This window comes from Zhouia amylolytica (genome assembly GCF_900116365.1).
Lineage (GTDB): Bacteria > Bacteroidota > Bacteroidia > Flavobacteriales > Flavobacteriaceae > Zhouia > Zhouia amylolytica.
The window spans coordinates 115,343-173,013 of the sequence record NZ_FPAG01000001.1 but is presented as its reverse complement, the minus strand read 5'-3'; the positions used below and the strand labels follow the sequence as shown (position 1 = coordinate 173,013).

The 57,671-nt window shown below is 37.0% G+C and carries 47 protein-coding genes (2 of these 47 running past the window's edge); 27 read left to right on the top strand and 20 right to left on the bottom strand.

What is annotated here, in order from left to right; all coding sequences use genetic code 11:
* The 3 genes from BM361_RS00745 to BM361_RS00735 form a co-directional block, all read left to right on the top strand.
* Positions 1–479: the end of a peptidase associated domain and porin domain-containing protein gene (locus BM361_RS00745; RefSeq protein ID WP_139226575.1), read on the top strand. 2,281 nt of this gene lie to the left of the window's left edge; only the last 479 of its 2,760 coding nucleotides appear in the window; the start codon falls outside the window, past its left edge; it ends in the stop codon at positions 477–479.
* 11 nt (positions 480–490) lie between these two features.
* Positions 491–1,831 (top strand): DUF5689 domain-containing protein, encoded by a 1,341-nt coding sequence (locus BM361_RS00740; protein ID WP_083425826.1) that lies wholly within the window; start codon positions 491–493, stop codon positions 1,829–1,831.
* Positions 1,832–1,894: 63 nt separating this feature from the next.
* A complete protein-coding gene (locus BM361_RS00735) occupies positions 1,895–2,671 on the top strand; it encodes a nitrilase family protein (protein WP_074976280.1) in 777 nt (258 codons plus the stop codon).
* On the opposite strand, the gene BM361_RS00730 is transcribed toward BM361_RS00735, so the two are convergent.
* A complete protein-coding gene (locus BM361_RS00730) occupies positions 2,658–4,265 on the bottom strand; it encodes an Ig-like domain-containing protein (protein ID WP_074976278.1) in 1,608 nt (535 codons plus the stop codon). The two genes, BM361_RS00735 and BM361_RS00730, sit on opposite strands and share 14 nt — an antisense overlap.
* 55 nt (positions 4,266–4,320) lie before the next feature.
* Positions 4,321–5,019 carry a ComF family protein gene (locus BM361_RS00725; RefSeq protein ID WP_254785720.1) on the bottom strand — a complete coding sequence of 233 codons (699 nt, stop codon included), beginning with the start codon at positions 5,017–5,019 and terminating at the stop codon, positions 4,321–4,323.
* Between the two features lie 42 nt (positions 5,020–5,061).
* On the opposite strand from BM361_RS00725, the gene BM361_RS00720 reads away from it, so the two are divergent.
* On the top strand, positions 5,062–5,979 hold the full coding sequence (locus BM361_RS00720; RefSeq protein WP_038268828.1) for a coiled-coil domain-containing protein: 918 nt from the start codon (positions 5,062–5,064) through the stop codon (positions 5,977–5,979).
* 37 nt (positions 5,980–6,016) lie between these two features.
* Positions 6,017–7,558, top strand: a complete 1,542-nt coding sequence (locus BM361_RS00715; protein ID WP_038268831.1) for a glycine--tRNA ligase — start codon at positions 6,017–6,019, stop codon at positions 7,556–7,558.
* An 83-nt stretch (positions 7,559–7,641) separates the two neighbouring features.
* Here the strand turns inward: BM361_RS00715 and BM361_RS00710 are convergent, their stop codons facing one another.
* From BM361_RS00710 to BM361_RS00700, 3 genes are read right to left on the bottom strand one after another with little or no spacing between them, the layout of a single operon-like run.
* Positions 7,642–8,391 (bottom strand): uroporphyrinogen-III synthase, encoded by a 750-nt coding sequence (locus BM361_RS00710; RefSeq protein WP_038268833.1) that lies wholly within the window; start codon positions 8,389–8,391, stop codon positions 7,642–7,644.
* Between the two features lie 17 nt (positions 8,392–8,408).
* On the bottom strand, positions 8,409–9,062 hold the full coding sequence (locus BM361_RS00705) for a DUF4271 domain-containing protein (protein ID WP_038268835.1): 654 nt from the start codon (positions 9,060–9,062) through the stop codon (positions 8,409–8,411).
* Positions 9,063–10,733 carry an ArnT family glycosyltransferase gene (locus BM361_RS00700; RefSeq protein ID WP_074976277.1) on the bottom strand — a complete coding sequence of 557 codons (1,671 nt, stop codon included), beginning with the start codon at positions 10,731–10,733 and terminating at the stop codon, positions 9,063–9,065.
* Positions 10,734–10,859: 126 nt separating this feature from the next.
* Here BM361_RS00700 and BM361_RS00695 point away from each other — a divergent pair, with 126 nt between their 5' ends.
* The 3 genes from BM361_RS00695 to BM361_RS00685 are packed head-to-tail and all read left to right on the top strand — an operon-like array spanning position 10,860 to position 13,390.
* The gene (locus tag BM361_RS00695) at positions 10,860–11,597 is read left to right on the top strand and encodes a polyprenol monophosphomannose synthase (protein ID WP_074976274.1); all 738 of its coding nucleotides are present in this window, start codon (positions 10,860–10,862) and stop codon (positions 11,595–11,597) included.
* 1 nt (position 11,598) lies between these two features.
* Positions 11,599–12,939: a dihydroorotase gene (locus BM361_RS00690; RefSeq protein WP_074976273.1), complete on the top strand. Its 1,341-nt coding sequence runs from the start codon at positions 11,599–11,601 to the stop codon at positions 12,937–12,939.
* A 10-nt stretch (positions 12,940–12,949) separates the two neighbouring features.
* Positions 12,950–13,390, top strand: a complete 441-nt coding sequence (locus BM361_RS00685; RefSeq protein WP_051413621.1) for a DUF4296 domain-containing protein — start codon at positions 12,950–12,952, stop codon at positions 13,388–13,390.
* On the opposite strand, the gene BM361_RS00680 is transcribed toward BM361_RS00685, so the two are convergent.
* On the bottom strand, positions 13,387–14,331 hold the full coding sequence (locus BM361_RS00680) for an NAD-dependent epimerase/dehydratase family protein (protein ID WP_074976271.1): 945 nt from the start codon (positions 14,329–14,331) through the stop codon (positions 13,387–13,389). The two genes, BM361_RS00685 and BM361_RS00680, sit on opposite strands and share 4 nt — an antisense overlap.
* 140 nt (positions 14,332–14,471) lie before the next feature.
* On the opposite strand from BM361_RS00680, the gene tyrS reads away from it, so the two are divergent.
* On the top strand, positions 14,472–15,767 hold the full coding sequence (gene tyrS / locus BM361_RS00675) for a tyrosine--tRNA ligase (RefSeq protein ID WP_038268842.1): 1,296 nt from the start codon (positions 14,472–14,474) through the stop codon (positions 15,765–15,767).
* An 81-nt stretch (positions 15,768–15,848) separates the two neighbouring features.
* Here the strand turns inward: tyrS and BM361_RS00670 are convergent, their stop codons facing one another.
* From BM361_RS00670 to BM361_RS00655, 4 genes are all read right to left on the bottom strand, one after another.
* Positions 15,849–16,826: a LuxE/PaaK family acyltransferase gene (locus BM361_RS00670; protein ID WP_074976270.1), complete on the bottom strand. Its 978-nt coding sequence runs from the start codon at positions 16,824–16,826 to the stop codon at positions 15,849–15,851.
* Between the two features lie 79 nt (positions 16,827–16,905).
* Positions 16,906–17,313, bottom strand: coding sequence for a T9SS type A sorting domain-containing protein (locus BM361_RS00665; RefSeq protein ID WP_254785719.1), 408 nt, complete (start codon positions 17,311–17,313; stop codon positions 16,906–16,908).
* A 236-nt stretch (positions 17,314–17,549) separates the two neighbouring features.
* A complete protein-coding gene (locus BM361_RS00660) occupies positions 17,550–18,683 on the bottom strand; it encodes a hypothetical protein (protein ID WP_038268844.1) in 1,134 nt (377 codons plus the stop codon).
* A gap of 134 nt (positions 18,684–18,817) precedes the next feature.
* Positions 18,818–21,592: a TonB-dependent receptor gene (locus BM361_RS00655; protein ID WP_074976268.1), complete on the bottom strand. Its 2,775-nt coding sequence runs from the start codon at positions 21,590–21,592 to the stop codon at positions 18,818–18,820.
* Between the two features lie 236 nt (positions 21,593–21,828).
* Here BM361_RS00655 and BM361_RS00650 point away from each other — a divergent pair, with 236 nt between their 5' ends.
* Together BM361_RS00650 and BM361_RS00645 are read left to right on the top strand one after the other, a co-directional pair.
* Positions 21,829–22,515 (top strand): response regulator transcription factor, encoded by a 687-nt coding sequence (locus tag BM361_RS00650; RefSeq protein ID WP_074976266.1) that lies wholly within the window; start codon positions 21,829–21,831, stop codon positions 22,513–22,515.
* Positions 22,516–23,559 carry a sensor histidine kinase gene (locus BM361_RS00645; RefSeq protein WP_038268848.1) on the top strand — a complete coding sequence of 348 codons (1,044 nt, stop codon included), beginning with the start codon at positions 22,516–22,518 and terminating at the stop codon, positions 23,557–23,559.
* Here BM361_RS00645 and BM361_RS00640 read toward each other — a convergent pair.
* Positions 23,533–24,594, bottom strand: coding sequence for a glycosyltransferase (locus tag BM361_RS00640; RefSeq protein WP_074976264.1), 1,062 nt, complete (start codon positions 24,592–24,594; stop codon positions 23,533–23,535). The two genes, BM361_RS00645 and BM361_RS00640, sit on opposite strands and share 27 nt — an antisense overlap.
* Before the next feature lie 153 nt (positions 24,595–24,747).
* On the opposite strand from BM361_RS00640, the gene trmB reads away from it, so the two are divergent.
* From trmB to BM361_RS00605, 7 genes are all read left to right on the top strand, one after another.
* Positions 24,748–25,422 (top strand): tRNA (guanosine(46)-N7)-methyltransferase TrmB, encoded by a 675-nt coding sequence (gene trmB, locus BM361_RS00635; RefSeq protein ID WP_038268850.1) that lies wholly within the window; start codon positions 24,748–24,750, stop codon positions 25,420–25,422.
* Positions 25,423–26,055, top strand: a complete 633-nt coding sequence (locus BM361_RS00630; RefSeq protein ID WP_038268851.1) for a LysE family transporter — start codon at positions 25,423–25,425, stop codon at positions 26,053–26,055.
* Complete coding sequence (locus BM361_RS00625) at positions 26,045–26,377, top strand: MGMT family protein (protein ID WP_074976262.1); 333 nt, start codon at positions 26,045–26,047, stop codon at positions 26,375–26,377. Before BM361_RS00630 ends, BM361_RS00625 begins: the two co-directional genes overlap by 11 nt.
* Positions 26,378–26,541: 164 nt before the next feature.
* The gene (locus tag BM361_RS00620; RefSeq protein ID WP_074976261.1) at positions 26,542–27,678 is read left to right on the top strand and encodes an Mrp/NBP35 family ATP-binding protein; all 1,137 of its coding nucleotides are present in this window, start codon (positions 26,542–26,544) and stop codon (positions 27,676–27,678) included.
* A 5-nt stretch (positions 27,679–27,683) separates the two neighbouring features.
* Positions 27,684–27,920 carry a NifU family protein gene (locus tag BM361_RS00615; RefSeq protein ID WP_038268854.1) on the top strand — a complete coding sequence of 79 codons (237 nt, stop codon included), beginning with the start codon at positions 27,684–27,686 and terminating at the stop codon, positions 27,918–27,920.
* 100 nt (positions 27,921–28,020) lie between these two features.
* A complete protein-coding gene (locus BM361_RS00610) occupies positions 28,021–29,073 on the top strand; it encodes an NAD(P)/FAD-dependent oxidoreductase (RefSeq protein ID WP_074976259.1) in 1,053 nt (350 codons plus the stop codon).
* Positions 29,074–29,150: 77 nt separating this feature from the next.
* Positions 29,151–29,480, top strand: a complete 330-nt coding sequence (locus BM361_RS00605; protein ID WP_038268856.1) for a 2Fe-2S iron-sulfur cluster-binding protein — start codon at positions 29,151–29,153, stop codon at positions 29,478–29,480.
* Here BM361_RS00605 and BM361_RS00600 read toward each other — a convergent pair.
* Positions 29,477–30,382: a metallophosphoesterase gene (locus tag BM361_RS00600; protein WP_074976258.1), complete on the bottom strand. Its 906-nt coding sequence runs from the start codon at positions 30,380–30,382 to the stop codon at positions 29,477–29,479. The genes BM361_RS00605 and BM361_RS00600 overlap by 4 nt on opposite strands.
* Before the next feature lie 58 nt (positions 30,383–30,440).
* Positions 30,441–31,217 (bottom strand): DUF3050 domain-containing protein, encoded by a 777-nt coding sequence (locus BM361_RS00595; protein WP_038268858.1) that lies wholly within the window; start codon positions 31,215–31,217, stop codon positions 30,441–30,443.
* 116 nt (positions 31,218–31,333) lie between these two features.
* Between BM361_RS00595 and BM361_RS00590 the strand changes: the two genes are divergently transcribed.
* On the top strand, positions 31,334–33,700 hold the full coding sequence (locus tag BM361_RS00590) for a GAF domain-containing protein (RefSeq protein ID WP_074976256.1): 2,367 nt from the start codon (positions 31,334–31,336) through the stop codon (positions 33,698–33,700).
* On the opposite strand, the gene BM361_RS00585 is transcribed toward BM361_RS00590, so the two are convergent.
* The gene (locus tag BM361_RS00585; RefSeq protein ID WP_038268860.1) at positions 33,697–34,893 is read right to left on the bottom strand and encodes a Pycsar system effector family protein; all 1,197 of its coding nucleotides are present in this window, start codon (positions 34,891–34,893) and stop codon (positions 33,697–33,699) included. The genes BM361_RS00590 and BM361_RS00585 overlap by 4 nt on opposite strands.
* A gap of 238 nt (positions 34,894–35,131) precedes the next feature.
* Here BM361_RS00585 and BM361_RS00580 point away from each other — a divergent pair, with 238 nt between their 5' ends.
* Positions 35,132–36,148 carry a LacI family DNA-binding transcriptional regulator gene (locus BM361_RS00580; protein ID WP_074976255.1) on the top strand — a complete coding sequence of 339 codons (1,017 nt, stop codon included), beginning with the start codon at positions 35,132–35,134 and terminating at the stop codon, positions 36,146–36,148.
* 2 nt (positions 36,149–36,150) lie between these two features.
* Here BM361_RS00580 and BM361_RS00575 read toward each other — a convergent pair whose 3' ends face one another.
* From BM361_RS00575 to BM361_RS00555, 5 genes are all read right to left on the bottom strand, one after another.
* On the bottom strand, positions 36,151–36,867 hold the full coding sequence (locus BM361_RS00575) for a hypothetical protein (RefSeq protein ID WP_083425824.1): 717 nt from the start codon (positions 36,865–36,867) through the stop codon (positions 36,151–36,153).
* Positions 36,864–40,247 (bottom strand): DUF4961 domain-containing protein, encoded by a 3,384-nt coding sequence (locus tag BM361_RS00570; RefSeq protein WP_074976253.1) that lies wholly within the window; start codon positions 40,245–40,247, stop codon positions 36,864–36,866. The genes BM361_RS00575 and BM361_RS00570 overlap by 4 nt, the downstream gene beginning before the upstream one ends.
* A 72-nt stretch (positions 40,248–40,319) precedes the next feature.
* Positions 40,320–41,612 carry a SusE domain-containing protein gene (locus tag BM361_RS00565; RefSeq protein WP_074976251.1) on the bottom strand — a complete coding sequence of 431 codons (1,293 nt, stop codon included), beginning with the start codon at positions 41,610–41,612 and terminating at the stop codon, positions 40,320–40,322.
* Positions 41,613–41,630: 18 nt separating this feature from the next.
* On the bottom strand, positions 41,631–43,256 hold the full coding sequence (locus tag BM361_RS00560) for a RagB/SusD family nutrient uptake outer membrane protein (protein ID WP_038268865.1): 1,626 nt from the start codon (positions 43,254–43,256) through the stop codon (positions 41,631–41,633).
* Positions 43,257–43,274: 18 nt separating this feature from the next.
* Positions 43,275–46,205 carry a SusC/RagA family TonB-linked outer membrane protein gene (locus BM361_RS00555; RefSeq protein WP_074976250.1) on the bottom strand — a complete coding sequence of 977 codons (2,931 nt, stop codon included), beginning with the start codon at positions 46,203–46,205 and terminating at the stop codon, positions 43,275–43,277.
* 308 nt (positions 46,206–46,513) lie between these two features.
* Here BM361_RS00555 and BM361_RS00550 point away from each other — a divergent pair, with 308 nt between their 5' ends.
* The 7 genes from BM361_RS00550 (at position 46,514) to BM361_RS00520 (ending at position 57,445) form a co-directional block, all read left to right on the top strand.
* On the top strand, positions 46,514–47,533 hold the full coding sequence (locus BM361_RS00550; protein ID WP_038268867.1) for a LacI family DNA-binding transcriptional regulator: 1,020 nt from the start codon (positions 46,514–46,516) through the stop codon (positions 47,531–47,533).
* A gap of 137 nt (positions 47,534–47,670) precedes the next feature.
* Positions 47,671–49,011, top strand: coding sequence for an MFS transporter (locus tag BM361_RS00545; protein ID WP_038268869.1), 1,341 nt, complete (start codon positions 47,671–47,673; stop codon positions 49,009–49,011).
* Positions 49,012–49,072: 61 nt separating this feature from the next.
* Positions 49,073–49,711 carry a beta-phosphoglucomutase gene (gene pgmB / locus BM361_RS00540; protein WP_074976248.1) on the top strand — a complete coding sequence of 213 codons (639 nt, stop codon included), beginning with the start codon at positions 49,073–49,075 and terminating at the stop codon, positions 49,709–49,711.
* Positions 49,712–49,731: 20 nt separating this feature from the next.
* Positions 49,732–52,029 carry a glycoside hydrolase family 65 protein gene (locus BM361_RS00535; protein WP_074976247.1) on the top strand — a complete coding sequence of 766 codons (2,298 nt, stop codon included), beginning with the start codon at positions 49,732–49,734 and terminating at the stop codon, positions 52,027–52,029.
* Between the two features lie 8 nt (positions 52,030–52,037).
* Positions 52,038–54,149, top strand: a complete 2,112-nt coding sequence (locus BM361_RS00530) for a glycoside hydrolase family 97 protein (RefSeq protein ID WP_074976679.1) — start codon at positions 52,038–52,040, stop codon at positions 54,147–54,149.
* 70 nt (positions 54,150–54,219) lie between these two features.
* Positions 54,220–56,055: a glycoside hydrolase family 13 protein gene (locus tag BM361_RS00525; RefSeq protein ID WP_074976245.1), complete on the top strand. Its 1,836-nt coding sequence runs from the start codon at positions 54,220–54,222 to the stop codon at positions 56,053–56,055.
* A gap of 4 nt (positions 56,056–56,059) precedes the next feature.
* Entirely contained in the window at positions 56,060–57,445 is a 1,386-nt protein-coding gene (locus tag BM361_RS00520) for an alpha-amylase family glycosyl hydrolase (RefSeq protein WP_074976677.1), read from the top strand.
* A 37-nt stretch (positions 57,446–57,482) separates the two neighbouring features.
* On the opposite strand, the gene BM361_RS00515 is transcribed toward BM361_RS00520, so the two are convergent.
* On the bottom strand, positions 57,483–57,671 hold the 3' end of the coding sequence (locus BM361_RS00515; protein WP_038268875.1) for a hypothetical protein. The gene runs 222 nt beyond the window's last position; 189 of the gene's 411 nt are visible here — the last part of the coding sequence; its start codon lies beyond the right edge, outside the window; its stop codon occupies positions 57,483–57,485.

Below are 57,671 nucleotides of genomic sequence, written 5' to 3'. Positions count from 1 at the left end.
AGGATTATAAACTGGCCGTCGGACCGCAAAAGGTCTATTCTTTTGGAATTGAATATCGAGATCCTAATTACTGGTGGCTGAGTTTGACTGGGAATTTCCTGGGGGATAATTATATTGATATAGCTACAGTGACCCGCACAGAAAGCTTTAAGATAAACCCGGAAACACAAGAGCCTTTCCTGGATGCCACAGAGGAAGCTGTAGCTAAATTGTTAAGGCAAGAGCAACTCGAAGACGTATACTTGCTAAACCTGGTAGGAGGTAAGTCGTGGCTTTATAAAGGTAAATACATCAGTCTTTTTGCGAGTGTGAATAATTTGTTTGACCTGGAATTCCGAACAGGAGGCTTTGAGCAAAGTCGCAATGGAAACTTTGGACAAATGAAAGAAGACAATGCCAGAAGGATGCCTTCGTTTGGACCTAAATATTGGTACGGCTACGGGCGTACCTACTTTGTTAATCTATCAATTAGCTTTTAAGTATTTACGATATGAAGAAAAAAGGTATTATAAAACTTTTAGTTGTTTTTGGAGTTTGTTCATGTATAAAGACAGATGATTATAAAAATGATCGCAATTGTCTGAGTCATAACACCATCATGGCGAATACTACTTTTGCCAATGTGAAGTCAATGTATAATGGAACGTTGATGCAAATTCATGATGACTTAATCATTGAAGGTTATGTCAATTCGAGTGACGAGGGAGGAAACATATATGGATCACTCTATATTCAAGAATCAGTTAAAGGTCCGACAGAAGGCTTTGAGGTCAATATTGACCTCCAGGAATGTTACTTATTTTACCCTTTAGGGCAAAAGGTAGCTATCCAATTAAAAAATCTTTATTTAGATAAAGTGCATGGTGTGTTTAAACTGGGAGGGATCTATAAAAGCCCTTATGGGACGGTCTCAGTAGGTCGGTTACCAAGAGCAATGATCGTAACGCATATTTTTAATTATTGTGATGATGTTTCTGGTATTGAACCAGTCAAAACAACCATTCCGGATATTGATGAAAGTATGTTAAGTACTCTTATAGTACTCGACAGCATTCAGGTTGCTGATGAGAGTCAAGGTTTGCCTTACGCTGAAGAAAAAGAGACGACAGAAAGGATTTTGATGGACTGTGATGGAAATACAATCACGATGAGAAATAGTGGATATGCTAACTTTCAACCGGAATATTTGCCTGAGGGAGGTGGTAGTGTTACAGCTGTTTTGAGTAAATACAGGGATGAATATCAGTTGTATATTCGTGATTTATATGATGTCGATTTTAAAGGCGATTATCTCGATTGTGGCTATGTTAATGAAAGTGACCAGATAATTATATCTGAAATTGCTGACCCCGAAAATAATAGTTCCGATATGAATGGCAGGTTTATTGAACTTTCGAATATAGGTGATGAAAATGTGAATTTAGAAGGATGGGAATTGCGGAGATATACAAATTCGAATTCTGATTATTCATCAGTCATAGATCTTTCTGGGATAATCATTGAGTCCCAATCTTCGATTGTCATTGCTGCCGATGAAGTAGATTTTGAGAGCGTGTATGGTTTTCTTGCAGATATGGAAGGAGGTAGCGGTAGTGCGGCAGGTTCGAATGGTGATGATAATATGGTTCTTGTGGATCTGGCAGGTACTAAAGTAGATGTTTTTGGTATTCCGGGAGAGGACGGAAGCGATACATCACACGATTTCGAAAATGGAAAAGCATTCAGAAGACTTAGTGTCAGGAAAGGAAATTCGGTTTACGATCCTGCAGAATGGATAATTACAACCCCTCAAACTGCTCCCTTTGACTTTAACCCGGGGTCGAGAGATTAACTTTAATGGAAATCTTTTTCGAATTCAGGCTATATGATTAAATTTATAGATTAATCATATAATATGAGCCAAGATAAGCTTAAAGTAGCGTTGATTCAGACTCATTTGCTTTGGGAAAATCCTAAAGCAAACCGAAAAGTGTTGTTCGAAAGAATTGAGGGTCTTGATGATGATGTTGATTTAATCATCCTTCCTGAAATGTTTACCTCAGGATTTACAATGAACCCGGAAAAGGTAGCGGAAGATATGGGAGGTACTACAATTTTGGCTTTAAAGGAACTCGCCAGTAAGAAGAAAGCAGCAATTTCCGGTAGTTTGGTGGTTAAGGAAAAAAATAGTTACTACAATAGATTAGTCTTTGTATATCCATCCGGAAGCCTGGGTCATTACGATAAACGACATACGTTTACATTGGCAGGTGAAGATCGTGTTTATGGGAAAGGGGATGAGAAAACTATAATTCAATATAAAGGCTGGAAATTATGCCCTCAGGTTTGTTATGACCTTCGTTTTCCTGTATGGTCTCGTAATACAGAAGATTATGATGTGCTTTATTATGTGGCTAACTGGCCAGAGGTGCGGATTGGTGCCTGGGATACACTTTTAAAAGCAAGAGCTATTGAAAATATGAGCTATGTGATGGGTGTAAACCGGATCGGACTCGATGGTAACGGGTATAATCACTCGGGCCATTCAGCAGTATATGATGCCCTGGGAAATCAATTGAACTATAGCGAAAAAGAGGAAGTACTCTATGCGGTATTAACTAAAAGTAATAGCGATAAACTTAGAAATAAACTTCGGTTTTTAGAGGATCGCGATGATTTTAATCTAGTATAAACTCTTGTTCAAGTTCCCAGTTAGATCTTAACTCAATTTCGCCAGGGAAATAACTTATTTTTTCGGGCTGTACCTTTTTTAAATAATTACCCGTATCCCAAATACCATTTCCATTAGCGTCATGAATAACCCTGATAAAATACGTTCCTGGATCAATATTCATAAATTCGAATAAGGATTGTTCCGTTTCGGCATACTTTTCGAACTTCACTTCTCCTTTTTGATCCGTTAATTGTACGACGATAGGGAATTCTTTGACATTTCTAACCGTAACTCTGATACTCCCCAGGTCCGCTAAACTTTTGGTTGAAGTATTGTAATTAAGAGTGTCGTTAGTGTTCCCATAAAAGTCCTCAATGGCTCCGGGCAATGCTGTAATGATGTAACGTTGACTAGGTTCGATCTTCCAGTTAAGATTAACCTGGTTCAGCTCCTTATCGATTGAATAATCGAAAGCAATTTTTAAACTGTCCTTATCGATGATAGAGATGAAAGTACTGTCTATACTTTCTAAAGGCGTATTGGCCTGAATCCCAAATGGCTTGAAATAGCCAAGGTTTCCACTAATGGTGGATTGTAATAACAGGGAGTCAGATTCAGCTTTACGTCTCTTAACAGTAAAAGTGTCTATTTGCTTTTTATGGCTAACCGTGAATATCAGAGAATCTGCCTCAAAGGGAGTAAACCAATAGTTGAGGGTGTCTTTTTCAAGATCTTTTGTGATTCTGTAATCATAATCCTCGGGAGTATCTGACAACAAATCAATCTTAATACTGTCCGGTTTTCCTTCATAACCAAATAAAATACGATTGGTTGTTGCTTCAGAAGGTCTTGCAGCGCGGTAATCAGGAATCTCTTTAAATAGATTGAGCTTAAAAACTGAATCGGTAGGGACGGTTATGTAGTCAGAAATAAAAGCAATTTTATCAGTCTTTTGATTAAACACATAATTATTAGCTTCATCCTTCATGGCGAAAATTGCATACTCTCCGGCTTTCAAATTAGTTAACTGAAAAGTTGTGAGGCTATCTAATGTATTCGTTATATAGGTTGGTGGGTTTTTGTAAACCGTAGAATCCGAATAGGTAGAATCTACCTCGTAAAGCATGATGGAAACAAAATTATCCGGCTCTTTTAATTTGGCGTCGGTAATAAAACCGTTCACCTTTAAAGAATCGATATAGTCGCCCGTCGAGAACACATAATTAAAATATGAATACGGATTCCCCTCGTTATTATCGGTGATACTTTGACCAAAATTAAAAACATAGGTAGTGTTTTCTTTTAAAGTGTCCTGAATTTTAATTTTAATGAATTTGCTTGCTGTACCCTGAGGGGTGATTATAGGGGGGTATTTTAATGGTGGAGAAACAATTAATTGTTTTTGAATGTCTTTTAACTTAATGTATTCGTCAAAAGTGATTTTAACTTCTTCTTCATCAAAATTAGTAGAATACGGTTCAGGTGAAGCACTCACCATTACCGGAGGAGTAATATCCTTTTCACCGCCCGTAGGGGTGCTTCTTTTAGCACAATTAATTAAACTTAAAAGTATTGCCAGACTAAAACAGATGCTAAAAAAATTGTTTTTCATATTACCTCACTATATCAGGTGCAAATTAACAACTATTTTCACATTAACGATAAATTTATATTGTAATTGCCATGGAAGTAACGCTCACTTTACAATTTGTTTGGAGCAGCACTTCTTTAACACAGGCCTCAATTGTAGAACCGGTTGTAATGATATCATCAATAATTAAAACATGTTTGTTTAGAAATGCATTCGGCTTGACAATCTTAAAGCTGGTTTTTAATTCTTGCCATCGTTTTGCTCTGCTTTTCATGGTTTGGGTAGAGGCGTGCTTAACCCTTGATATAAGATCGTTTCTAAATTCAGCATCGATCTTTGTAGCAACAGCTTTTGCAAAAGTTGTCACCTGGTTGTATCCTCTTTTTCTTAATTTTTTGCGATGTAATGGAACGGGGATAACATAATCAATATTTTGGTAATAGTCAGTTTCTTTTAGTAAACTTCCCATCCAGTTGCCTAAAAAAACACCGATATCCTGGTGTCCTTTGTATTTAAGATTATGAATAAGTTCCTGGGTAATTCCCTTTTTTTGGAAGTGTAATAAAGTTGAGGCGTGCTGAAGTTTTAGCCTGCCTTGAAAAATTTTTAATACCTCATTAGGAGAGGCTTGATATGAATTGGAAAGAGCTAGATTATGCCTGCAACAGGTACAGATTGTTTCTTCATTAGGATTTAGTATATTGTGGCAACCAAAGCAAATTTCGGGAAAGAATAAACTTTGAATATCATTTATTATCTTTATCGCGGTAATCAATTCTGTTTGATTTGGTTATTGTCTCAAATCTAACCAATATTAATGAGTGTTCAAAACAAACAACTGGGACAGAAGGCTATACTCATAGCATTGTTCGTATGTATTATTGTGCTCACGGGCTTTTCGTATTATAATTATATGGAGAGTGAAGAAAAAGTGTCGTTTCTTCAGAATGAGAAATCAATGATCATTCAGGACCTGGAACAAATTCAGGCCGACTTAAGCAATCTTTCAGAAGAAAATGATGTTAATAATGAAGTGATTCGAGAAAATAAACAACGTATCACATTATTAATAGACTCAATTAAAGTTTTAGAGGTAGATTATAACTTGCTTCACAAGTATCGAAGAGAATTGTTGTTGCTGAGAAACGAAAACAGGGGGTTGCACAGAGAGTTAGATTCTGTAAGACGTGAAAATATACTTCTTGCTAAAGAAATTGATAGTGCGAAACTTCGATTAGTTGAACTCACTAGGTATTCCAATACCTTAAAGAAGTCAAACGAACAGCTATCTGATTTTTCAGACTCTTTAATTAGTGAGAATATCGAGTTGTCAAAAGAACTGAATAAAGCCCCGATAAAAATAGCAAGCTTAAAAGCTTCAGCCTATAAGGAAAGAAGTAATGGAAGAATGTTGCTAACCAACAGGATTTCCAAAACAGATCGTTTAAGAGTTTGTTTTGTGGTGCTGCCTAATACATTGCTACAGGAAGGAGAACAGATATTTTATGTTCAATTTACAGATCCTGATGGAACAATTTTAGGAAATAATAAAACTATCGACCTAAATGGTAAGGAAGTCGTCTACAGTAAAAAAATTGTGGTTCCATTTGAAAACTCCCCGTTAAGTGTGTGTGATTTTATTGTGGTAAATGAACTTGTAGATGCCGGAAATTACATTGTAAATGTATACCATGAATCTAATTTATTGGCAAGTTCAAATTTCGAGTTAAAATAGCCATTGCTATCTACTTACAAAAGGCTATTTTTGTTGCATGGCAAATCAAGATGAACATTTTAAGAAGGTTATATCTCACGCAAAAGAATACGGGTATGTATTCCCTTCTAGCGAAATTTACGATGGATTAAGTGCCGTATACGATTACGGTCAAAATGGGGTTGAATTAAAAAAGAATATCCGTGACTATTGGTGGAAAGCCATGGTTCAGATGAATGAAAATATTGTAGGGATTGATGCAGCAATTTTTATGCATCCTACAACATGGAAAGCCTCTGGTCACGTAGATGCTTTTAATGATCCTCTAATTGATAATAAAGATTCCAAAAGAAGGTACAGGGCCGATGTATTAATTGAAGACTATGTAGCTAAAATTGAAGCGAAAATAGACAAGGAAATAACCAAGGCTAAAAAACGCTTTGGTGAGTCTTTTGATGAAGAGCAGTTTGTAGCCACTAACGGTAGAGTGATAGGTTATAAAGAAAAAGCCGAAGCTATTATAAAAAGGATGGCTGCCTCTCTTGAGAAAGAAGATTTAGCTGATGTAAAATCGCTAATTGAAGAATTAGGAATTGCCGACCCGGAGACTGGAAGTAAAAACTGGACGGATGTTAAGCAGTTTAACCTAATGTTTGGAACCAAGCTTGGAGCCTCTGCAGATAGTGCAATGGATCTGTATTTAAGACCAGAAACAGCCCAGGGAATATTTGCAAATTTCACTAATGTGCAGAAAACTGGTAGAATGAAGATCCCTTTTGGGATAGCGCAAACCGGTAAGGCTTTTAGAAATGAAATCGTTGCTCGACAGTTTATTTTCAGAATGAGAGAATTTGAACAAATGGAGATGCAATTCTTTATCAAGCCGGGAACCCAACTAAAATGGTATGAGCATTGGAAAGAAGCCCGTTTAAAATGGCATTTATCGCTCGGTTTAGGCGAAGAGAACTACCGTTTTCATGATCATGAAAAGTTGGCGCATTACGCAGATGCAGCCTCTGATATAGAATTCAAGTTTCCTTTTGGTTTCAAAGAGTTAGAGGGAATACACTCCAGAACAGATTTTGACCTTGGAAAGCATGAGGAGTTTTCAGGTAAGAAAATGCAATACTTCGACCCGGAAGAAAATAAAAGTTATGTTCCTTATGTGCTTGAAACATCTATTGGTTTAGATAGAATGTTTTTAGCGGTCTTTTCAAATTCATTGCAGGAGGAAACCTTAGAGAATGATACTACCAGAACAGTTTTAAAAATTCCGGCTGTATTAGCACCTACCAAGGCTGCAATCCTGCCATTGGTAAAGAAAGATGGATTACCGGAAATAGCACGTCAGATCGTTGAGGATCTAAAATGGGACTTCATGGTGACCTATGATGAAAAAGATGCAGTAGGAAGACGTTACAGAAGGCAAGATGCTGCAGGTACGCCTTTTTGTATTACTGTTGATCATCAAACCAAAGAAGATCATACTGTTACTATCCGTCATCGGGATACAATGGAACAAAAAAGAGTTGCAATCAGCGAGCTGGGAGCAATAATTAAAGAAGAAGTAGATGTTCGTAACTGGCTGAATAAAATGTAATAATTCAGAACAGTATGACTACTAATAATAAAAAAGCCCTTGAAAATTTTCAAGGGCTTTTTTATTGTATAACCAATCAAGTATTATTTTCCTTTGTTCGCTTCAACAATGTACTTCTCTAAAGCCATAGTCATTGATGGTGTGTCAGGGGTAGGAGCCATAATATCAATCCTCAATCCACTGGCCTCCGCTGCTTTTTGGGTTGTGTTTCCAAAAACAGCAATTCTTGTTTCATTCTGTTTAAAATCAGGGAAGTTCTTAAATAAAGACTCAATTCCTGATGGACTATAAAATGCCAAGATGTCATAATAAACATCTTTAAGGTCTGATAAGTCGCTAACAACTGTCTTATATAAAATTGCCCTTTTCCAGTCTATTTTTAGTTCGTCTAATGTTTCAGGAACAATAGGTTTTAAAACATCTGATGATGGAAGAAGGTACTTTTCGTCTTTGTATTTTTTAATTAAAGGTGCAAGATCCGGAAAGTTTCTCTTGCCAACATAAATTTTCCTTTTTCTGTAAACAACGTATTTCTGTAAGTAATACGCTACCGCTTCCGATTGGCAGAAATACTTCATCGAATCCGGAACTTTGTGTCTCATTTCATCTGCAATTCTGAAAAAATGGTCAACAGCATTCCTGCTCGTGAAGATGATTGCGGTAAACTGAGACAAATCAACTTTTTGTTGTCTAACATCTTTAGCATTAACTCCTTCGACATGAATAAAAGGCCTGAAATCGATTTTCACCTTTTGTTTTTCAACTAAACGGGAATAAGGTGAATTTTCTACTTTGGGCTCAGGCTGAGAAACCAAAATTGTTTTAACTTTCATAGTTTACCTTACGTTTTTTAGATTCTTCCTAATAATACCTTAACTAGTATTAATATGGGGGCTATTTCTAGCGCGCAAAGATACAAAATAAAATAAAACAAGTTGTAGCGAATGATTTTTTGATGATTTTTTAATATTAAAACAAAAGAAATAACATTTAGTAAAATAAAAAGTGAAATCGTTGAGAAAAATAAAATTTTCTTGTTTAAATCGCTGTATATCAGCAACGTAATAAACGGAAGGCTTAGAAGACAACTTAAATTTAAGTAGCTTAACTTTTCAAAATGATAACTTTCTGCGAAAGAATTTATGTTAAAAACCGTGGCAATGGTTTTTTCTAAATAATATTTAAAAAGGATAACAAGTAAGATGAATGCTGTTATAGTGAGTATGTTTGCTTGTATCGAAAGATCGAAAAAGTCAATAGAGATTTTGCAAAGAAACCCCAGGGTGATCACCTGAACAAGAAGTAAAAATATATTAAACCAATTATGGGTGTGTGATTTTTCTTTGCTGTAAACTTTGAAGTATTTCTCAGAATAAAAAATACTGATAAATAGAGGAAAACGACCCTCATCTGTTGCTTTGGCAAACGTCATTAAGACAAGGCAGCCCACGAGTAAAAAACTTTCAATAGTTAAGTCGGTGGTATGTCTTAAAATACTTTCCATCTATTTTATTGGAATAATTTCGCCATTAAATCCATAAGGTAGCTCGTTCTCGGATATACTCAATCTAAAATATTTTTCAATATTTTCAGGTGTATGATCCAGTATTGAAATCTTCAAATTCATAAAAGAATTAGCCTTTATGATTGGAGCATCATAGTCATTTACTTTAATTTTTAAAGTGTCAATAATACGCTTTTTCTCATCTAATGTGACCCCGTGAAGTTCCAGCTTTTCAATAGGGATATTCACATTATAAGGGTTAATGATAGTGATCGGTTGCGGCTGTGAAAAAGATTTAATGTTCTGGGTCTCTGTCTCAATTTTCAATTTACGCCAAGAACTAAAATTAGCTACTATAATACCTTTTAAAGTCCTGTTTTTAAATGCTTGTTGTACCGAGAAGGATGGAGAATACGCTTCAGAATTAGTAATGTAAGCAACTTTTTTGTTTTGAAACCTGAGTTCAGAGGTGTCGAGATCGTATTGATTGAGTCTGAACTTAAGATCATTTAAAGAATAAGCATCGACCCCGGAGTAAAAGCTGTACATGCTTGCATTTCTGTACGAATTGGTGAATATGACCGGGAGGCCATTTGTTTTTTCTTTTAGCTCCATCGCCCAGGCTTTATTGCCATGGGTTTCATAACTGAACGGTATTAGCGAAGGAAAAAGCATTGCAAATCTCAAGTAGCAAATAACAACTAATGAAACAGAAGAGGCGACGGTCAGTCCTTTTTTAAATTTCGGATGGTTAATGGCATATCGAAACACGAATATGAACAAAGGAATGATAATGAGCATTGGCCATTGAGCTTGTGTTCTCCGGTTAAAAGAAGAGAACAAAAAGAATATGATAATGCCCCAAACAGTGTATTTTAAGCTTTTGTCAAATTTGTTTTGACTGTGAGTTTTTACCAGCGAATAGTATATCCATGGCGAGGCAAAACCCATAATGCCAATAAGTCCAAGAAGATATTCGGTGGTATATGATATTTTATAATAACTATCAGCTCTGTCAAAAAAATGATAACGTAAAGGAGCAAAATCGTTTTCGAAAAGCCACACCAGGTGAGGTGTGTAAAATAGCAAGGAAAGACCAATAGCTTTCCAAAAGTTTAGGTTTAATAAGATCCTTATATTACCGAGGATTACAAAAACAATTAACAGAAACGCATGGTATTTGCTATACATGATTAAAGCCATGCTCAATGCCAGTAAAAAAATATTTTGAACACGCTCTTTTTTCAGGAATGCCTGGTAAGCAAACAGGAATAAAGTTGAAAAGAAAATTAAAGGGGTGTCCGGAAGCATAAAGAATCCGTAAGCGTTTAATAAAGCTAATGAAGAAGAAATCAGACAAAAAAGTAAAACATGTTCATGTTTTTTGGGCGACTCAATGAGCTTCCAAATAAAATAAATAGACCCTGATAATAACCATGGAGCGAAAAAACGAACTCCCAACTCTCCATCAAACAACAAAGAGCCAAGTTTTACAAAAAATGCTACCGCAGGTGGGTGATCAAAGTATCCCCATGCTAAATCCTTTGCGAAATACCAGTAATAAGCTTCGTCGAAAATAAGCTCAGTTAAATGGCTCTGTAAAAGATTGATACCTGTTAAAGCCGCTAAAAAAATCAAGACGATTTGATCAGACTTTTTTGTTTGTTGCATTCAAAATAAATTTGTGACAAAAATAGGTATTATTTCAACTTTCTTCTCTTTATAGACTGATTAATAACGATTATCTGAATCGATCAGTTTAATTATACTATTTTTGCATTCATTAAGAGCAAATAGATGACATCAGAATGTGTGGTCATTATACCGACCTACAACGAAATAGAGAATATTGAAGCCATTATAAAAGCGGTATTTGATTTAAAGCAAAATTATCATGTACTCATTGTCGATGATAATTCACCCGATGGTACCGCCGATAAAGTTAGAGAGCTTCAAAAGCAATTTAAAGACGAATTATTTTTGGAGGTTCGTCAGGAAAAAACAGGATTAGGAACCGCATATATTCATGGTTTTAAGTGGGCACTTAAAAACAACTATGATTATATTTTTGAAATGGATGCTGATTTTTCTCATAACCCAAAAGACTTACCAAGATTATTGGATGCCTGTATTAATAAGGGCGCTGACCTGGCTATCGGTTCCAGGTATATTAAGGGGGTTAATGTAGTAAATTGGCCAATGGGAAGGATAATATTGAGTTATGGGGCTTCGTTTTATGTGAAGTTGATAACGGGAATGCGTGTTAATGATCCAACCGCAGGATTTGTTTGTTATAAAAGAAGTGTTATCGAACGTCTGGATCTGGATAAGATCCAGTTTGTAGGGTATGCTTTTCAAATAGAAATGAAGTTCAAGGCACACCTGCAGAAGTTTAAATTGATTGAAGTGCCGATTGTTTTTACCGATAGGGTGAAGGGTACGTCTAAAATGGATGGCAAGATTATATACGAAGCTATCTGGGGCGTGCTGAAAATGAAGTTTAATAGTTTATTCAGAAAAGAAAAATTTAATTAAAATGGGGCAGCAAACACTAATTAAGAATGCAAAGGTTGTAAATGAAGGGCAGATCCTGGAAGTAGATGTTTTGATTGAAGGAGAGCGAATTGTTAAAATTGAAACTGGAATTAGTGCTTTAAATGCCAATGTTATTGATGCCAAAGGGAACTATTTGTTGCCGGGGATTATAGATGATCAGGTTCATTTTCGTGAGCCCGGATTAACCCATAAGGCAAATATTGCAACCGAAAGTAGAGCAGCCGTTGCAGGTGGAGTTACCACTTTTATGGAGCAGCCAAATACAAATCCCCAAACAACTACTATAGAAAAGTTAGAAGAGAAGTTTAGTATCGCCGCCAATTCTTCCTATGCGAACTATTCTTTCATGTTTGGAGGAACTAATGACAATCTCGAAGAATTAAAAAAATTAGATAATAAATCTTGTCCCGCAGTAAAACTGTTCTTAGGATCGTCCACAGGGAATATGTTGGTAGATAATGAGCAGGTCATAGAAACTATATTTTCAAATACCGATATGGTTATTTGTACTCATTGTGAAGATGAGGCCACCATTAAAAGAAATTTAGAGCATTATACAGGTATTTATGGAGATGATATTCCAATTAAATATCACCCCATAATAAGAAGTGAAGAAGCTTGTTATTTGTCGTCTTCAAAAGCCATAGCCTTGGCTAAGAAAACCGGTGCAAGATTGCATATATTTCACCTTTCCACCGGAAAGGAAACTCATCAGTTCGTGAATGATATTCCTTTGGAAGAAAAGAAGATTACCGCCGAAGTATGTGTGCATCACTTGTGGTTTTCTGATGCGGATTATGAAGAAAAGGGAACTTTGATTAAATGGAATCCGGCTGTAAAAACTGCCGAAGACCGAGATGAATTATGGAAAGCGTTGCTCGATGATCGTATCGATGTCATAGCAACTGACCATGCGCCACATACCCTTGAAGAAAAACAAAACGTTTATACCAAAGCCCCGTCAGGTGGACCATTGGTACAACACGTGTTGCCGGCTATGTTGGAGAATTATCACAGGGGGAAGATAGGTTTGACAAAGATTGTAGAGAAAATGTGTCATAATCCTGCAAAGCTATTTCAAATAAAAGATCGTGGTTTCGTTCGTGAGGGATATTATGCTGATTTGGTATTGGTTGACCTGAATGATGAATGGAAAGTAACCAGGGAAAATATCTTATACAAATGTGGATGGTCTCCTTTCGAAGGAACTGCGTTTAAATCTAAAATAACACATACCTTTGTAAATGGTTATTTGGCGTATAAGGAAGGACAGGTTTCTGAAAACAGAAATGCTAAGCGACTGACTTTTAACAGAGATTAATACTGCGTAAATGAGTATACTAAAAAATATATTGATTGTTTTTGGTACTGTTTTACTGCTTGTTTCTTGTGAGACGAATGTGGTAGAAAAACCAGAAAACTTGATAGAGGAAGATGAAATGGTTGCTATTTTTTATGATATAGCGGTTTTAAACGCTGCTCGTTCTTCAAATGTGAAAGTATTAAGAGAAAATGAGATCCAGCCTGAAGAGTTTATTTATGAAAAGCATAAAATAGATAGCCTGCAATTGGCCAGGAGTAGTGTTTATTATGCTTCAAAACCCAATATCCACCTTCGAATATTCCAGAGAGTCGAAGAACGCCTAAAAGAAGAAAAGGCTTTGGCCGATAGTCTTATGCGTAATAAACGAACCATAGAGATGGAGAAAAATGCGCCAGTTATTAAAAAGAATGATAGCTTAACACCAGCTGAACTTTCTGAAGAGGATTAACCTATTTTGGAAAGCGTTTCTCTAAGTTTTTCGCTCGAATAGTAAGTGCTTGAATTTAAAGAATGTGCTGTGTTTTTAGTTAGTTTTCGTTTACCTCCAAAAACAGCTTTAAGCCAATCTAACCTCCAAAGTACCTTTAAGATCCAGTTTTTAAGAGGTTTATGAGGTGGCTTTGTTTTGGTTTTGTTAGCAATTCTATCGATAACTTCTTTGTAAGAAGTATTTTCAGAAACTAATATATAGCGCTCATTTTTAATATTCGAATGCATTAAGGCGATCATGTATTTAGCAACATCTTCAACCTCGATAAAACCAGTTCCGCCTTGGGGATAAAAAGAAACACCTTTACGAAGTATTTTGTAGAATGCTCCACTGCCACTTTCAAAATGCTCAGGCCCCAGAATTACCCCCGGATTAACAACTATTACATCTAAGTTTTCCTGAGAACCTCTCCATACTTCCATTTCTGCCCGGTATTTGCTCACAGCATACACATTATTAGGAGCTTCAGGATTCCAGTGATTTTTCTCCGTAACAGCAGTTTCCTTTATGGGTTTTCCTAACGTGGCAATACTGCTTACATAACACAGTTTTTTTATATGATGATCGATAGATAGGTTTACAATATTGGCAGTGCCTTCAATATTACTCTTTTTAAGTTTCCTTCGGTCACCTGGGTTGAAGCTTATAAGGGCAGCACAGTGATAAACATGATCTATGCCAATAAAGGCATTAGTTAAACGTGGAATATCGGTAATATCAGATTGGTACCATTCAATCGCATCAAAAAGATCAATGGCATTATGCATTTCGAAAACTTTTTTGGTAAGGAGTTGTTTATCCTTATTTCTATAAAGAGCGCGTACTTTTTCACCCTTTTTTAGAAGGCCCAGAGTCGTAAACGATCCAACCAATCCTGTAGCACCGGTAACTAAATTCATAAGGCGAAATTAATGCTTTTTTTAACGTTCAGTGCGCTTAGATATAAGAAAATCTTAAGATTCCTTTTTTTGGTTTCGTTCTTGTTAAATCGTTCGATTCTTTATCTTTGCAGCTGTTTTACCGTAAAATTATAAAAACAATGGCCAAAAACTTTATAGAGGAATTACAATGGAGAGGCATGATACATGATGTGATGCCAGGTACAGAGGAGCATTTGTTAGAAGGAATGCGCGCTGCTTATGTGGGAATAGATCCAACAGCCGACTCCTTGCACATTGGGCATCTTGTAGGGGTAATGATGCTTAAGCATTTTCAAGCTTGTGGTCATAAACCATATGCCCTGATAGGTGGAGCAACAGGAATGATTGGAGATCCTTCAGGAAAATCAAAAGAACGTAATCTTTTGACAGAAGATGATTTGCTACATAACCAAAATGCAATTAAAGGACAGTTGGCCAGATTCCTGGAGTTTGATGCGGCTGAACCAAATGCTGCTGTGTTGGTTAATAATTACGATTGGATGAAAAACTTTTCTTTTCTTGAGTTCATTCGTGATGTTGGTAAGCATATTACGGTAAACTATATGATGGCAAAGGATTCTGTAAAGAAACGATTGTCTTCAGAATCTGCCGAGGGTATGAGCTTTACAGAGTTCACCTATCAGTTGGTTCAAGGGTATGATTTTCTTCATTTGTACAATGAAAACAATTGTACGCTGCAGATGGGCGGTAGTGATCAATGGGGGAATATAACCACGGGTACCGAACTCATCAGAAGAATTGCATCAGGGAAGGCTTTTGCACTTACATGTCCGCTGATAACCAAAGCTGATGGAACCAAATTTGGTAAAACAGAAGGTGGTAACGTTTGGCTTGATGCAGAAAGAACTTCGCCTTATAAATTCTACCAGTACTGGTTAAACACAAGTGATGATGACGCAGAGAAGTATATAAAGATATTTACCTTCTTGTCAAAAGAGGAGATTGAGAGCTTGGTAGCTTCTCATCAGGAAGCTCCTCATTTGAGAGGGCTACAGAAAACACTAGCTGAAGAAATTACTAAAATGGTTCACGGTGAAGAGAATCTTGAAAATGCTATTAAGGCTTCTGATATCTTGTTCGGGAAATCAACCTCTGAGGATTTAAAAACGCTGGATGGAAAAACATTTTTAGATATTTTTGAAGGTGTTCCTCAGGCTGAGGTTTCAAAAGAAGAGATTCAGGAAGGTCTGGATATGATTGGAGCTTTGTCAGCAAAAACAGGTTTTTTAAAGTCCAATGGTGATGCCAGAAGAGAATTGAAGCAAAATTCTATTTCAGTAAATAAAAATAAAGTGAAAGAAGATTATCGAATTACTTCGGATGATCTTATTAACAACAAATTTGTGCTCCTGCAACGAGGTAAGAAGAATTACTTTGTTTTGGTAGTAAACTAATAAGAGGCCTGATGAAAATCAGGCTTTTTTTTATTGAAAATGGGTGGTTCTGACTGGTCAGCGGGTAGATTAGTATAGCGATTAAAGGGCCATGAGATTACAACCTCTTATATCCGAGTTGTCAAACCTTCCAATTATTTCAAAACTACCATCTGAAAATACTTTTCCCAAATCCTGCGTGGCAATAAAAGAACATGAATTAATATTGGCCAGATCAATGACATTGATGCCGCCTGTTTTACCAGGTTTTTGAAGGCTCAGCGGGTCGTCCGTATCCCTGGTAATGATTTTCATCCAGGGCGGACATTCAAAAATACCATCCCCTTTAGAGTATCCCTGAGATAATAATTCCGTCATGCCATATTCTGAATGGATTTTTTGAACCCCTAAACCATTTGATAGAATTTGATGTAACTCCGCTCTTATGATTTCTTTTCGTCGTCCTTTCATCCCTCCCGTCTCCATTACAATAGTATTCTTTAGATGTAATGAATAGGTTTCTACAAGATCGAGAAGTGCGAATGATACCCCCAAAAGCAGTGTTTTTTGATTTCTTGATTCCAGTAGATCGAGTTTTTCTTTAAGATGCTTCAGATCGTTTAAATAAAAGCCACTATGTTCATTATTTGAGCGTTTAATGAAGTCGTTAGCCATGTGTATCAGGGATGATCCTTTGCGCTCTAAATAGGCAGGTAACAGGGCTAATACAGCATAATCCTCAATGTTGCCGTAAAAGTGTTGAAAGGCTTTCCGATAGCTTTTTTCATAAATTGAAAGGTCTTTGACAAAATGCTTGCTGGTGACAGTTCCGGTTGTTCCACTGCTACTAAAGATAATGTCTGTATGTTGAAGGTCGGTGGTTACCTTTTGAGATTTAAAGAATTGGATAGGTAGAAAGGGAATATCTTCAAGATTTTCAACCTTTTCGGGCTTGGTGTTCAGGTAATCACAAAAACGTTGGTATACGCTATTATTCAGGTATTGAAATTTAAAAACATCAAGGGCGACGTTTTCAAAATCTTTTGCTGTTTGTATGTTAAAAATAGCATTGCTTACCATGTGAATAATTTACATGGCAAATATCAGTAAATTTTTATCAAAATAACTATTCCTTTTAGATGTGTCTGAGGTTTGAGTTTTATTCGATTACCAGCTTTCTTGTCGTTGCTCTATCCTCTTCGACAGCTTTCAGTATGTAAACACCCTTGTTGAGTTCATTTACACTAAGCGTTTTTGAGGTTAGTTTTTCTTTCATCACAACTTTTCCCAATACGTCATATATGGTGATATACTTTGGAAGGTCCTTTTTAGAAGAGATATAAACTTTTCCATTTTTAACGGGGTTAGGATAAAGTTTAAAGCCATCTATTTCATTGGTATAGCCTGAATTGGTTTTAAGTATTTCAGGGATTTCAATAAAAGTGTAGATGTCGTCGTAATAATGACCTGGAGCATAAGTAACATCATTTTCAATATAAACTACATTGAGACTGTAGCTTATGAATGAAAACATGCAAAAAATGATTAAGGTGTAAAGTTTTTTCATACGCGATTAAATTTTGGGGCATACTAATATAATAAAATAATATACTGTTCGTTAAAAAACTCGATGAAATGAACAGTTAAATAAATAATAAAGTTCAATTTTGTGTAGTTTGTTGTAGATTTTAAGAATGATATGAATGTATTTACGGTTGAAAACCCTAAGTAGATTTTAAAAAATATTTAAAAACAAAAAACCCGGCATTAGCCGGGTTTTTTTATATTAAAATTAAGGTCGTCTTAGAATCTTGTCCATCCGTTAGCCCAGTTAGGAACGTCAGCACCGTTACCAGCACCCATACCAGTACCTACAGTGTAAAAGTCAGTATTGGCACCTTGATAAGAAGTTTCAGTAGTTACATTGTTAAAAATAACGTTAGTAAAACTTATTTCGTCATTATCAATATGTCCGTTAGCTACGGCATCGTCAGCTGCACCTTTTACGTGTATTCCAGTTTCGAAATCAGAGATGTAGAAGTTTTCTACAGTCCAGATTCCACCACCTTCTTTAACATAGATACCACCTTCAGATCCAGGCCCTACAACTGTAATGTTTTTAAGAGTTGCAGTAGTAGTTGGTGTAGCAGCAGCGTCATCTCCGTTGTTAGAACCTTCGATACCAGCTTTAGCTCCTCCTGAGATATACCAGTACTCTCCTGTTCCACTCCATCCGTCGGCGAAGTCAATAGAATCATCACCACTGTTAGTAGATACTAGGTATCTTCCGTTAACAGAACCTCCAAAGAATTCAATACCGTCATCTCCACCTTCGAATGATTGTACGTATTCAATTGTAGTTCCAGAACCAACACCGAATAATGAAAGACCGTTAAATTCTTTTTCACCGTTAAATGTAGCTCCGGTATATTCAATTCTTAAATACTTAATAATACCAGAGTTGTCATTATCAACAGTACCACCATATGTTAAATCAGATACTTCAGCAGTAGCAGTTTGTCCAGTAGAACCACCTTTGTTAGTGTTTGCTCTACCACAGATTACTAAACCACCCCAGTCTCCAGCAGCTGGGCTAGCAGCAGCAGAAGTCATTACAACAGGATCGTTTGCAGTACCATTAATAAATATCTGTCCATCTTGTGCAACTGCAATATAAGAGCTTGTACCTCCCGATGCTTCGATGGTTGTTCCTGCAGGAATGGTTAAAGTCGCACCACCTCTTACGATGAATGCACCTGTCAGGTTATAAGTTTCACTTGGATTTAAAGTTAAAGATTCACCGTCTTTTAATTCACCTTTAAAATCACCTGGATTAATTACAACATTTTCTCCTCCAGTGTTATCATCATCAGAAGTACTACATGATGTGAAGAATAAGGCTGAAAAAGCCATTAATGATAGAACTAATTTTTTCATGTTTTTCTTAATTTAATTTAGTTGTATTTTATAAGTGCAAATGAATTGTATTTACTTTACTTAGTGCTTATGCAACTATTATCTTAGTATTAATTAAACAGCCGTGTTAATACCTTAATGTTAACTAACTGTAATTAAAATTTATAGGTTAAAGAAAGATTTAGATCAATACCCTTCTTGTATGATAATACAGTAACATCCTGAGTTTCCTGAATACGTTCTACGGTAGGATTTAACAGGTTGCGTGCCTTGAAACCAATGCCAATATTCTTGTTTAATTGCGATTTAACAATGAAATCTAATGTTCCAACAGCCTTATCTACAAGGTTCCCTCTGTTATTTGTCCCGATAGCATAAAGTCTGTCAGAAAAATAATTATAAGAAAGTGTAGCAAGAATGTTCTTATCCTCTGAAAAATCTTTTAAATAGCTAATGTCTCCATTAAGTAAAAGATCAGAAGCTCCGGTTAGTTTCCCTTCTTCATCTGAAAATCCAACGCTAAGATTAGTTTCGTCAATTACCTTTTGTTCATCAAAATCCTGATTGGTGTACATGTAAGATGCATTGAAACCGAATGAAAGCTTATTGTTTAAATTCTCATCTGAGAATTTGATAATGTTCTTTCGGATCTCTAATTCTCCACCAAAGGCAATAGCAGACTCCCCGGTATTAACATATGACACATCATTTGTTGCTGATGCTACAGTTACTTCATTAATCGGATTCTGGATATACTTACCAAAACCAGTAACAGATATCAGTTCGTCATTATTTGGAAATGCTTCCCATTTGATGTCTGCATTGTAATCCGTTGATGGATACAGGTCAGGGTTACCAAAAGTCACCTGGGTTACCTCTTCATATTGGAAAGGGGCTCTTTCTTTAAATTGAGGCAATGTATATGTTTTACTGGCAGCAAATCTTAGGTTTTGCTTTTCGTTAAGACTATACTTCAAAGAAGTACTTGGTAAAATTTCTATTCTGTCAAAGTCACTATCATCACCTTCCGGATCTAATGATGTTTCCCATTCAATCTCCTGGAAAATATATTCTCCACGAAGTCCAAATACAGCGGTAAATTTAGGAGAGAAGTTGTACTCAACTGCTCCATACCCTGCATTGATAAACTGCACACCGTCATAGGTTTGTGGGTCTAAAACTCCAGGAATGCCCGCACTACCTCTAAAGGTTACAATGTCAAAATATCCGGCATCGATGCTTTGTTGGTTAAAATAAGCATCAAGGTTATCTGTGAATACCTGTGGTTGTTGAATGTTTCTGTTGATTCGGAAGTTGAATTGAGTTGCTTCAAATCCAATGTTTTTAAAACGCCCACTATAACCTACAGATAGTTTACCTTTATATTCACCGTCATTATTTTTATGAAACTTATAAGAGGTTTCAATATTAGCCGCTAACTCATCCTCTTTAAGATCCTGATAAAATCTGTGGTTGTCTGATGTTGCTAAATCAGAAACGGTAAGTCCTGCATCGAAATTATCATTATCGATCGGAACTAAGGTGTTTTGCATTCTGTCTGGAATAACATTTTTCATAATGTTATAAGAAACACCCCAGTTTAGGTCAAAACGTTCATTTAGTTTGTGATCACCGAGTAATTGGTTTACAAATAAAGACGTTCTGTCAAAAGTAGATCTTCTTACGTAACCTCCTCCATTTGGAGCGTTGTCAAAAATGTCTATAACCCCTGTGTATTCATCATGACTTTGTCCTGTTGAATTAATAAACAAAGAGTTGAACTTAAGAGAGTTGTTGTTGTTAATTCTGTAAAATACGTTACCTAACAAGGTAGAGTTCGTTTTGTATTCATATGCCTCATAATCAAGATCCTTTCTCGGAACACCTTGAGTATTAACAGCCCCTCTTGCAACTCCCTCTTTAAAGTTGTAATTGTTGTCGAAACTAGCCGATGCAAAAAAGCTTAATCTGCTTTCTTCGCCTAAGGTATATGAATCACCGCCTGTTAGAGAGAATGAATTTTCGACAGGAGTACTGGTGTTTCTATCCCAACTTGTATCAAAGTTATAAGACGTTAAAGGATTGTTTGGGTAATCTTTGTTGTAAAAACCAGTTTTGTTAGGACCATCCTGTAAATAGAATTTGTCTCTTTCCATAGCACTGGTGTTTCCTCCAATACCTACTCCAAATTCAAAAAAGCCATCTCCTTTATAGTTTTTAGAGATGATGTCGATATTTGCTCCTGCAAAATCTCCGTAGTTTTTATGATTGAAGGTCTTTGAAATCCCGATATATTCAACGATGTCGGTAGAGAAAATATCTAAGTTGATGTTTTTTCTGGAAGGATTGTTTGATGGTAATGGTAGTCCATTCATGGTAGTGGAGTTGTATCTGTCTCCAAGACCACGAACATAAATGCTTCCTGAACCTTCTTGTTTAGAAATACCAGTTGTTTTTGTTACCGCTGTGGCAACATCACTAACACCTTTACGAGCAAGTTCTTCCGCACCGATACTTTGCTTAATTTCGATAGCTTTTTTCTGATCTAATAGCAAAGCTGTTTCAGATTCTCTTCTTACCGTAGTAGTAACAACTACCTCGTCCAGGCTTACACTACCTGCACCTAATCCAGTGTTAATCTCTGTTACTTTCCCTCCTTCTATTTTAACATTAGGGATGGTAACAGTCTCATAACCAACAAAACTAATGGTTACTGAATAGGTTCCCGGAGGAATGCTCCCGATTTCGAACAAACCGTCCATGTCGGTGGTTGTTCCTTTTGTTGTACCATTTACTTGTACATTTGCAAAGGGTAAGGGATCGTTGTTTAATTCCTTATCCGTAATTTTACCTACCACTGAACCTGCATTGTTTTGTGCCATTGTTAGGGTGGTAACCGCTAAAAATAATAATACTAATAATTGTCTCATCACGTCACTTTAAATTCTGGCGCAAAGAAACAGGGGCACTGTAAAGGTGACGTTATTCACAGGTTAATGTTCTGTAATTACATTGTTAGCTTTGTGTTACGCGTATTAAATGAATGTTAACTCCTTTTATTAATTAATATTATCTTTACTTTTGAGCGTAAATTTTAAAAAGAAACAAAATTCTTAAGGTTATTAATAACTGGTTCTTAAGGAGTTGTTGAAGTAAATTTAAAGCAATGAAAAAAAGAGACATTAAAATTCTTCTGGTAGACGATGAACCGGATATTCTTGAAATCGTTGGATACAATTTGTCTAATGAAGGGTATCAGGTAATTACCGCAAAAAATGGTGCCGAAGGGGTTTCAAAAGCAAGAAAGGAACAGCCACACCTAATTATCTTGGATGTTATGATGCCGGAGATGGATGGTATTGAAGCATGTGAGCAGATTCGAAAAATGCCGGATCTACAAGAAACTGTGGTTACGTTTTTAACAGCCAGAGGTGAAGATTACTCCCAGGTTGCAGGATTTGATGCAGGTGCAGATGATTACATCACAAAACCGATCAAGCCTAAAGTGTTGGTGAGTAAAGTAAAAGCTTTGTTGAGAAGATTCAAAGAAGGTGGTGAATCGGCTGATAAAGTTGTGAAAGTAGGTGATATTACTATTGATAGAGATGAATACAAGATTATTCAGAATGGGGAAGAGATAATTTTACCTAGAAAAGAATTTGAGTTGCTTTCGCTTTTAGCATCTAGACCGGGCAAAGTATTCAAGAGAGAAGAAATATTAGATAAAGTATGGGGTAACGAAGTGGTTGTTGGTGGCCGTACCATTGATGTGCATATTCGTAAACTTCGCGAAAAAATTGGTGATGATCACTTTAAAACTGTTAAGGGGGTCGGATATAAGTTTGTTCTTTAAATGGCAATACAACTTAAAAAGTCATATAGGTTTGCATTACGTTCTTCAACATATATCACCCTAATTGCATCGACGATTGTAGGGGTGTTCTTGTATTTACTCTATGAATTCGACCTGTGGGTAATTATTACTTTCGCTCTTTCCTTATTCGCATTATGCTTTTTCATCCTTCAATACAGAGTCGAAAAGTTTATCTATCGAAGAGTAAAGCAAATTTATGACGATGTTTCACTGCTGGAGTCCAGTTCTTTCCAGAATCAGGCAGTAACAACAGATATGCGAACGCTAACCCACGAGATCGAAAAGTTTGCCAAGGATAAAAAACTTGAGATAGAAACCCTAAAAGTTCGTGAAAACTATAGAAAAGAGTTTTTTGGGAATGTCTCTCATGAATTAAAAACACCGTTATTTACTGTTCAGGGGTATATTGAGACTTTACTGGATGGCGCGATGGATGATAAAAAAGTTCGAAAAAAATATCTTCAACGAGCAAATAAGGGTGTAGAGCGACTCATATATATTGTCAAAGATCTGGATATGATTACTAAATTGGAAGTTGGTGATTTGCATCTGGAATATGAAGAATTTGATATTGTCGAATTGGTGCAAAGTGTATTTGAAATGTTTGAAATGAAAGCTGCCAAGAAGAATATCACACTTACATTCGATATGCCTTATGATGAGCCCATCATGGTGTACGCCGACAAAGAACGTATTCAACAGGTGGTTACAAATTTGGTGGTAAACTCTATTAAATACGGAAGAGAAGAAGGAACCACCGAGGTAAGCATAGAGAATTTAATTAAAAATAAAGTAATTGTCAGGATTACAGATAACGGAGAGGGAATCGAAAAGCATAATATAGCTCGGATCTTTGAGCGTTTTTACAGAATAGATAAAAGTGGTAGCCGTAAAGAAGGAGGCTCTGGCTTAGGACTTTCTATTGTAAAGCACATTATTGAAGCCCATAAAGAAAAAATTTATGTGGAAAGTGTTTTTGGAATGGGTTCCGAATTTTCATTTACCCTCGAAAAGGCTAAATAGACTGGTATAATCAATCTCAGTCCTAAAATCAGATAGCCCTGAATAATCATTTATCTTCTTTAAGTCTTCAATACGGAAATCCTTTTGCTTGGCATAAGGAACAATACCTTGTTTGTCCAGGCGCTTAGCAAGGTATTTTTGTTCGTATTGACCAGGTGTCGGAATAAAGAATGCTTTTTTTTCAAGTTTAGCCAAATCCATTACGGTGGTGTATCCGGATCGGGAGAGTACAATGTTACTCTGATTAAAAGCAGCCTCCAGTTCGGCGGAATTCATATAATTGAAAAATGTTATATGTCCGTTTCGTTCAATCTTTTGCTCTTTTTCAATTTTACCCTTTACGAACAAAACGTTACCATCAAACTTATCAACCTCTTTTTTTAAAAGGGCTTCCAACATAGTGCGTTGTGGTTCCGGGCCGGAAATTATTACCATTAAATCGTAAACCTTTTTCTGCTCTTTTTTATCAAGACGACTTAAAGGCCCCAGGTATTTAATCTTAAGATCCGAGTTTGTTAAATGTCCTAACTTTCCTGTAAGGTTGGGTTCTCCTTCTATATCTGGCACCCAGCATTCTGAAAAGCGCTTAATGACTTGTTGATGTATTTTTGAACTAAGCCAGGTCGTATTGCCGGTAAGAACGTTTAATTGATGGGTGATAAAAACCGAAGGAACATCTTTACTGTAAACCCCCATTCTGTTATCGGAAATAATTCCATCGATGTCAAATTCTTTTATAAGAGCCTTTAACTGGTTTCTTTCTTCTGTAACAGCTTTAATGATTTTAGGAGAATCCCAAATCATTTTTAGCTTAAAATTCTTTCCCTTAACTGCATATTGAATTTGATACGACGGTAATTCTATAGTTCTAAGGGTAGGGAATTCTTTTCTGAGGAGTTCAAGAGCCACCCCGTCAGAAGCTATAATGGGAGTGTAATTTTGTTGCTTTAGGGCATTTATAATAGGAATGCACCTCGTAGCATGACCCAGCCCCCAGTTTAATGGAGCAACCAGAATCTTTTTTCTTTCTGTCATTTTACAAAAAAACTACATTTTTATCTCTTGTATATTTCCCTAATTTTGTCAAAATATTAAATAATTGAAATATTTATTTCTAAACCGAAATTTTTTGGGAGGTGGTTTTGAAGAGAACCGCTTGCTGTATGTGGTTTAATTAAAGGATTTAAAGTGGGAAGCAAAAACAAATTAAAGCGTTTTAGAGAGAATGAGACATTCTCAAATATGGTACAACCTACCAGGGAGGAGTTGATGAATGGTACCTTTTCATTAAAAGGGAGATGGAATGAAGCGTTTTTTAAAAACGACCATCCTATTGTACTGGAGTTGGGATGTGGTAAAGGAGAGTATAGTGTAGGTTTAGGAAGAAGGTTTCCTGAAAAAAACTTTATCGGTATCGATATCAAAGGAGCTCGAATGTGGAGAGGCGCTAAAACGGCTCTTGAGGAAAATGTTGCCAATGTCGGCTTTTTAAGAACTCAAATTGAATTGATAGAAAACATTTTCGAAGCTGGGGAAGTTTCCGAAATATGGATCACGTTTCCTGATCCTCAAATCAAATATAAACGAACTAAGCACCGAATGACGAACAGTGCCTTTTTGCAGATGTACAAAAGAATACTCAAGCCTGATGGTGTTATGCACCTGAAAACGGATAGTGAGTTTATGCATGGTTATACACTGGGCCTGTTACATGGTGAGGGTCATGAGGTCTTATACGCAAACCATAATGTCTATAAAAATGAAGGAAGTCCGGATGAGGTTACCTCGATTCAGACTTTTTATGAAAAGCAGTATCTTGAGCAGCAAAAACCTATTACCTACATTAAATTCAAGATAAAATAAATGGAACATTTAGCCATACTTTTTTTTGCCACTTTTTCTGCAGCACTTATGGGAGTCGTTCCACCTGGTTTGATTAATATGACAGCTGCAAAGGTGAGCTTGACTAAAGGAAAGGCTAATGGAATTCTCTTTGCAACAGGAGCTTCAACCACTGTTGTTGCCCAGGCCTATGTTGCCGTATTAATATCAAAATACCTTTACAACAATCCGTTTGTAATAGACATACTCCTAAAAATAGCATTGGTGGTATTTGGTTTTTTTGCAGTTTATTTTTTCATCGTGGCCAGAAAAAATAAAGAAAAAAAATTTAAGGAGGTTGACGTAAGTAAACGAGGTAGTTTTCTTAAGGGAATGTTGTTGGCACTGGTTAACTTACTTCCGATACCCTATTTTTGCGGATTAAATGCGGCCTGGAAAGTTTCCGGATGGATTAAATTTCAATTGTGGGACGTATTGACCTTCATAATAGCTGCCGGAGCTGGAACATTCGCAATGCTTTACATGTATGTCGTGTATTTTGATAAGCTACAGGCAAAAAGTGACCGATTCTCCCGCTATTCAGACTATGTGTTGTCAGTATTGATGCTTATCTTGGTGATCATAACATTTATTCGAATCTTTTATGGCGAGTAACGATAATTTTTTCGAACGGGTTTATGAAATTGCCAGGCAGATTCCTTATGGCCGTGTTACCAGTTATGGAGCTATCGCCAAATACCTGGGGGCAGCAAGAAGTGCACGTATGGTTGGATGGGCTTTGAATGGCAGTAGTTTAAAAGAGGATGTTCCGGCGCATCGCGTGGTGAATAGAAAGGGCATCCTTACCGGGAAACACCATTTTCAAGGAACAAACCTAATGCAGCAACTCCTTGAAAATGAAGGTATTTTAGTGAAAGACAATCAAATTATTGATTTGGATAAGTATTTTTGGGATCCAATGGACGAACTTTTATGAGCCATCCAGGCATGAAGTCTATCAATTACTATTATCCACTTATTATTGTTTTCGATCTAACATCTTTATTATCTAAAAGCTAACCATTATCTTTGCAATTTAGAATCAATTTAATTAGAGGTGAATAACCTTGAGAATTATAATTATAAACGTCATCAGAATATATGAAGTTAAACAGGAAAGATATATTAAAAGCTCTTGAAAGTATTTCAGCACCTGGAGAAGGTCAGAACATGATAGAGAGTGGTGCAGTTACAAATGTGATGACTTTTGGAGATGAAGTAGTCGTTGATATCACTATAAACAACCCAAGCCTGCAAGCTAAAAAGAAAACTGAAGTTGAAATATTAAAAACCATTCACGATAAGGTCTATCAAAAGGCTAAAGTGAAAGTAAATATTAAAGTAGACGCTCCTGAAAAACCACAGGCAAATCAAATTAAAGGGAAGCCAATTCCCGGAATCAAAAATATTATTGCCGTAGCCTCCGGTAAAGGAGGTGTGGGTAAGTCAACTGTTACCGCTAACTTGGCTGCAACTATGGCCAAAATGGGTTTTAAAGTTGGACTTTTGGATGCTGATATTTATGGACCATCTATTCCCTTGATGTACGATGTAGAAGGAGAACGACCATTGGCCGTAAATGTCGATGGAAAATCCAAAATGAAGCCTATCGAAAATTATGGGGTTAAGATTCTTTCTATCGGGTTTTTTACGCAACCTAACCAAGCTGTAATTTGGCGTGGACCAATGGCTGCAAAAGCACTAAATCAAATGATATTTGATGCCGATTGGGGAGAATTAGATTTTCTGCTTATAGATTTACCTCCGGGGACTGGAGATATTCATTTAAGTATTATGCAGGCAATGCCTATTACGGGAGCAGTGGTAGTAAGTACACCTCAAAATGTGGCACTGGCGGATGCTCGTAAAGGGGTAGCTATGTTTCAACAAGAGAGCATAAGTGTTCCGGTATTGGGAATCATAGAAAATATGGCATATTTTACACCTGAAGAATTACCTGACAATAAATATTATATCTTTGGGAAAGAAGGAGCCAAAAATCTTTCAGAAGACTTAAAAGTTGCTTTCTTAGGTGAACTTCCATTGGTGCAAAGCATAAGAGAGGCTGGTGACGCAGGGAGACCTGCAGCTTTGCAAACAGCAACCCCTCTTGAGGAATCCTTCGAAGAGTTAACAAAGAATGTTATACAAGAAGTGGTGAGCCGAAACAAAAGTTTACCACCAACCGAAGCTATTAAAATAACCACAATGGCAGGTTGTTCGGCGGCTAAAAAGTAGTAATTATGACTTTAGACGAAATTAAGTTAAATGTAGAAAAGGCATTAGAAGAAATACGTCCTTTTTTAAAAAGTGATGGAGGTGATATTTCATTGATTTCTGTAGACGAAACGCTAGTAAGGGTTCGTCTGGAAGGTGCTTGTGTAGGTTGTCATGTCAATCAGATGACATTAAAGGCTGGGGTAGAGACAACCATAAAGAAATATGTGCCTCAAATTGAAAAAGTAGAAAATATAGCTTAGGTTAAAGTCTATTGCTAAAATAGAGGATAACACTAAAGTATGAAATCGGTAATATTGTTCCCTTTGCAGGGGCAATTACTGAATTAAAATTGCTATTGTAATGATTAAAACAGACATATTAATAATAGGAGCAGGTCCTACAGGGTTATTTGCTGTTTTTGAGGCCGGATTACTTAAATTAAAATGCCATTTAATTGATGCATTGCCACAGCCAGGAGGGCAATGTTCAGAAATATATCCTAAAAAACCAATCTACGATATTCCAGGCTTTCCTGAAGTTTTAGCTGGTGATTTAGTAGATAATTTAATGGCTCAGATAGCTCCTTTCGAACCGGGTTTCACCTTGGGAGAGCGAGCTGATACTATTGAAAAATTAGACGATGGTTCATTTGTAGTTACTACTAATAAAGGAACAAAACATCATGCCCCGGTAGTGGCTATCGCTGGTGGTTTGGGAAGTTTTGAACCCCGTAAACCACTAATTGATAATTTAGTAAACTACGAAGATAAAGGAGTGGAGTATATCATTAGAGATCCAGAGCTTTATCGTGATAAGCGTGTGGTAATAGCAGGAGGTGGTGACTCTGCCCTTGATTGGAGTATATTTCTTTCCGATGTAGCCGCAGAGGTTACCTTGGTCCACCGACGTAACGAATTCCGTGGTGCTCTCGACTCGGTAGAGAAGGTCCAGGAATTAAAAAAGTTGGGTAAAATCAACCTGTTAACTCCTGCTGAAATTACGGAACTTAAAGGTAACGGCAAATTAGAGGAGTTGGTTGCGGAAAGAGAAGGTGAAGAAATCCGATTGGAAACAGATCACTTTATACCACTATTTGGATTAGCTCCTAAGCTTGGCCCAATTGCAAATTGGGGACTTGAAATCGAAAAGAATGCGATTAAAGTAGATAATACACTGGATTATCAAACCAATGTTCCTGGGGTCTATGCTATTGGTGATGTAAATACATACCCGGGGAAACTTAAATTAATCCTTTGTGGATTTCATGAAGCTACGCTAATGTGTCAAAGTGCCTATCAGCGTATATATCCTGATAAAAAATACGTTATGAAATATACAACGGTAAGTGGAGTAGATGGTTTTGACGGAACCAGAAAGGAAGCGCCAAAAGCCGTAGTTAAAACGATAGAATAAAATTTTAAAACAAATAGTCTACTGATTTAGTAGACTATTTGTTTTCTTTTACTACTTTTGCATCCAAATTTAATTCGATGTCCGATATTACGATTAAAATTACAGATAGGGAAGGTGTAACACACGAGGTACAGGCACCAACCGATATGGCTATGAATGTCATGGAATTGGTAAAAGCATATGAACTAGCCCCTGAAGGAACCATAGGTATTTGTGGAGGTATGGCTATGTGTGCTTCTTGTCAATGCTACGTAAACTCGGATCATGAATTACCAGAAATGTCTCCAGATGAAGACGCCATGCTGGCTGAAGCATTTTATGTAAAGGATAATAGCCGCTTAGGATGCCAAATTCAGTTAACGGATAATTTGGAAGGTCTTGAAATTGAATTAGCACCAGAGAGTTAAACATCCTTTTTTATCAGGTAATTTTTTAATTTTCGGGGTCCCTCCAGGACCGTCCTGACGATTCGGAGATACCCATCTTCGGTAATATCTGTATACCACTTTATAAGGGTAATATTACCATTTTCTATTTCAAGTCCGGTTATGCTTCTGGGGTGCACACAACTTCCATCATTAAAAAATGGTATCTGTCCCGGTTCGGGAAATCTAGGCCTGTGAGTATGGCCAGCAATGGTTAGCTGGTTATTCTTCTCAACTATCCATCGTTTAATACGACGCTCGATTTTTATAAGTTCTTTATAGTTTTTAGCTGGGCTTGTAGGGTCAGCGATTCCTATAATTTGAAGAGGTTTCCATAGAATTCTTACCATTAATCTGCTTAATCTCCAAAAGCCAAAGTTCCACCAATCAGCTTGATGTCCATGAATTAAGAATATTTTTTGCTTGGTGACTTCATGCTCCAATACAATACTTTCGTGAAAGTTGATGTTTGGAAGTAATGGAACTTTTGTACCCGTTACAGGGTCGAAATAATGATCATAATTTTTAGCGACTGTGTCTTTGTTTTTGTAAACCATATCATGATTTCCATAAATCATGAATAGCCTGCTTTTTTCATAAAAATTTTTCAAAAGGAGGTATATATGTTTGTGGGATTTGAAGATAGATTCAAAGCTCAAATTCTCCCACAATTCATCACCATCACCAAGTTCTATATAAGTGAAGTCATTTTTATAATACTGATTAAGTGCGTAGAAATAGATGTTTCTATTATTGGCAAAGTCGTCGGCATAACTATTATCACCCCTATGGCAGTCGCTGAAAAGAATAAACTTAGACTGATCGTTAAAAGTTATCTTTTTAGCATTACTGAATGCATTAGTTAATCTATGTTTGGTAGCCATACAAGCAATATCAATTGAAAAGCATTTAAAAATAGCACTTTTCAATCTAATTACTGTTTTATACGGTCAATGTTTTTGTTTTGATTTCAGCCAAAATCCCATCCCATAGAAGAATTCTCTTCTCAAGAGCTTCTTTGGCTACAGCAATACATTCCAGATATTTTTCTTCCGTATCGCATAACTCTTCTACCATTTTCATGGCCATTGGACCGTGCTCATCTCCATCAAGTTCAATATGTCTTTCAAAATAGTATATGAGTTTGCTTAAATCTTTTTCTGGGAAGTTAAGCTCCATATTCTTTAGAATAGAAGTAAACATGTCAGGGATAAGTTCTTCTCGCCCAAAAGTAAATGCAGCAGCAATTTTATGCGGCTTTGCATCTGCTATAATTTCAAATGTAAAATTTAGAAACTGTTTAACACCCTCTGGAAGCGATGATGAAGCAATAGCACTAATAATGTCATTATTTGATGAAAGGGAAGCCAGAAGGTTTTTAATAGCCACAGTTGATGCACCAAATGATTTCATCGCTTCAATGTACATTTCAAAATGACTTTGCCTGAGGCCTTCTGCATTGATATCAGTTTCTTCGGCAAGAACAATTTCATTAATCAAATAGCGGGTTTGAGGGTTGCCAACAGGAACCCATGGCGATTGAGTACAAGTTAAGCTGTTTTGAAGTGCCTTAAGCAAGCTCATAAAATCCCATACAGCAAAAACATGATGTTGCAAGAAAATGTTTAATTCCTCTGGGGTTTTAATATCTTTGTAAAGTGGATGTTCTAATAAGGAACTTCTTTCTTCTTTGATTGCTTCAAATACCTTTTCAATCATATTTTGAAATTTTTGCAAAAATAACTGAGGTATAATTACACTGCAAGTTTTAGACGAGAAGAACGACCAAACAAACGAATTTTTAGTAAATTTATTATTATTCAAATCGAAAAGGGATGAATTGGAATCATCAAGAGTTGCCGTTTACCATGGAACTTAGTTTTAATAAGCTCATTGAAAAATATGAGGAACAAGCTAAGGGAGAAGATATTTTGCTGGCGGAGCGAGCTCAAAAAGTTCTGGAAGTCCAAAGACCCTACCCTGTGTTGAGGTCCGGATTTATAGATGTATCCCTTTTAGAAAAATACAGAGAACCAATTCAGGTCATTCTTCAGGATTCTTTTGCGCCGGTACTTACCGAAAACGAGATTAAAATTGCAACAATTCCTTTTGATAATGTCGTGTTTAATTCCTCAAAGCGATTTAAAAAAATCATGGAAGAGGCAGGTACAGACTTCAGCTTTGAGATGAGGCATACCCGGGAAGAAGATATGTACATCCTGGCTTGCAGTTTTATATTATCTTATCAATATAATATTGATCTGCAGTTTAAGAGTCCCTTGTTCTTTGATGTTCCGGATAAAAATGGCATGATCAAAACATACAGAATCATGTATAATGCTGATTTTATGGAGCTTGTTTCGACAGATAAATCAAAAGAGATTTCAGACGAAGATATTGCCGAATTACTGGATAATTTTGAGAACATTGAGCTTTGGAAGCAGCATTTCCCACCAAATAGCTGGCAGGCTAAAGGCTTTATTATTGCCTCCATGTTTGATGTAACCCTCGAAAATTCGATATCCGAACTAAAAACAGGACTTTTATCCCAAAGGGTAGATGGCGATTTTTTTGTAGACCAGTTTGAAAGAATTTTTCAGTCCATATTTAATATTCACGATCTGAGGGTAGGATTTGTGAGATTTGATGAAGAGACCAACCAGTTTGAACGAGATTTCTCCGAAAATATACCAAGTTTTTTATTAAAGGATAATACTTCTAAAGGTTGTAAAACAAGCCTCTGTAAATTCTCATATGAGAAGCTTATCGAAAATCATGAATGTTTTGCCATTTCTGATGTAGATAAGTATTTTAAACGTTCTCCCGACGAATATGAATTTAAGATATTTAAGGAGCAGGGTATTAAAAGTGTGATATTAGCGCCTGTAGTAGACGGGAGGGAGCTGCTGGGAGTACTTGAATTAGTTTCAAAGCGTACCAGGGAGTTAAATAGTATTAATGCCAATAAATTAAAAGATGTAATGCCTTATTTGGTGGCGGCCACTGTTCGCTCCAAAGAAGAATACCATAACAAAATAGAAGCCATTATTCAACATGAGTGTACTTCAATTCACGACAGCGTATATTGGCGATTCGAACAGGAGGCTAAACGATTTCTGAAAGATAATACTTTAGGGAATCAAACAAGTTTTCAGGAGATTGTATTCAATGATGTTTATCCCTTATATGGTCAGATAGATATAAAAGATTCCTCAAAAGCGAGAAATGAATCTATTAGAAAAGACCTCATGATACAACTGTCATTAGTGGAACAGATTTTTAAGCAGGCTTTTGAAATTAACCCATTGCCTATTTACGAAGAGTTATTGTTCAGAATTCAGCCATATCTGACGAACTTAAAATCAACCCTGCATACAGATACCGAGCAGAATATATTAGATTTATTAAATGAAGAAGTCCACCCTTTTTTAAGGCATATGGAAGGGAAACAAGGATCTTTGGGAGACTTGATATCTAATTATTTCTTTCAGATTGATGAAAAGTCAGGAGCAATATATGACCATCGTAAGAATTATGATATTACGGTTACTAAAATTAATAAGCGGTTGGCATCGATTATAGACAAGCAACAAAAGAACGCACAAGCTATGTATCCTCATTATTTTGAGCGGTACAAAACCGATGGGGTAGAACACAATATGTATATTGGTGAAACCATCACCAGAGAGGATAGCTTTAATGAGTTGTATCTATATAACCTTCGACTGTGGCAATTACAAGTGATGTGCGAAATGGAAAATGCCCACTATAATTTACTTCCGGAATTGCCGATTCAGTTAGATGTTGCTTCATTATTACTGGTATATAATTCACCTTTGTCAATTCGGTTCCGCATGGACGAAAAGCAGTTTGATGTTGACGGTACTTACAACGCTCGATATGAAATTTTAAAGAAGCGGTTGGATAAGGCTTATATCAAAGGAACCAAAAAGAGATTAACTGAAAAAGGAAAAATAGCCATCGTGTATTCTCAAAAAAAGGATGAAAGAGAATATATGAGATATATAAAGTTTTTACAATCGAAGCAACTGTTATCTCAAAATGTAGAAATAATCGAGCTGGAAGGTCTTCAGGGAGTAAGTGGTCTTAGGGCTATTAAGGTGGAGGTTCTTTACAAAAAGAAGGATAGCGATAAGATATTCTATACCTACGATGATTTAATACAAGAGTTGAAAAATTAAAATCCGGCAGCTTTAAACGAAATACCAAAGGCCAAAACAGAGATGATGATTCCTAACATGAAAATACTATAGGTAATTCTAAGTATTCGATATTTACGTTCCAGCACCTTACCTAAGAAGTATAAATCTTTGCTAAGGCTATCGTAAAGATAATCTTTGTCATTCATTATTTCGTTCATTCCCCATTGGTATTCCTCCAAATCCATTTTATAAAAGTTTCCAAAAAATAAGAGGTTTGCCTTTCTGTCAATAACATCCTGTTTTGTGAATTCCCCACTGGTTATTTTAGGCCTGGTAGCTATAATTGATAGCACCATAGAGACTACACTAAAGCAAACAAATATTACTGTCGGATAAATTAAATAGGCATTAGACGGATTGTCCAACTTTGGAATCAGGTTGGAAAGAGCCAATGAAATAATGATAGCATTAACGGAAAGTAAGATATTCGCTTTGGTGTCAGCAATGCTACTAAGATTAATGTGATTTCTCATGGCAACCCTGAACATAGTCTCTATTCCACGCTCGGGAACCCCCGATTTATTCTTCTTTTGCTTTTTTTCCAGTGCCTTCAACCTTTCGGCTTCCAGTTTACCTCGTAACTTTCTTAAGCTTTTAATTAGCTTTAATAGGTTTTTGCTTTTTTGAGGTTGCCAAAATTCTATAGCATGTTGGGTGTGGAATTTGTGGTGTTCTTTAAACATTTTAATGTTCTCCTCCAGCCATTCCTCATCCGAATATTCTTTGAAATTCAACAGACGAAGCTCTTCTCTTAATAAGTCCGATATTTCATCATAATTGGTCGAGGCGAAATGTGAAAAATCTGCATCTGCTATTATTTTTTCAAGCTGAGTGCTGGGTGAAGCATTGAACGCAGTAGCAAGAATACAACTTTTTACTGTTTGTATTTTATCATCAGGATAATTTTCATTTTTAAGAAACTTTTCAGCCATTTCAGCTCCTTCCCTTTCATGATTCTTTCTGGTTTGGATGTAGCCTATGTCATGAAACCAGGCTGCAAGCTCAAGTATTTCAGCATCATTCGTATCAATATGCTCCGCTTCAATAAGCTCATGAACATGTTTGACCACCCTTTGGGTATGATTGTAGTTGTGGTATAAATATCCATGTGGGAGCTCTTGATTTAAGGTGTTAAGAACATACTCCTTTGTTTTTTCAAGGATGGTAGCCATTTTAGAGATAAATTTTTATAGACCTAAAGTTACTCTTTTTATTGAAAAAATATTTATCAATTCATAAACATCGTGATTTCGTAAGTCGTCATAAACCAAAGAAACAAGAACCTATGGCCAGGAGAAGGTTGACTAACACTATGAAAATTTCGTTATTTAAAATAATACTACTAGGAAATTATGTTTTATATAATTACTTTATCCTAATTTTGTATGTTCCGTAAATAATTGATTGAACATGAAGCAACGAATTACCTTAAAGGAAATATCAAAGAAGTTAAATGTATCTATTTCTACTGTATCTAAAGCCTTAAGTGATAGCCCCGAAATAAGCGATAAAACAAAAGAGGTAATTAAGGCGTTCGCAAAGGAGCATAACTATAAACCCAATAATATTGCGCTGAGCCTTAAAAATCAGAAGACAAAAAATATTGGGATCATTGTTCCGGAAATAGTTCATCATTTCTTCTCTTCTATTATTAACGGCGTGGAAAGATATGCCACCGAAAAGGGTTATAATGTCGTGGTGTGTTTATCTGATGAATCTTTTGAAAAAGAAGTGATTACCGCACAAATGCTTGCTAACGGGAGTATTGATGGTTTTATCCTGTCCTTAGCTAAGGAAACCCAGGAGAAACAGGACTTTCATCATCTGAATGAAGTCATCAATCAAGGAATGCCAATTGTAATGGTAGACCGGGTAACCGATCATGTAGATAGTGATAAGGTTATTATTGATGATACTCAGGGTGCTTTTAACGCGGTTAATTATTTAATTGAAAAAGGAGCTAAGAATATAGGTTTAATTACAATGCCTGACTATTTAAGTGTCGGGAGATTAAGAACTCAGGGTTATACAGCCGCTCTGGAAAATGCTGGCTTGCCGGTAAATCCAGATCATATGCTGAAATTAGAAGCATTGAACGGAGGTCAGGATGAAATAAAGGAATTTATTGAAGCCAATAATTTTGATGCTGTTTTTGGAGTTACAGAATACTTTGCCGTAACGGCCATGAAAGTGGCTCAGAAAATGGGCATGCGTATTCCAGAAGACTTTTCAGTTATAGGATTTACTGATGGTATAATTTCACAATGTGCAAGTCCTACCTTAACGACGGTCAGTCAACACGGTGAAGATATAGGCCGACAAGCAGCAACCATGCTTATCAATAGGTTGGAGAATGAAGACAAACACATTCCCTATAATACTCATATATTAAAAACTACCTTAATTCACAGGGAGTCCACCAAATAGTTTTATTCGGTCTTAAAACTGTAAATGCCAGAAGAGGATTGATTTCCTTCGATGTCATAGGTTATAACCTGCCAATAGTAAACTTTGCCAGTTACTATATTAACATTCTCTAATGTTGAGGCATTGAAATCATTTGCAATACTTTCGGTTTTACCGTCAATGGTGTCCAGGTATATATCATATGATGTAATGTCATTGTCAACGTCGGTACCAACCCATTCTAAGTATGTTGTGCCTGATGAAGCTGAAATAGTTGCCCCGGATTGCGGATAAACTATCGTAGCGGGGAAAGGAGCATAATTGGAAGCCCCATTTCCTGCAAGATAAAATTTCCAGGTTTCGCTTTGGGCAGTATCCGTGGTTTTGTCAGATTTTGAGATGACTAACCAAGAGTATGGTTCTCCTTTCATTAAGGTGATGTCGGTTGTAGAAGAAGTAGAAGTATATGTTTTTTCTTCATCAGTATTTAAATTTTTAACGATCAGTTCATATAGGTCCGTATGTACTGAAGGCATCCAGGAAAAAGACACTTTACTTTGGATGTCGTTTATTGATTCTCCACTTACACATACTTCGTTGTTTTCAGGAAATTCTAAGGAAGCATTTGTTGGCGGATTAATTTGCTCTTCTTCTTCTGAGTCTCCACCACTACTGCAAGAAAGTATTAACATTACAATTAAAAAATAAAAAATAGTTCTATGTTGTTTATAGCGAATCATTGCTTGATGATTTTAATGGTTTGATTTAAAGATTTTCCTTTAAGAACTATTAAATAGTGCCCGGGAGCTAATTGTGAAGCTGGTATCTTAATGCTATTATCAGGACTTATTTCCTGAGTGTTCTTATACACTTGCCTACCATCAATTGAATGAATTGAGACATGTGTTTTTGAGTCTTCAGTGGTTAATAAAACAGTAACTTCATCAATAACCGGATTTGGATAATAAGATACCGATGGAGAAACATAAATAAGATCTTCATATACTCCCTGACAATCGATTCCGGTTGTGACAGAAATTCTGTTTTCACCTTCTTTAAGACCTACTGTGAGTTGTTCTTTATCCGTTTCCTGGGTAATTCCATTAACAGTCACCTGATAACGGTCCCCACCGCTTAAGTTCAAGCTAACTAATTTTAACTTGGTATTTACCTGAGATTGAACTGAAAGATCATCTGGTTCTGTTATCACTACAGTAAAACATTGTTCATAGTCCGCTTCGCCATCCACGGTAAAACATAAATAGTAACTACCGGACGCCAGTGCCTCGGCAGACCAGCTAGTGTTAAATGATTCATTCAGAACAAGACCATTGCCAATCAGGGAAACCGAGTAAGGCAAAACCTCTTCTGTGGTTACCTCAATTTTACCATTATTGGCATCTCGACATGTTTCACTGGTCGTCATTATTTTGAAGTTTGTATTTGGTAGGGTGAATATTTCACATCCGTTGATATCAACCGTAGCGCCAAGAGTTGTATTAGGGCATAGGTCGTCCGTATCTAATACCCCGTCACTATCTTCGTCAGGAGGATTGCTATTCGGAAATAAAGCACTTGGGTTATTCCCGTATATTCTAAATTCACCCGGTGCGAGCGCTATAGGATCTGTGGTATTGCTAACAATATGTTTTGAATTTTCATTGAGGAATTCATACCATACTCCGGCTTCTTGAAATTCCGGGTTGATGTTTTGTGTGGTAACACCAAAATTACCGATTATGGTAACGAAACTAATCGCACCAGCTTCCGTTGAAGAGTTTTTTAAATGTATAGACTTTAAGCCGTCATCTCTTCCTGAATCAACCTTAAAATCAAGAGTTTTAAAAATAGGTTCATTTAATTTTAGTTTTATAAGTTTAGACCAGAGATCATAAATAGCTTTTCTTTCGGGATCTTCAAAGTAATCCCAGCGAATAGGTTTATTTCCAACCCTACCATTAAAATCAATCGAATAATCGTATCCCAATTCACCAAATTGCCAGATCATCTTCGGGCCTGGGACTGCAAAGAAGAAAGCCCCTGCCAGTTTTAACCGATCCAAAGCCGTAGATAACTGGGTGATGTTATGGTCTGGTCCTGAATTTCCATATGCTAAATTTTTAAACATGAGCCGCTCTTCATCATGACTTTCCATATAAGACATATTCAGGACTCCCGGAAAATTCTTGACTTTAAATGAAACAGCTGAAAAGTCAGATTTACCGTTTTCATGGTAGCCCATGGTGGCTTCATTGTATTCTGGGTTTAGTTTGTTCCAAAGCATAATTCCTTTACCCTCATCAAAACGATAATTGGCCCATTCTTCTTCCTCCTCAGCTGAGGTACCTATACCAAGATGTTCAAAGATGATATAAAAATCAGGATCGATCTCCCATTGGAAATCTGCGTACAATTTTAAAACATCAACCCTGTCTTGATTATATGAATTGGTACAGTTCTCGTCATTTGTACAGTTTTGGGTAAATCCTTTCGTTAAATCCCATCTGAATCCATCAACCTTATATTCTTCAATCCAATATTTTGTTGTTCTTTCAACATATCTTCTTGTAGCATCAGTCTGATGGTTAAAATCGTTAAAAAATGCGTAGGCATGAGTTGCTTCCTGATTGAAAAAGGGATTTTCTGCGGAGGCTTTTCCTTCCAGGCCCCCATTACTATCGTTCCAGAGTCTGAAGTATGGGTTTTGCCCTGTGGCATGATTGTATACCACATCGATAATAACTGCCATGCCTCTTGTATGGCATTCGTCGATAAATTGTTTAAATGCTGTCGGAGTGCCATAGTATTTATCTAACGCCATGTGAAAAGAAGGATTGTAACCCCAACTTTCATTACCGTCAAATTCGTTTACAGGCATTAATTCGATCGCATTTATTCCTAATTTTTGCAGATAATCTAATCGATCTTTAACAGCATCAAAACTATGAAGTTCATCAAAATCTCTTAAATGAAGTTCGTAGACCATGAGGTCCGTTTTTGCCGGCTTTTGAAAATTAGTAGATTGCCAGTTGTATACCGGATCTCCTGTTCGCAATAGCGTAACAGCTTCAGTGGTTGCTCCTGTTGGATATGCGGGAAGATTAGGATAAGTAATATCGTTGATAAAGGGATCGTTGTATTCATCCAGAATGATGGTAGAATAAGGATCGGCAATATTAATTTCATATTCAACTAAATATTGATACAAATGGTTAAATTGAGGGGTGAGTCCTGTGAGTTCAATCCAAAATAAATCCTTTGAGCTGTCTTTTTTCATTAAATAAGAATTGTCCACTTGCCAATCATTGAAATCGCCTATTACGTGAACAAATTCTTTCATTGGAGCATATAATACAAGGGTAGCCTTAGTAGGGTCATTGGGATCTATATTGATACCTTCCAGCATTCCTACAGGAATTGACTCTTCAATAACGCCGGGGTTTACAAATGCTTCAAATGTTAAGCTTTTGGTTTCCCCATTACTGACAGCTTCCAGGGTAAAACTTGTATTTTCGTTTACCATATAATTGTAGGTGTATGAAGTAGACGCCGTTGAACTTGTGTTGATCAGGGACTCATTGGCTAATAGACTATAAAAAGCATCGGTCGAGGTGTTAGCTGAAATACTAATTGAGGCTCCCGAATTTAAAATTACCGGATCTTTTGTAGGAGTGATGAGGTTCAATTGAAAAGAACCTACATCAAAGAGGAAGTCTTTACAGTCAGTAGCTTTAAATTCCTGCGAGCCATCTTCATTTCTGAAAACCATTCCCATTTTAGTGGCGTTAGCAGCTTGTTCGGAAGTAAGGTCAAAATAAGTGTTGGGTGTAATGGTGATACTCCAGGTGCCGTCTCCGTTAGCCGTCATTAGCCCAATACCGTCATCTTGTCCCCAATTTCCAATCACATTGTATGCCCAGGGATTTGATTCGGTTCCAATCCCCGAATGCATATATACTTTTGAAGGATTATTAAATCCATTACAGTTGGTGGTGGTTGCATTAATATTGATAGATATCGTTATGGAATCATCTGTGCTGAATTGCTGTGGCGATATGGTAACCTGGCAAAAGGATAAAGAGGAAATGAAGAATATAAATGAAAGTAAAAATGACCTCATAATGGATGGTTTTTAAGATAAAAAGGGCTGATTTGTAAAAAAAAACAGCCCTTTTTTGTGGAAACAGGTAATTTAGTTAGCTCTTAGTGTATACGTAAGATTTTCGATGTCTAAAGTAATTGTATAACTCCCTGCATCAACGGCAATATTATCCCCTCCTTCATCAAGAATACCATCGACGCCAGTGTCTCCATAGTTCAATGCCCAGTCGTCATTAGCTCTGAATTTGATTTCCCCGGCTGTTAGGTCGACATTCAGCTTCCAGGTGTCATCGGCGAAATCATAGGTCATATCGGTATCGGAATCCCATCCTCCCGGAGTGGCGCTACCTATTACACCCCATAGATCTATTGGTTCAATTGAATATTCCAAGGTGTTGAAGTTCACAGTAACAAAATAGTTTCCTGCTTCAACAACAATATTGTCTCCACCATTATCCAGGATCCCGTCAACTCCGGTATCTCCATAGTTTAAGGCCCAATCATTATTTTGACGAAATTTCATTTCACCTTCCGCCAGTGTCACTATTGATTTCCAGGTATCTGTATAAGGGTCGTAAGTTAAAGCTAAGTCTGGTCCATCCCAACCATTTGGAGTTGCAGAACCTACTAGGCCCCAGGTATATTCCTCGATGGAATAAGTAAGGTCGTTCAGATTCAGTTCGATCTTATAAGTTCCCGCGTTCACCGCTATATTGGTTCCGCCTTCATCGAGTGTTCCATCGGCACCATCATCTCCATAGTTAAGTGTCCAATCGTTGTTTTCTCTGAATTTAATTTCACCATCAATTAGTGCTACGTAGGCTACTAATACTCCATCAGTACCTGTCTTATAGAAAGGTAGATCAGGTGTGGCTCCCCAGTCATTTGCTGCAGAACCAACAATACCCCATGTTGTTGAAGGATCAATTTTTTCAGAATAAGGGACAACGCTGATGCTCTGTGTTCCAGAAAAAAGACTTTCGATATCACTCATTTTAATTTCTATACGAACGTCCATTTGAGCAGTTTCTTCTGGAATAAGCCCAAGGCCCAAAGCAATATTGTTAAGTGCTTCGTTCGTAAAGACACTTTGGAGGTCATCTCCTGCAGCTACTTTTTTTGCTTCACTAAAGTCGCCTCCACTTACATCAAACAGAACGTTATATTGAGCGACCGCATCGTATCCAAATGCTGGTTCTGTCCAGGAAACCGTAAGCACTTCCTGATCTTTGTCTTCTTTTGAAAGCATCACGTTCGAACTAGATACCGAAACTTGAGTATTGGCCTCTGGGTTGAGGGTTACTTCATAATCATCATTGTCACAGCTAAACATTAAAGCTGAAAGTGAGATCATGAAAAATAATTTATGATAAAACTTTTTCATTGTTATTCATTTTAATGATTAGTAACCTTTATTCTGGGTTAAATTAGGGTTGGTGACAATAATATTATTTGGCAGCGGAAATAAATTTTTAAAGTCCTCTACACTGATACCATCCCTTGAGTTACCTTTAAATGGCCATAGATAATCGGCAGTCGTGAATTGTCCATAGCGAATAAGGTCTGTTCTTCTCTGACCTTCCCAGTATAATTCTCGAGATCTTTCATCAAGAACAAAGGCTGGTGTTAGGCTGCCCGCTGATATATTTCCTGAAGTATTTCCATAGGCTCTTTCTCTTAATGCATTGATATAGCTAACCGCCAGATTGAGGTCACCACCATTCGCGCCTTTTGCAGTAGCTTCAGCATAGTTTAAATAGATCTCAGCTAATCTGATAATAGGGAGATCTGTGTCCACAAAATCGCCGCCGGCATCACTTCCCTGGTTTCCTTCAGAATCGATATTTTTAAATTTGGTAACCGCATAGCCATCTTCAAAGGTGTTTGCGATAGTCTCAATTTCATAATTTTGCCCGTCAGTATAAAACATTGCTCTGCTGTCAGCCCAGTCTGTTGGATGTCCATCACCATCCGTAGCGGTAATGGCATTATCAAATTTACTGACTAAAGCTTTTGTGGTTCTTAATCCTGCCCAGCCACCATTTACACCAAAATTAGAAGCCGCCATAGTTCCTCCAATAGAAGCGTGAACTAAAAACGTGGTGCCTCCATAAGTTTTGGATTGTAAGCCATCAAAATTCAAGGCAAAGATGAATTCATTTTGTGCACCATTGGTATCATTGTCAGCAAGGAACAGTTCATCATATGCAGAACCATTTCCATTGGCATCATTAGTGTTTATTTGATAGGTAGAATTAATAACATTTGTTGAATAGACAATACAATCATCTAATCGATTCTCTCCTGTCCATACCTCAGCATTTAAATATAACCTTGAAAGTAAAGCCCAGGCAGCAACCTTATCAACACGCCCATATTCATTGCTTCCACTTTCTTTGAGAAGGTCTTGGATCTCCAATAACTCATTCTCAATGAAGGAAAATATTTCGGCTCTATTACTCTGTTCGGGTAATTCAGTCGAAACTATTGTTGTAAGAGGCACATTTGCGTACATATCAATTAAATTGTAATAGGCAAATGCTCTCAAAAAACGAGCTTCTGCAATAAAAGACAGTACTTCACTATCGTTACTTAAGGCTTCTGCATTGGCAATAAATGAATTGCAGAATGAAACTTCCTGAGCTAATCTATAATACATTGCTTCGGTAAAGTCATTACTAGCAGACCAACTCATACCATGTAAGTTAGGAAGCCCCGGGTCACCCCAACCAACAACAGCATGGTCAGTGGTAAGTTCATTCAGGTTGTACAACATTCTTGAATATTGCGAAAAACCTTCATCTACACCATCAATATCTGCATCACCGGCAGGACCTTGCTGACCGGTTAATGCTAAACTGGCATATAACTTTGTTAATGCTCCTTTGGCTTCATCAGCGGTAGAAAAAACATCTTCTTCTGTAAAGCTATCAGGATCGATGGGAAATTGATCGAGTTCATTGTGACATGAAACCAATACTAAATTGGCTAAGATCAATGCTGAAAATATTTTATATATAAATTTCATTTTGAATAGCTTTTTTTATTAAAAATCAAGGTTAACTCCAAACACAAACGATCTTGGTCTAGGGTAGAAATTGTTGTCAATTCCTCCAGATATCTCAGGATCTATCCCATTGTAGTCTGATACGGTAAGAATGTTTTGAGCTGAACCATAAAGTCTGATACTTGCATTAGGCAATGCATTTTTTAATGTATACCCTAATGTGATATTGTCAACTTTAAAGAATGAAGCATCCTTAACATAGTGATCACTTTGAAGATTCGTCTCTGTAATGGTACTGAATCCAGTCGCTAAATAGTCAGCATGCAAATTCGTTAAAATATTGTTCTCGGTTAATCTTGCCAAATAACTAGTGCTGGAAGCTACGTTGTCATACATGTAGTTGCCAAAATTAGCACGTGTTATGATCGCTAAATCCCAATCTTTATAGGTTAAATTAGTGTTCAATCCCATGAAGATGTCGGCATAAGGATCTTTGTAAATGTACCGGTCATTATCATTGATAATTCCATCATCATTTCTGTCTACATATACACCTTCTAAAGGTTTTCCGGCATCATCGTATACTTGTTCGTAAACTAAAAAGCTAAAAGGAGCTTCCCCTTCAATATGTGTTTGGATGGTATTACCTACACCTCCCGAAATGCCACCTACAAATTGTTGATCTGGTAAATTCGTAATTTCATTATCATTTACGGCAATGTTGTAACTGATAGTCCATTTGAAATGATCGTTTCTTATGGCGTTCCAGTTTAACGCAACTTCAAATCCTTTGTTTTCCATATCACCAATGTTAGCTGGAATAATATTTCCGAAATTCGTGAAAGGATCGATAGTTGTATTACTAATTAAGTCCTGTGTTTCTTTTATGTAAGCATTGATTGAACCATAAATTCTTCTTTGGAAAAGAGAGAAATCGATTCCGGCATTAAACGTTTTTCCAACCTCCCAACGCAGATTTTCATTAATCGGTTCAGGACGATAAGTTTGATAAAAAGTGGAACCAAATTGATAATTTGCAGTAGATTGACTTCCTGTATATCTTGTTAAGAAGTTATAATCTCCTAATCCATTAACATTACCTACTTCTCCGTACCCGATTCGTAGTTTTAATTCATCAACGACCTTACTCGCCATCAAAAAGTCTTCATTCTGAATATTCCACGCCAGTGCCACAGATGGGAAATACCCCCAACGATCGTCAGGGTTTAACTTAGATGATGCGTCTGCTCTTAATGTGGCGGTTAATAAATATTTATCCTGAAAACCATAGTTAAAACGACCGAAGTAAGAGAGTAGCACATTTTTTGATCTTCCAATCTGGATGAAATCTGGATTTCCATCTTCTTCAAGCTCACTGTTATAATTGTCATCGTCATATCTGAAGTCCTGATAAGAATATCCCGTAACAAAATTGAAGCTATGGTCGTTAACGTCTTTTTGATAGGTCAGATAGGCATCAAATAAACGATTTCGGGAATTATTTGAATATCTGAACAACGATCCGTTCCAGTCCTCTTGAGAAGAAGGCATGTTTTCAGAAACAAAAGTTCTTCCGTTGCTGTTAGAAATATCGTACCCCATGTTAACAGTAGCCGTAAGATCAGGGAAAAAGTGTAGTTTATAGTCGACTTTGGCATTACCAATAAAACGTCTCACCTCGGCATTATCATCCTGAAGTTTCAATAAAGCTACCGGGTTGGTAGGCGCTAGATTATTTTGAATAACGTCACCAGTTTCTGAATCTGTTACGTACCAGCCACTGTAATTATTAAATTTATCCGGCGCATTTTGATCGAATACAGGTTTCGTAGGATCAAAGGCAATAGATGAACCTATAGCTCCCCTGTTAGCGAAAGTGTTTTCGGTATACATCCCTCGTGCATTTAACTCTATTTTTAAATGGTCATCAAAAAGGCTGGGAGTTAAGTTCAGTGAAGCCGTTGTACGATTAAAATTATCAGACTTTAATATACCATCGTGGTCTGAATACCCCAGAGAAGCTCTCATTGGTACTCCAAAGGCATTTCCCAGAGCACTGAATGAATGTTCAAAACCAACTGCATTGGTATAGATCTGATCTTGCCAATCGGTAGCGGAATTACTCATTCTTGCAATCGCATCATCACTTCCGGTTTCAGTGACTAAATTTCTGAATTCAGAAGGGCTTAATACATTAATGTCGTCTATAGGTGAATAAACCACCGTAGATCCTGAATAGTTGAATTTAAATTCTCCATCCTTACCTTTTTTAGTAGTAATCATAATGACACCATTAGCTGCTCTGGAACCATATATTGAAGTAGCTGAGGCATCCTTTAAGACAACCATACTTTCAATATCGTTAGGATTAATAAGGTTCAGCGGATTTCGTGATCCTCCCACGCCACCATTATCCAAAGGAATTCCATCAACCACAATCAGCGGACTGTTCGAAAGTGTTAATGATCCAAGTCCCCGGATAACAATATTTTGTCCCTCTCCCGGTGCACCACTCCCGGAGGTTACTGAAACCCCTGCAACTTTACCAGAGATTAACTGTTGTGCCGATGTAACCGGACCTTGATTGAAATCTTTCGAGGTAACCATGTCTACAGCCCCGGTGGCATCTTCTTTTTTAACGGTACCGTATCCAATTACAACCACCTCGTCAAGTTGTTGGGTGTCTTCTTGTAAGGCTACATTTAAGGTCGCCTCCGTAACTGGTTTTTCAATCGTTTGAAATCCTATATATGAAAATTGAAGAATACTTCCATTTTCAGCCTCTATTTCATAATTACCGTCAAAATCTGTTGTAGTTCCGGTGGTGGTTCCTTTCACAATTACATTTACCCCAGGCAAAGGAAGTCCAGAAGAGGCTTCTGTAACCACACCTCTTACAGTCTGTTGCGCAAACGCTCCCAGGGGAATGGTGAGCAACATAAGTAAGACATATTTTTGAAATGTTCTCATAGATAATTTAAGATAGTTTGTTAGACTTTGTTTGGTTATATTTTTACTTCTCGATGTTAAATCTATGTAAAAAAACAGTCAAGAAATCCCGGGGTGCCCCAAATACCCTTACGAAAACGTTAGAGTGTTAAAAACTTTTCTCCAAATGAGGATCTAATAATTAATAAGATACAAAATTATGAGAATGATAAATCTAGGGCGCTTGTATGAAGAAATTCGTATTCTCACTGCGGTTCTGTGTCTCTTTTAGGTGTCTCATTCAAATGTTATTTATATTGTATATTTGAATGTAAATGTGCCTAAACGACATGAAGAAAAAAGTGACATTAAAGCAAATAGCTAAAGAATTAGATGTTTCTGTATCAACAGTTTCGAAGGCTTTAAAAGATAGTCCGGAAATTGGTCAGGAAACTATTGATAAAGTAAAAGCTTTTGCGAAGCTTTATAATTATAAGCCGAATAATATTGCGGTGAGTCTTCAAAATAGAAAAACTAAAAATATCGCGGTAATCATTCCTGAGATTGTGCATCACTTTTTTACAAAGGTTATTAGTGGCATCGAAAAACATGCAAATGAAAGAGGGTATAATGTAATTGTGTGTTTGTCAAATGAAGACTTTGAAAAAGAAGTGATCAACATGGAAACCCTTGCCAATGGAAGTATAGATGGGTTTATTATTTCCTTATCTAAAGGCACGCAAAGAAAAAAGGACTATCATCATCTGCGTGAAGTGATTAATCAGGGAATGCCACTGGTAATGTTTGATAGGGTAACCGATGAGATTTATTGCGATAAAGTAGTGGTTGACGATGGACGCGGTGCATACAACGCCGTGAGGCATATGGTGAGGTCCGGATGTAAGCGGATTGCTTTGGTTACAACCGAAGAATATTTAAGTGTAGGTAATTACAGAACCTTAGGTTATAAAAATGCTTTGGAGGATGCAGGGATCCCAATCGATGAAAAACTGATTGTGAGGATAGATGATATCAATTGTGAGAAACAGATATTTGAATTGTTTAGAACACAGCTTTTCGACGGTTTACTATGTGTAAATGAATATTTTGCAGTAGCAGCTTTACGTGAAGCTCGTAAAAGAAATATTGATGTTCCCAGACAATTATCAATAGTAGCTTTTTCTGATGGAATTTTGGCGCAAAACTCTTTCCCGAGATTAACAACCGTTAACCAGCACGGGTTTGAAATAGGGGAAACCTCGGCTAAACTACTAATAGACAAGCTGGAAGAAGTAGAGGATGATTCTCATTATAGAACAGAAGTGATCAAGACCTCATTGATTGAAAGAGAGTCGACAAATCCAGTTTAAATTTTTTAAAAAAAGAAGCTAAGTTTCAAAAAAACACTATATTAGCAGCTGTCAAAACTTATATTTTTACTTCTCACCTAAATAAAGTTTTGATAAGTCATAGCGCTTATCGTATTAGTAATCAGTAAATTACGATAATGGAAAAGCGTAGGTTAAGTTTCTGGGAAATCTGGAATATGAGTTTCGGGTTCTTGGGAATTCAAATGGGTTTTGCACTTCAAAATGCCAATGCCAGTAGAATTTTACAAATTTTTGGAGCAGATGTTCATGAACTATCTTGGTTCTGGGTTGTCGCCCCGTTAACAGGGTTGATCGTACAACCAATAATAGGTCATTATAGTGATCGAACCTGGACAAAACTTGGGCGTAGAAGACCCTATTTTCTGGTTGGAGCTGTCTTGGCATCCCTCGGTTTGGTGTTGATGCCTAATGCTGATTTGTTTACGGCCTTCCTTCCCGCTTTATGGGTGGGGGCCGGAATGCTAATGATTATGGATGCTTCTTTTAATATCGCCATGGAGCCTTTTAGAGCATTAGTGGCAGATAACCTTCCTTCAGATCAGAGAACCCTCGGTTTTAGTATTCAAACAGTATTAATAGGTTTAGGTGCTGTGATAGGCTCATGGTTGCCATATGCTTTAACTAATTGGGTAGGGATTTCGAATCAGGCAGAAGTAGGCAAAGTTCCATTAAACCTTCTTATATCGTTTGTGGTAGGAGCAATTGTATTAACTGTAAGTATTTTGGTGACCGTTTTTACCACCAAAGAATACACTCCTGAAGAATTGGCATCTTTCGATGATGATGCAGAAGATTACTCAGATCAGGAAGCCAGCTTGCTGGATATTTTTACAGACTTCAAAAAAATGCCGCTAACCATGAAACAATTGTCCTGGGTACAGTTCTTTTCTTGGTTCGGTTTGTTTGGTATGTGGGTGTTTAGTACCCCGGCCATAGCACATCATGTTTATGGCTTAAGCCTCGACGACAATAGTAGTGTAACTTACCAAAATGCCGGAGATTGGGTAGGAGTCTTGTTTGGTGTATACAATGCCGTATCTGCAGTTTTTGCCTTTTTCTTACCAGCAATAGCTTTGAAGTTGGGTAGAAAACGAACACATGCCATTTCCCTTGTTATTGGAGGTTTAGGTTTGATTTCCGTTTATTTTGCGCCTAATGAGAATTGGTTGTTACTTTCCATGATGGCCATTGGTGTCGCCTGGGCTAGTATTCTGGCCATGCCTTATGCGATTCTGGCGGGATCAATTCCACCGAGGAAGATGGGCGTTTATATGGGAATCTTCAATTTCTTTATCGTAATACCTCAGATTATTAATGCAATTATAGGCGGACCTGTAGTAAAATATTTCTACGGTGGCGACCCTATCTATGCGATTATTACCAGCGGTGTGTCTTTCTTAATTGCCGCCATATTGGTAATACGCGTAGAAGATGTAGATGATGTGGTGAAAGCCTAGGTATCTATTACATAATTTCAAAAAGTAATCCAGAATTTAAGTCTGTACATAGAAAAGAATAATGAAAAATAAAGGATACATATTCGATTTAGATGGTGTTATTGTCGATACAGCTCGTTTTCATTTTTTAGCCTGGAAACGAACCGCCGATGAACTGGCTTTTGAGCTTACACCCGAATTGAACGAAAAGTTAAAAGGAGTAAGCAGAGTAGATTCTTTAAATAAGATATTGAACTGGGCTGGTAAATCTATTCCCCAAGATGAATTCGAAAGACTTGCAAAGGAAAAGAACGAATATTATTTATCATTCGTTGAGCAAATGACATCAGCCGATATATTGCCTGGAATTGTTGAGTATATAGAGCTTTTAAAAGCAAATGATTTTCCGGTAGCTCTTGGTTCAGCAAGTAAAAATGCTCCTGAGATTTTAAAGAAAGTCGGGCTGTTCAAAGAATTCGATGTCATCGTCGATGGCAATAGTGTTACTAAAGCTAAACCAGACCCTGAAGTGTTTCTGGTGGCTGCAGAAGAATTAGGTGTTAAAAAAACAAACTGCGTAGTTTTTGAAGATTCCGAAGCAGGAATTGAAGCCGCTAATTCAGCAGGTATGATATCCGTTGGATTGGGAGATCCGGAGGTACTTAAAGATGCGAAGTACGTTTTTGCAGACTTTACCAAAATACAAGACAATCTATTTTAAAATTTCAACAGCAACAAAAAATGAATCAAGATTATATCATACCAAATAACTGGTCGATCATAGAAGAAGGATTTGATGCCAATAAAGTACGATCGTCAGAAAGTTTGTTCAGTATCGGAAACGGCGCCATGGGGCAACGGGCAAATTTTGAAGAACATTATTCCGGACAAACGTTTCAGGGAAGCTATATAGCAGGAATATATTATCCGGATAAGACTAAAGTGGGGTGGTGGAAAAACGGCTACCCTGAATACTTCGCTAAAGTGTTGAATGCTCCTAACTGGATAGGGATAAATGTATATGTTAATGGAGAAGCGCTAGATCTTAACGTATGTAAAGAAGTTAGTGATTATAAGCGAGAGTTAAACATGAAAGAGGGGTGGTATCAACGATCGTTTAAAGCCACCCTGCAGAATGATATACAGGTTGAAGTAAAAACAACCCGATTCTTGAGCTTGGATATCGATGAATTAGGAGCTATAAAGTATTCGGTAACGCCAATAAATAAGAATGCCGATATCGTTTTTAGACCCTATCTGGATAGCGGTATAGAAAATTATGATACCAACTGGGAAGAAAAATTCTGGGAGACTTTAGAGGTACAGAGTAACGAAAGTCAGGCTGTAATAGTAACACGCACCTTAAAAACCCATTTCTATGTGGGTACTTTTATGGAAAACCGATTAGAGGTTGATGGTGCGTTGCAAGATGTTGCCAGTAAAGAATCACGGTCCTCCACATATATTAGCCAGGAATATCAGGTGGAAGTTGAAAAGGGGAAAACAGCCACTTTATATAAATATGCCGGTTACGTAACTTCGATGAATCACGATAAAGATGATTTAGTTAAAGCCGCTAAAAATGTTTTAACCAAAGCAGTATCCTTTGGATTTAACGGATTGCTACAAAAACAAAAGCAAGCCTGGGCTTCCATTTGGGAAATGGCAGATATTACGATTGAAGGTGATGTAAAAGCCCAGCAAGGAATACGTTTTAATATTTTTCAACTGAATCAAACTTACCTCGGTAAAGACGATCGACTTAATATTGGCCCTAAGGGATTTACAGGAGAAAAATATGGGGGAAGTACCTATTGGGATACCGAAGCCTATTGCATCCCTTTTTATATGGCTACCAAAGATCAACAGGTGGCAAGGAACTTACTGAAGTATCGTTACAATCAGTTGGATAAAGCTATTGAAAATGCTGAGAAATTAGGGTTTTCGAATGGAGCCGCTTTGTATCCTATGGTAACTATGAATGGTGAAGAATGTCATAACGAGTGGGAAATTACATTCGAAGAGATTCATCGTAACGGAGCTATTGTCTATGCCATATATAATTACCTCAGATACACAGACGATTATAGTTATATCCCGGAAATGGGATTGGAGGTCATGATTGGAGTAGCCCGTTTCTGGCATCAAAGAGCAAATTATGCAGCCAACAAAGATCAGTATGTGATCCTGGGGGTTACAGGCCCTAATGAATACGAAAATAACGTTAATAATAATTGGTATACTAATTATATAGCGCAATGGTGTATTCAATTTGCAGCAGAACATATTGAAAAAGTAAAAAAAGAGTTTAACGAAGATTATCAGCGAGTGGCTTCAGTTACCGGGATAACCGAAGACGAAATCAACGAATGGTTGAAAGTTGCTGATAATATGTACTTCCCATATTCAGAAGAAAATCAAGTCTATCTGCAACAAGATGGTTTTCTGGACAAGGAATTGATTACGGTTGAAAATCTTTCGGAAGATCAGCGACCGATTAACCAAAAATGGTCATGGGATCGCATTCTCCGTTCTCCGTATATAAAGCAAGCAGACGTCTTACAGGGATTTTACTTCTTTGAAGATCATTTTACTAAAGAAGAAATAGAGCGACATTTCGATTTTTATGAACCGTTTACAGTTCATGAATCGTCTTTGTCCCCATGTGTTCATAACATTCAGGCAGCATTTTTAGATCGAATGGATCAAGCGTATACCTTTTACCTGCGAACTTCAAGATTAGATCTGGATGACTATAATAAAGAAGTGCATCAAGGACTTCACATTACCTCAATGGCTGGAACGTGGATGAGTATTGTAGAAGGATTCGGTGGGATGAGAGTAAAAGATGGAAAGCTTTCGTTCGAACCTAAAATTCCTGTACAATGGAAAGCCTATTCTTTTAAAGTGAACTTTAGAGATCAGATCTTTCATGTGGAGGTAACACAAGACAAGACCACGATTTCTAATGACGGGAATAAAGAGCTTAGCATTTTAATAAATGGTAAAGAAACAGTAGTACAACCAGCAGGAAAATGATCATGGCAATGAAAAAGTTAATTATTTTATTTCTAGTAACCGTAAGTGTATGGTCTATAAATGCGCAGGAGTTGAGTTCACCCGATGGGGACTTAAAAATGAAATTTTCATTGATAGAAAATGGAAGCCCTGCGTATCAACTATTCTTTAAAGACAAGTTGGTGATAAAATCAAGTAAATTAGGACTAGAATTAGTGAATGATAAGAAGTCCTTGCTTGATGATTTTACAATTGCTGATTCAGAGGTTGATTCTTATAATCAAACCTGGAAACCGGTTTGGGGAGAAGTTTCCGAGATAACAAATCACTATAATGAATTAGCCATCACACTGCAGCAAAATGAAACGGACCGAATTATGATAGTGCGTTTTCGTTTGTTCAACGATGGACTGGGATTTAGGTATGAATTTCCACAGCAGAAAAACCTAACCTATTTCACCATAAAAGAAGAACATACCCAGTTCGCAATGACTGGCGATCATACCGCTTTTTGGATTCCGGGAGATTACGACTCTCAAGAATACGATTATACCGAGAGTAAGCTTAGCGAAATTAGAGGATTATTCGATAAGGCTCTGACTGATAATGCTTCTCAGGAACAATTCTCTAAAACGGGTGTTCAGACAGCTTTGATGATGAAGACCGATGAAGATTTGTATATCAATTTACATGAAGCAGCATTGATCGATTACTCCTTGATGAATCTGAATTTGGATGATCAGAAGTTCGTTTTCGAATCATGGCTGACACCAGATGCCCAGGGAAATAAAGGATATCTCCAGGCGCCTTGTACAAGTCCATGGAGAACGATTATGGTGAGTGATAAGGCAGAAGACATTCTGGCATCACCTATGATTTTAAATCTCAATGAACCCTGTAAGATAGAGGATACCTCCTGGATTAAACCAATGAAATATGTCGGTGTCTGGTGGGAAATGATAACAGGGAAGAGCTCATGGTCTTATACCAACGATTTTCCAGCTGTTAAATTGGGAGAAACGGATTATGAAAATGCAACCCCTAATGGTACACATGGTGCAACCACTGAACATGTTAAAGAATATATCGACTTTGCAGCAAAACACGGTTTCGATGGTGTTTTGGTAGAAGGATGGAATGAAGGTTGGGAAGATTGGTTCGGTCAATCCAAAGATTATGTGTTTGATTTTGTAACCCCTTATCCGGATTTTGATGTTGAAGAAATTCATGAATATGCCAAATCTAAAGGGGTGAAAATGATTATGCATCACGAAACTTCAAGTGCTGTTCGAAACTATGAACGTCATCTAGATACCGCATATCAGTTCATGAAGAAATATGATTACCCAGCGGTAAAAAGTGGGTACGTTGGGGATATTTTACCCAGAGGAGAGCATCATTACAGTCAGTGGATTGTAAATCATTATCAATATGCCGTTGAAAAGGCTGCCCAATATCAGATTATGGTGAATGCCCATGAAGCAGTAAGGCCTACAGGAATTTGCAGAACATACCCTAACCTAATAGGAAATGAATCCGCCCGAGGGACCGAGTTTCAAGCGTTTGGAGGTTCAAAACCTAACCATGTTACTGTTTTACCATTTACACGTCTTTTGGGAGGACCGATGGATTATACTCCGGGAATTTTTGAAATGGATATTTCAAAACTCAATCCAAATAATAATTCACATGTAAATGCTACCATTGCAAATCAGTTAGCCTTGTATGTTACCATGTACAGTCCACTACAAATGGCTGCCGATCTACCTGAGAACTATAATCGATTTCCCGATGCTTTTCAATTTATTAAAGATGTAGCGGTTGATTGGGATGATAGCAACTATATAGAGGCCGAACCTGGGAGGTATATTACCATAGCACGTAAAGCCAAAGGAACGAATGATTGGTTTGTGGGAAATGTAAATGGAGTTGAAAAAAGAACCTCTGAAATAAGCTTGGATTTTCTCGAACAAGGAAAGAAATATAAAGCAACGATTTATGCCGACGCAAAAAATGCTCATTACAAAACCAACCCGCAAGCTTATTCCATTACTACCAAAAAGGTAACACATAAATCGAAATTAAAATTGGAATCAGCTCCCGGAGGTGGATATGCCATCAGTATTATTGAAATTAAATAATTTCATAAGTTGTTGGGTTGAGCCTTATGAACCATAGTGTTTAATAATACATTTTTCAATAAAGAGTAAAATGAAACATGCGATCAAACTTATAATGCTGCTATTGCCTTTGGCAATAAGCGCACAAATAGACAAAATAGAACCACCTTTTTGGTGGTCAGATATGGCCCATAGCAAACTTCAGATCATGGTGTATGGTGAAGAAATTGCTCAATACACTCCTGAAGTAGAAAATGTGGTGGTTACCAGTATTACGAAGACCGAAAACCCTAACTACGTATTTATAACCATGGATACGAAAGGACTGGACCCCGGTATTTACAACATTGACTTCAAAAAGGGTAAGCGAACAGTCTTTTCTCATGCATACGAACTCAAAAAAAGAGCCCCAAATTCTAAGTTAAGAAAAGGATTTGATGCTTCGGATGTAATTTATTTATTGATGCCAGATCGTTTTGCTAATGGCAATCCGAATAATGATTCACATTCGGAATTGACGGAAAAGGTGAACAGAGATTTTGAAGGAGGACGACATGGAGGAGATATTCAGGGAATAATTGATCATTTGGATTATGTTGAAGCCTTGGGAGCAACAACCATATGGAGCACCCCATTGTGTGAAGATAATGACAATCAATACTCCTATCATACCTATGCACAAAGTGATGTGTACCGAATAGATCCTCGATATGGGACTAATGAGGAATATCAAATGCTTTCCAAAGAATTGCATAAGAGAGATATGAAACTGATCATGGATTATGTTACCAATCACTGGGGACTGGAGCATTGGATGATTAAAGATTTACCGACTTATGACTGGATACATCAGTTTCCCGGATATGCACAAACCAACTATCGCATGACAACACAAATGGATCCGAATGCATCCCAAAGAGATTATAAATACTGTATGGATGGATGGTTCGTGAAGACCATGCCTGATCTAAACCAACAAAACCCCCTGGTGCTTAAGTATCTTATTCAGAATGCCATATGGTGGATCGAATTTGCTAATCTAGATGGGTTTAGGGTAGATACCTATTCATACAATGATAAAGACGCTATAGCCTTATGGACTAAAGCAATCATGGATGAATATCCAAATTTTAATATTGTTGGTGAGGTATGGATGCACGATCAGGCTCAAATGGCTTATTGGCAAAAGGATAGTAAAATAGGAGCGATACAAAACTATAATTCTTACTTGCCCAGTGTGATGGATTTTACCTTGCACGATGCTATTGGACAAGTTTTCAAAGAGGAGTACCCTTCATGGAATAAAGGAATGATTCAAGTGTATGAAAATTATGTGAATGATTTTTTATACCCCGAGGTAAATAACCTGTTGATTTTTGCCGAAAACCATGATACCGAAAGAATCAATCACATTTACCCGAATATCGAGGATTATAAATTAATCATGAGTTTGATTGCTACCTCAAGAGGAATACCGCAGATTTATTACGGTAGTGAGATAGGTATGCAAGGTGATAAAGGAAAGGGCGATGGCGATATCCGCAGAGACTTTCCTGGAGGTTGGCCTGGTGATCAAAATAATGCTTTCAAAGCGAAGGAAAGAACAGATAAACAGAACGCCTATTTTGATTTCACCGCCAAGCTATTGAATTGGAGAAAAAAAGCAAAGGTTATTCATTCGGGTAAAACGACCCAGTATTTGCCAGACGATGAAGTTTATGTATATTTTAGACATAACGATCAAGCCTCAGTAATGGTTGTAATTAATAATAACCAAAGTGATAAGGTTTTGAAGTTAGATCGCTTTAAAGAAAACCTTTACCATTTTTCTAAAGGAATGGAGGTAATGACTGAAATGGAAATTGATTTGTCGACGAACCTCAAGATGCCTGCAAAAACAAGTTATATCATTGAACTTAAAAAATAAACAGATGAAAAAAATATGTTTGGTCCTGGTGGTAGCAGTTGTTCTGGGAGCCTGTAAAAACGAACCTAAAAAGGATACGGCCGAGCTTGAAGAACATACTGCCTATAAGCCGGTTTCAGATGAAGTTTTGGAAGAAGGCGTGATCTATGAAGCAAATATTAGACAATATTCAGAAGAAGGATCGTTTAATGCTTTTACAAAAGATATTCCAAGGTTAAAAGAACTTGGAGTGAAGGTAATTTGGCTCATGCCTATTTACCCGATTTCCAGCACCAAAAGTAAAGGCTCTTTGGGAAGTTATTACGCTATAACCGATTATACCAAAGTGAATCCGGAATTCGGAACATTAGATGATTTTAGAAAACTAGTTCAGACGGCTCATGATCAGGGGATGTATGTTATTCTTGATTGGGTAGCGAATCATACCGGGTGGGACCATGTTTGGATCCAGGAGCATCCGGAGTATTACACCCAGGATGAAGACGGAAATATTGTAGATCCATTAAATCCTGATACAGGTGAATCATGGGGGTGGACTGATGTAGCTGATTTAAATTTTGACAATCGTGAAATGCGGGAAGAAATGATCGCTGACATGCTGTACTGGGTAAAAGAAGAAAATATAGATGGTTTTCGATGTGATGTCGCCCATCAGGTGCCTGTAGATTTTTGGGAAACTGCTTCAGATTCCATACGCGCCGTTAAGCCTGTGTTTATGTTAGCCGAAGCTGAACAACCTGAATTGTTGAAGAAGGCCTTTGATATGCAATATGCGTGGGAAGGACATCACATTATGAATGAAATTGCACAGGGAAATAAAACGGTGGAAGATTGGGATCATTACATGAAGAAGAATGATACCCTTTTGGAATCAGATGATATGTTTATGAATTTTACTTCTAATCACGATGAGAATTCCTGGAATGGTACAGTATTCGAACGTATGGGAGACGCAGCAGAAACTTTTGCAGCTATGACGTATTGCATTCCCGGAATGCCCTTGGTATATAGTGGACAGGAATATGATATGGATAAAAGATTGTTGTTTTTTGAAAAAGACACTATCATTAAAGAAAAAGGAGACTTTTATCCAATCTATCAAAAGTTAGGAACACTGAAAAATACATATCCGGCATTGGCTGGAGGAAAAGAAGCAGCAGCTTATAACCGGGTTAAAACCTCCGATGATAAATCCATATTAGCATTTGAAAGAATTAAAAATGGTAAAAGATTGTTGTTTTTAGCTAATTTAACCAATGATTCTAAATTGGCTACGGTAGACTATGAGGGTTCATTTAAAAGCTATATGACTAATACAGATGTCGTATTAAAATCAGGAGTTGAATACGAACTACAACCCTGGGAATATTTGATTTTAATTGAAGAGTAAAAAATAAAACCCCGCAATTGCGGGGTTTGTAGATTTATCAGGAAGTTTTTTGATAAACGATGCCAATAACCAGACCAATAATTCCATAGAAGAAAATATCCAAAATAGCTTCTACAATCGTTCCCGTCAGATCCATTAAATCAGAGGTGGAATACCATAAAAAACCAAGACCAAAGCCTACAAAAATTCCAATCCAGGCGCCAAAAGAAAATCCGCTGGCAGCACT

Bases quoted from the DNA above. Each gene is read 5' to 3' on its own strand.
- BM361_RS00740 (WP_083425826.1), top strand. From the start codon at position 491: ATGAAGAAAAAAGGTATTATAAAACTTTTAGTTGTTTTTGGAGTTTGT.
- BM361_RS00735 (WP_074976280.1), top strand. From the start codon at position 1,895: ATGAGCCAAGATAAGCTTAAAGTAGCGTTGATTCAGACTCATTTGCTT.
- BM361_RS00730 (WP_074976278.1), bottom strand. From the start codon at position 4,265: ATGAAAAACAATTTTTTTAGCATCTGTTTTAGTCTGGCAATACTTTTA.
- BM361_RS00720 (WP_038268828.1), top strand. From the start codon at position 5,062: ATGAGTGTTCAAAACAAACAACTGGGACAGAAGGCTATACTCATAGCA.
- BM361_RS00715 (WP_038268831.1), top strand. From the start codon at position 6,017: ATGGCAAATCAAGATGAACATTTTAAGAAGGTTATATCTCACGCAAAA.
- BM361_RS00710 (WP_038268833.1), bottom strand. From the start codon at position 8,391: ATGAAAGTTAAAACAATTTTGGTTTCTCAGCCTGAGCCCAAAGTAGAA.
- BM361_RS00705 (WP_038268835.1), bottom strand. From the start codon at position 9,062: ATGGAAAGTATTTTAAGACATACCACCGACTTAACTATTGAAAGTTTT.
- BM361_RS00700 (WP_074976277.1), bottom strand. From the start codon at position 10,733: ATGCAACAAACAAAAAAGTCTGATCAAATCGTCTTGATTTTTTTAGCG.
- BM361_RS00695 (WP_074976274.1), top strand. From the start codon at position 10,860: ATGACATCAGAATGTGTGGTCATTATACCGACCTACAACGAAATAGAG.
- BM361_RS00690 (WP_074976273.1), top strand. From the start codon at position 11,599: ATGGGGCAGCAAACACTAATTAAGAATGCAAAGGTTGTAAATGAAGGG.
- BM361_RS00685 (WP_051413621.1), top strand. From the start codon at position 12,950: ATGAGTATACTAAAAAATATATTGATTGTTTTTGGTACTGTTTTACTG.
- BM361_RS00680 (WP_074976271.1), bottom strand. From the start codon at position 14,331: ATGAATTTAGTTACCGGTGCTACAGGATTGGTTGGATCGTTTACGACT.
- tyrS (WP_038268842.1), top strand. From the start codon at position 14,472: ATGGCCAAAAACTTTATAGAGGAATTACAATGGAGAGGCATGATACAT.
- BM361_RS00670 (WP_074976270.1), bottom strand. From the start codon at position 16,826: ATGGTAAGCAATGCTATTTTTAACATACAAACAGCAAAAGATTTTGAA.
- BM361_RS00665 (WP_254785719.1), bottom strand. From the start codon at position 17,313: ATGAAAAAACTTTACACCTTAATCATTTTTTGCATGTTTTCATTCATA.
- BM361_RS00660 (WP_038268844.1), bottom strand. From the start codon at position 18,683: ATGAAAAAATTAGTTCTATCATTAATGGCTTTTTCAGCCTTATTCTTC.
- BM361_RS00655 (WP_074976268.1), bottom strand. From the start codon at position 21,592: ATGAGACAATTATTAGTATTATTATTTTTAGCGGTTACCACCCTAACA.
- BM361_RS00650 (WP_074976266.1), top strand. From the start codon at position 21,829: ATGAAAAAAAGAGACATTAAAATTCTTCTGGTAGACGATGAACCGGAT.
- BM361_RS00645 (WP_038268848.1), top strand. From the start codon at position 22,516: ATGGCAATACAACTTAAAAAGTCATATAGGTTTGCATTACGTTCTTCA.
- BM361_RS00640 (WP_074976264.1), bottom strand. From the start codon at position 24,594: ATGACAGAAAGAAAAAAGATTCTGGTTGCTCCATTAAACTGGGGGCTG.
- BM361_RS00630 (WP_038268851.1), top strand. From the start codon at position 25,423: ATGGAACATTTAGCCATACTTTTTTTTGCCACTTTTTCTGCAGCACTT.
- BM361_RS00625 (WP_074976262.1), top strand. From the start codon at position 26,045: ATGGCGAGTAACGATAATTTTTTCGAACGGGTTTATGAAATTGCCAGG.
- BM361_RS00620 (WP_074976261.1), top strand. From the start codon at position 26,542: ATGAAGTTAAACAGGAAAGATATATTAAAAGCTCTTGAAAGTATTTCA.
- BM361_RS00615 (WP_038268854.1), top strand. From the start codon at position 27,684: ATGACTTTAGACGAAATTAAGTTAAATGTAGAAAAGGCATTAGAAGAA.
- BM361_RS00610 (WP_074976259.1), top strand. From the start codon at position 28,021: ATGATTAAAACAGACATATTAATAATAGGAGCAGGTCCTACAGGGTTA.
- BM361_RS00605 (WP_038268856.1), top strand. From the start codon at position 29,151: ATGTCCGATATTACGATTAAAATTACAGATAGGGAAGGTGTAACACAC.
- BM361_RS00600 (WP_074976258.1), bottom strand. From the start codon at position 30,382: ATGGCTACCAAACATAGATTAACTAATGCATTCAGTAATGCTAAAAAG.
- BM361_RS00595 (WP_038268858.1), bottom strand. From the start codon at position 31,217: ATGATTGAAAAGGTATTTGAAGCAATCAAAGAAGAAAGAAGTTCCTTA.
- BM361_RS00590 (WP_074976256.1), top strand. From the start codon at position 31,334: ATGAATTGGAATCATCAAGAGTTGCCGTTTACCATGGAACTTAGTTTT.
- BM361_RS00585 (WP_038268860.1), bottom strand. From the start codon at position 34,893: ATGGCTACCATCCTTGAAAAAACAAAGGAGTATGTTCTTAACACCTTA.
- BM361_RS00580 (WP_074976255.1), top strand. From the start codon at position 35,132: ATGAAGCAACGAATTACCTTAAAGGAAATATCAAAGAAGTTAAATGTA.
- BM361_RS00575 (WP_083425824.1), bottom strand. From the start codon at position 36,867: ATGATTCGCTATAAACAACATAGAACTATTTTTTATTTTTTAATTGTA.
- BM361_RS00570 (WP_074976253.1), bottom strand. From the start codon at position 40,247: ATGAGGTCATTTTTACTTTCATTTATATTCTTCATTTCCTCTTTATCC.
- BM361_RS00565 (WP_074976251.1), bottom strand. From the start codon at position 41,612: ATGAAAAAGTTTTATCATAAATTATTTTTCATGATCTCACTTTCAGCT.
- BM361_RS00560 (WP_038268865.1), bottom strand. From the start codon at position 43,256: ATGAAATTTATATATAAAATATTTTCAGCATTGATCTTAGCCAATTTA.
- BM361_RS00555 (WP_074976250.1), bottom strand. From the start codon at position 46,205: ATGAGAACATTTCAAAAATATGTCTTACTTATGTTGCTCACCATTCCC.
- BM361_RS00550 (WP_038268867.1), top strand. From the start codon at position 46,514: ATGAAGAAAAAAGTGACATTAAAGCAAATAGCTAAAGAATTAGATGTT.
- BM361_RS00545 (WP_038268869.1), top strand. From the start codon at position 47,671: ATGGAAAAGCGTAGGTTAAGTTTCTGGGAAATCTGGAATATGAGTTTC.
- pgmB (WP_074976248.1), top strand. From the start codon at position 49,073: ATGAAAAATAAAGGATACATATTCGATTTAGATGGTGTTATTGTCGAT.
- BM361_RS00535 (WP_074976247.1), top strand. From the start codon at position 49,732: ATGAATCAAGATTATATCATACCAAATAACTGGTCGATCATAGAAGAA.
- BM361_RS00530 (WP_074976679.1), top strand. From the start codon at position 52,038: ATGAAAAAGTTAATTATTTTATTTCTAGTAACCGTAAGTGTATGGTCT.
- BM361_RS00525 (WP_074976245.1), top strand. From the start codon at position 54,220: ATGAAACATGCGATCAAACTTATAATGCTGCTATTGCCTTTGGCAATA.
- BM361_RS00520 (WP_074976677.1), top strand. From the start codon at position 56,060: ATGAAAAAAATATGTTTGGTCCTGGTGGTAGCAGTTGTTCTGGGAGCC.